The following is a 57,671-nucleotide window of genomic DNA, read 5'->3' as shown; positions in this document are numbered from 1 at the left end:
GAAATAATAATTAATAAACAAAAATTTTTCAATTAGTAAAAATGTTTGTATATTGCGATGTTTTTAAACGATCGTTAATTGATATTTGTGATATCAAGAAAAGCGATTAAGTCTTTCCAATATATATTCCGAGTCTGTTTGATTTTATTTGATCTGAGGGAAACTGAAGAATGGTAAAAAGTGAGCCTATTTTGTATCGGAGGTCACCTCTTATTTCGTGGTGATTAATGGATGAATAGTACGTCAATACCGTCATGAACCTTATAGATACCTTATAGGTACATTATATGAACCTTATATAAAATAAGGTTCATAAAGTATATATACAATATATAGAAAATATTACTTACGGTATTGATGAGTTGCTGATGCACTATCAATAAAGTTGCCTTTAAGCTACTGTTTAGTATTTTCGGACTACTCCCTCCTGTTCTCTCTTGCACGGGGAGGGAGCAGATTATCAATCGGTTGTCCCTCCTGTGCAATGAGTGGTTAGGGGAGGCAATCGTTTCCTTATAGATAGAGCATCATCTTCAAACTTTCTTTTGTTGCCATTTCGTGTACTTGAGGTAGAGTAACGAAACGACACCGATTAATATGCCATAAGTGATTTCTACAGTCCGCACGAATGCCACATCGGAACGAACGACCGTGGTGAACAGCCACGTTTGGAACGTGTAAAAAATAAGGACAAAACTCTCAAGGATGAGTGCATGCGTGGTGTTTCCTGTCCCGGAGATGGCCTCGAAGAACGTGATCCCGAAACAAAAACTGAGGGCTGCCAGACCGACCACGTAAAGAGACGGAATGGATGCCGCGATCAGTTTGCTACTATTGGAGTAGATGGATAGCACGTAATGTGGGAATATGTAGCATATAAGTAGAACGGGAAGGACGCTTAGCATGGAGAGCTTCACGATCCGGCGTAAGGTACTCATGATTTCCGGTTGTCTTTGTTCCCCGATCAAGCGGCTGGTCAGCGTGTTTGCAGTCGCACCGTAACCAAATACCGGGATGAGGATAAGCATATAGACACTACGTACGATAATGGTTATCGCGATGGGACGCTCTCCCATGTGTTCGATGAGCATGAAAAATATGTACTATGTCCCGAATGACAATAGCTTTTGCAACATGGTCGGGAAGGCTGTTTTCAGCACGGTGAGCATGAGCCAACCTTCCAATTTGTGGAACGAGAAAAGTGCATATTGTTTGATCGGGAGTTTTAATATAGTATAGAAAATGAAAATAAGACAAGCGGAAATCTCTGCCATCACGGAGGCTAGTGCCGCACCACCGACTCCCAATTCCGGAAAACCGAATTTTCCGAAAATGAGTAGGTAGTTGAAAATTACATTAATGGTGGCCATGGCAGCCGTTGAGTAGCCGATGATCTTCGTGTTGGAGAGGCCGATGTAAAGAGCCCGGAACAGGAAGTTGAAACACACGAATATAATCCCGTAATGGCGGTAGGACATATATTCCATGGCTGCCGCGTAGATGTTCGGGGACTGGATAGAGGCTCCGAGCAATACATCACTATAATATCGTTGAATGAGGAAAAGACTCATGGACAAAAGGAACACGAAACATAGTCCGTGTTCGAAAACGACACCGATCCGGTTTAATTTACCTTCTCCCAATCTTCTCGCCACGATGATTTGTATCCCGATAGAGAATCCCCAAGCCAAAGTGGAAAAGACATAATAGTAAATTCCGGCCATGGCGGAGGCTCCCAAGGCAACTTCACTGACCCGTCCCAAGAATGCCGTGTCGGTGAGGGTGATCAGGGTTTGTGCCAAACTACCCAAGATGATCGGGTAAGCTATGGTCCAGATGGTTTTGTTCGTGATGATTGTTTTCATGCAGGTGTTTTTATGATACAAAATTACGTCGGTATTTCGAAAATTAAAAATGGTTAGTGGAAATTTGAGGAATAAATAGTAACTTCGTGAGTTTAAATTTTAAATTCAGAAACAATGACAATAGAAGAACAGGTTAGCAAAGGCATCATGGCTGCCATGAAGGCTAAAGATACCATTCGTTTGGAAGTTTTAAGAAATATAAAGAAGGTTTTTATCGAGGCAAAATCTGTTGCCGGGGCTCCGGAGCAAATTGCTGATAGTGAAAGCGTGAAGATTATCCAGAAGTTAGCCAAACAAGGACGCGAGTCGGCTGAAATATATAAAAATCAAGGACGTGAGGATTTGTATGCTCACGAGATGGCTCAGGTGGAAGTGTTGAGCGAGTTCTTGCCAAAACAGTTGAGCGAGGAGGAACTGAGGGTTGCGTTGAAAGCGATCATCGAGAAGGTGGGAGCGACTTCCGCTAAGGAGATGGGGAAAGTGATGGGTGTTGCTTCCAAGGAACTGGCCGGGGTGGCTGACGGTAAGACGATTTCTACCATTGTAAAAGAATTATTAAGCTAAGGTTCATAGGGATCTAAAAGAAAGGTCTACCGGGTTTACGATTAGGTTATTGATTTTCTTTATCGGCTGATTGAAAATAGATATTGGAAATAGAGGGGATTGATGAAATAATTAACGACCTTTGTATATATGTAAAGATATTCACGCGACGGGAGGTAGGGAAGCAAACGTGTCGGGTGAGTTTTGTAGATTTTAGGACTTTTATGAACTTGTAATCGAGTAAAAAATGAGTAGTGTAAAAGATTGGACTGCCAGCGTGATCAAACAGGCAGAGATCGATAAGTATCTGGATGGGGGAAAGGATTTTATTGACGAGGAACAGATATTTGCAGATATTGAAAAGTATAAAAATCCCGATAAGCAACAAGTTCGGGATATTTTACAAAAATCTTTGGATATAAAGATTTTGACTCCGGCAGAAACGGCTACATTGTTGAACGTGGAGGACCCGGAATTATTACATGAAATGCAGGAGGCGGCGTTGGAAGTGAAGAAAAAAGTATATGATAATCGTATCGTTTTCTTTGCTCCCTTGTATTTGTCGAATCTTTGCGTGAACAGCTGTAAATATTGCGGGTTCCGTGCGGAGAATAAAGACGAGGTTCGCCACGTGTTGACGATGGATGAGGTGCGGGATGAGGTGGCTGCCGTGATTGATGAGGGACATAAGCGAATGATTGCCGTGTATGGCGAGCATCCTAAAAATGGAGCCGACTATATCGCGGATTCTATTTCCACGATTTATTCCGTGAAACGCACGACGCCTACGGGGAATGGTTTCAATAATATCCGGCGGGTAAACGTGAATGCGGCTCCGATGGAGATCGCTGACATGAAGAAATTGTGGCGCGCGGGAATCGGTACGTTCCAAGTGTTTCAAGAAACTTACCACCGGGGAAGATATGCCGAATTGCATCCGGCAAACACGGTGAAAGGAAATTATCGCTGGAGGCTTTATGCCATGCACCGGGCTATGGAAGCCGGGGTGGACGATGTGGCTATCGGGGCTTTATTTGGTTTGTACGATTGGAAGTTCGACGTGATGGGTCTGGTTCACCATGCTTGGGACTTGGAGAAACATTTCGGTATCGGACCGCATACCGTGTCATTCCCGCGTATGCAACCGGCTCCCGGTTCATTCTTGAGTGAACATTCTCCTTATATTGTGAGTGACGAAGCCATGAAACGGGTGGTTTCCGTGTTGCGTCTGGCAATTCCGTATAGCGGGTTGATCGTGACGGCACGTGAGAATCCGGAGCTGAAACGCGATCTGATCAATCATTACGGGTGTACGCAGACGGATGCTTCTTCCAAGTTGGGAATCGGGGCATACGCCAAGAAGTTGAAACAGGAGGAGAATCCGGATAAGGTGCAGTTTATGTTGGGTGACCAGCGTTCTTTGGACGAGGTGATCCGTGAGCTGGCCCATGACGGGATGATTACTTCTTTCTGTACGGCAGGGTATCGCTGCGGTCGTACGGGGGATAAGATCATGAATTTGTTGGAGAAAGGTGTGGAAGGTAAATTCTGTAAACTGAATGCCGTGTTAACGTTCCGGGAGTATCTGAATGACTACGCTTCTCCGGAGACTCGTGAGATCGGTGAGAAACTGATCGCGCAAGAGTTGCAGGAAATTGAAAATATGCCATTCTTTACAGACAAAAAGTTACTCCCCACGTTCCGTTCCTATTATGATAGAATCGCGAGAGGGGAGAGGGATCTGTATATGTAATTTAGAGTTTAGAATGAAAAAGATTCCGTGATTGTCGATTCGATGATTGGGTGATTAAAATCACTTAATTGAAAATCATAAAATCACTTAATCGATAGGATCTAAAATCATAAATCTAAAATATTAAAAGGGGAGTTTGAGCGTGATGCGTTCAGCTTCCTTTTTTCTTTTTATTTCTTCTTTTTCACCTTTGCGGAAGACGTAGACTAGGCCGAAATGTTCGCATTTCTGGCGGCGTATTTCTTCGTCTTCGAGGTCTGCGTAATGAGCCTCGATTTCGTTCCATAAGGTTAGAATGTATTCGTCAGCCTCACCCCGGTATTGAGCGACTTCTGCGCTGCAACGGGCAGAGTTTTGTTGGAATTGCTTCTGGGAGGCGTAGGCTTGTTTAAAGTTTTCGTAGTTTACTTTCACCAAGGCGATGGAAGGACTGTACACGGGGCTACCGCCACCATTGCGGGTGCGTTCCTGTTCTCCGGCAATGACTTTTGCTCCCCATTCCAGTAAATCCTGATCAGAAACTAGTGAAGGGAGTTTTGTGTCGTTTTCATCAATTCCATAGAATGTTCTTGCCACGGGTTTTAATTCTCCCCGGGCGATCGTGAAGTTCAGTACTTGCAGGAAATGGGAAATGTATAATTTTGCTTTTCGGGTATATTCTGCATATTTCCTACTGTTCACGTTTTGTTTATCTCTGGCGCACTGAGAATTCGTTATTGCCGTTTTAAATCTTGGTAAAAAGAATTCAATCTTTTGCCTAAGATTTAATGAAAACGGTAAGTTGTTGATATTAGAAAACTCTTCGTTATTCAAGGCTGTTTCTAATGCCCTTATCCTTGCTGCGTCTGTATTCGGTAATCTTCTGTAAGGCATATCCTTAGCAATTAGTTAAATAATGATCAAAACTCTGATGCGAAGGTATGAAAAATATTAATGTAAATCAATATTCGCCTTCCGAATTTTAAATTGCATGATTTTAAATTTTAAATTGAGGGATTCGGTCATTTCATGATTTTAGATTCTGTGATTCTATTCATTCTGAATTTTTCGATTTAAAATTTAAGATTATTTTTTGATTGTGTTTTTATAATGAGTATAGTTTTCCATAATATTGTTGACGAAGTTGAATGTTTGTTTCCCGTCACAATAGCCGAAGCGGACGACAGAATCCCGGTATATCTCCGGTTGGGATTTGTGGAGGATGAAATAATCCACGTTGTTGTCCCATACTTTTGGGTTTTTCCCGTATGATTCGGCTAACCGGATGGCATCGAGTACGTGTCCCAGACCTGCATTATAAGCAGCCAGAGTGAACTTGATTTGTTCCAGCGTGTCGAGGTCGAACTTGTTGAATTTGTTTTCTAGATATTTTAGATAGTACGCCCCGACGTGAATGTTGTCTTTGGGTTCTTCGTATTCCTCGAATCCGAGTTGCAGGGAGGTCTCCGGCATAACTTGCATCAGGCCGACAGCCCCAAGGTGGGAAGTGGCTTCCGGGTCGAAACCGGATTCTTGGTAGATAACGGCTGCCAACAGGCGCCAGTCCCAACCGATTGCCCGAGCCTCTTTTTTAATGATCGGGTCAAAACTGGAGATAACTCCATTTTTCAGTTTGTAGTATTTGGAGTTGTGCAGTGACGTGATGTAACTGTTTTTGTAATAACGGTTATACAGGACATTTAGTTTCCCGCTCTTTTTAATGGCGCCCAGCCAAGCATTGATTTCTTCATCCAATAGAGTAGCCTTCTTCGTGACGGCCCAAGCCACGGGGTTCTCGGAGGATAGCTGAAGAGAGTAATCAATATGCTTCATGTACTGGGAGGCAATCTGGGCAATATTTTTATCGATGACCGTGTAAGGAATTTCCCCGTTTTCTATTTTTAGTAGAATGTCTTCGAACGTGACATCTTCCAGTTCGGTGATTTTCAGATTTAATTGTAAGGAATCGTTTAAATGTTGCAGGAATCGGGTGAAAGAGGTGCCTTCCTGTAAAAATATTTCTTTACCCTTGAGGTCATCTACCGATTGGAGAAGCGTGTCCGACGTGTGTTGAACGAGTACTTGACTGGTCGTAAACAGGGGAAGGCTGAATTGCACGTCTTCTTTTCGGGAATCCGTGACAGAGAGGCTCATGGCGATCAAGTCATATTGGCCTTCATTCAGTTTTTGAATGCTTTCGTCAATATTCGTGTTTATTTCGATATTTAGCTTCACTCCCAGATAATCAGCGAAATCTTTTACCAATTCGTAGTGAAATCCTTTGGGAATACCTTTATACACGTAGTAGTCTGTCGTGTTGTAATAGCTACATACATTTAATACCCCGCGTTGCTCTATTTTTTCCAGCGTTCCGGGTTCTGGTATGACTAGTGGTAGTTCTTCTTGCTTTGTTTTGCACGAGGCGAAACAGGATAAGAACAACAGCGTGTACGTAATAGTTTTTATTATATACATACCGCAAAAATACGGAAAATGTTGTAAACTACCAAATTAGTGAAGTTTATAAAGTCCATAAGGTCCATAAAGTTTATGGATTCTACGGGTGTTATTGACAAAAGGATTTGTCCGTTTTTCCACGCTAGTCAAAGAAGTTCCATCGGATACCGAATTTCACCTTTGCCGGGTTGATGGGATAGGTATATGCCGAGAAATAATCTCGACTTCCGAAGAACTCGTTGAAGTGTTCATATTTAACGAACAGGTCGGCTCGTTTAATATTCAACGTGACGAATACATCCATTTTCGGGTAGTTACCGGTTTTCTCGATCTCTTGGTTATAGAATTGCATGATTGCCGGGTCGTACGCATTAGCGTAGAACGAGGTGTTGTAGAACAAATCTATACCGATCTGGAAACCTAAAGCTTTTTTGAAAAAGCGGTTCTGATAGTAATTGTGCGAGTAAAGTGCCACTTGGGGTAATGGTAATATTTCCTCCTTGTTGGTCACTTGGTAATATACTTTTTGGTCGAAATAGAAATGCCCTAACCGGAATATCTGTTTTGCCCATGCCGTGAATACCATAATATTACTATTGTATTGACGGGGCATGGCGGTGGTGTCAAAATAGATGTAGTTTTTCGTGTTGTTGAGGGCTACCCCGATTTCTGTCCGAAGACGTTTGTTCGTATAATGGCCTCGTAAATTATAGGCGTGTATCTTGTCAAAACTATTCTCCCATTGGTTGTGATTTCCTTGGTACTGGAGGTAGTAGCGATTCGGGGTTTGGGTTTCCAATAAGGCATGGACGGTGACAGAAGAGTTCCTCCCTTTGTTCAAATATTGGATAATCTCCCCCTCTAGCGAATAGTCGGCAGAGTACTCGCCGGCGAGACAGAAACTTCCCCAAATGTCGAAATTAAACATGGTGGTACTATCCATATTGAAGGTCCCGGCTGTCAAGTAAGTCCCGGTATATTTGCTAGTTCCCATGTTGTTAACCGTGTCCAGCGAAACACGTTGATCGTAACTCAGGTACTTGAATTTTAGCCCGGCATATACTCCCGGCAGGTATTTATATTTGGGGTGTTCGTTCAAAATAAATTTGGCATCCACCTCGTATTTCCGATTTTTGATCAAGTCGGAGTTTGATTGGGTGCTGATATAGGTCGTGTCAGAGAAAAATCCTTGCTCAACGCTTTCCTCTTTGAACGAATAACGGTTATCTTCAACTTTAAAGGCTAAAGCGAATTTCATGGGATAGGTGATCGTGGTATCGAGTGTCACCGAGTCTTTTTGCGTGATGATCTCTTTGGGATTACCGATGTTGTATTGTGCCAGAGTTTTGAAATTGAAATTCATGAGGTTGTTTTTTGGCTCCATGGCAAGGCGTGTACCGACAACTTTGGGGTCAAGCGAGGTGTCCCGAATATCCGCTAGGTTTTCGATACCACCATTTTCGGTGATATGTGCCATATTCTGGTTGATAAACATGGATACGGCCATGCGGTCTTTTTCGTACGAACTGAAGAATGAGAAATTGTATGTTTTTGATTTCTGGTAAGAATAGGCTCCGTCCGATGAAATGAGGTTATACCGGAATCCGGCATTCCAATAGGGGCGGATATTCTGGACGTGCCATACATCCAGCCAGTCTTCCGTTTTTCCCCGGCCGCCACCGTTGAAATAGCTTAATTGGGTGAAAGGGGTCGTGGTGTTATATTCCAATGCATCTTCCGGTTTGAAGAAATAATCTCTTAGCCGGTCTTGCGGCAGGAAGTCTTCTCCTTGCGGACGCAGGATATAGATGTCTGATACATAAGGAGCCGGGAAGTTTCCCAAATATGTATTGGAAACACTGTGCTTGAATATCAAGTTCGTGTTTTGTAAACCGTCTTGAAGTGTGTCAAGCTGGTAAAATTTCTGATATACCCCGTCATGTACCCATTTCCAAGTTAGCCGATAATGCGGAACGTAACGTTGTTCTTTCGTGGAATCGCGTTGCATTCCTTCGTCTTGGGGATCCATTCCATCCGGATTCCCGTAGCCAAAATCACTCTGGGCTAATGACGTGAGTGAAATCAGACAGCATATTATGGTATAAAATATATTTTTCATGGCCTGCAAATATACAGAAACTTTTAAAACTCTCATAAATTAATTACCTTCGCGTCGAATATGTTATAATAATTTTAGTATGGATAAAAATCATCTCGTGGAAGAAGAAGGTGAAGGTAAATCATTAAACTTCATCGAACAGATTATTGAAGAGGAGTTGGCCGAGGGAAAGAATGGCGGTCGGGTACATACTCGCTTTCCGCCGGAACCGAACGGGTACCTGCATATCGGGCATGCAACTTCTATATGCTTGAACTTCGGATTGGCAACCGAATACCATGGAAAATGTAACCTGCGTTTTGATGACACTAATCCCTCGAAAGAGGATGTCGAATATATTGATTCCATACAACAAGATATTCAGTGGTTAGGTTTCCAATGGGAAGGAGAACCGCATTTCGCATCTGATTATTTTCAACAGTTATATGATTGGGCTGAAAAATTGATTCTGGAGGGGAAGGCTTACGTGGACGATCAGCCGGCAGAGGTGATCAGCGCTCAACGTATGACTCCCACGGAACCCGGAGTGAATAGCCCTTACCGGGATCGGACGCCGGAAGAGAACTTGGATTTATTCCGCCGGATGAAAAGCGGTGAGTTCCAAGCCGGAGAGAAAGTTCTGCGGGCAAAAATAGATATGGCATCTTCTAATATGTTGATGCGTGACCCGATCATGTACCGTATTATGCACGTGGCTCATCACAGAACCGGGGATAAATGGTGTATTTACCCGATGTATGATTTCACGCATGGTCAGAGCGATTATCTGGAAGGTATTACGCATTCTATCTGTACGTTGGAATTTGAAGTTCACCGTCCTTTGTACAACTGGTTCTTGGATCAGTTGATTGACACGGAGTATCGTCCCCGTCAGATTGAATTTGCCCGTCGTAATTTGAGTTACACGGTGATGAGTAAACGTCGTTTGCTGGAGCTCGTGCAAAAAGGAATCGTGGCCGGTTGGGATGATCCCCGTATGCCGACGATTACCGGGTTGAGACGTGCCGGATATACTCCTGAATCTATCCGTAATTTCGCAGAAAAGGTGGGTGTTGCCCGTCGGGAGATCGTGGTGGATATGGCTTTATTGGAATTCTGTGTTCGGGAGCATTTGAATAAGATCGCTCCCCGCGTGATGGCCGTGTTGGACCCGGTTCGGGTGGTGATTGATAATTACCCGGAAGGACAAACGGAGACCGTGGAGATCGAGAACAATCCGGAAGACGAAACGGCCGGAACGAGAATGGTTCCTTTCTCTCGTGAACTATATATCGAACGGGATGATTTCATGGAGGATGCTCCGAAGAAATTCTTCCGGATGACTTTGGGTAACGAAGTGCGCTTGAAAGGGGCTTATATCGTGAAGTGTGAGAGCGTGGAGAAGGATGCGGAGGGAAATATCACGACAATTCATTGTACGTATGATGCGGATACCCGTAGCGGTACCGGATCGGCAAGTAACCGGAAGGTGAAAGGTACTTTGCATTGGGTGTCAGCTCCGGATGCTATCGAGGCGGAAGTGCGTTTGTATGATCGATTGTTTAAAGATCCGGATCCTGCCGGACATAAAGATATTGATTTCAAGGAATTTTTGAATGAAAACTCATTGAAAGTTTTGACGGGATGTAAGTTGGAGCCGAGTTTGAAGGAGGCGAAAGAAGGTGACCGTTTCCAGTTCCAACGTCTGGGATATTTCTGCGTGGATAAAGATTCCAAGCCGGGAGCGCTGGTGTTTAACCGGACTGTTGGTTTGAAGGATACGTGGGCAAAACAAAATAATTAATGTGATGAAAGTTACAAAGGAGAAGTTGATGAGTGAAATCCGGGCGTATCTGTTGATCACGTTCGGTTTGTTGATATACACGTTTGCCGTGACGGCATTTTTGGCTCCGCATCGTATGGTCGGTGGTGGAGTGACCGGTATTTCAACAATTATTTATTTCCTTTCCGGAGAGGTGATCCCGATCGGGTATAGTTATTTCGTGATCAACTTTTTGTTGGTGGCAATTGCTATCAAGATTCTGGGACCTCGTTTCGGGTTTAAGACGATTTATGCTATTTTCATGAGTTCTTTCCTGTTGAGTGTGTTTCAGAACCTGATACACGAACCTCTGCTGGAAGATAAATTCATGTGTGCTGTGATTTCCGGTATCATGTGTGGTGCGGGTATCGGTATTTCTCTGGTAAACGGGGGAAGTACGGCCGGTACGGACATTGTTGCCATGATTATCAATAAGTACCGTAATATCAGTCCGGGTAAAATTATCATGTACATCGATGTGTTTATCATCGGGTGTAGTTATTTTATCGGGGAGGATACGGCGATAGATCCCACGGCAAAAATAGCCACTATTATCTATGGTTACGTGGTGATGGGGGTTAACTCCTACACGATTGATTTGGTATTTACTGGACAGATGCAATCGGTACAATTCCTTATATTTTCTCAAAAATACGAGGATGTGGCGAATTCCATTACCCGGGATTTACGACGCGGTGTTACCGTGGTGGATTGTCAGGGATGGTATACGGGAGAGGCGCGTAAGATGTTGATCGTGGTTGCCCGTAAGAGCGAGATGCAAAATATTATGCGTGTAACGAAGATGGCAGATCCGGATGCGTTCTTGACGATGAACACTGTTATGGGGGTTTATGGTCGGGGATTCGATACGCTGAAAATCTGACGATTTGTTTACAAACTTTATAAAAAAGAAGTGGATCAAAAGCCTTTTTGATCCACTTCTTTTTTTAGTATATTTGTGGGGTTAAAATTCATATCAGATGAAAATTAAAGTATTTACAAATAATCCATGGCAGGAGAACACGATCGTGTTGTATGACGAGACAGGGGAAGCCGTGGTGATTGATTGCGGTTGTTTTTCGAAAGAAGAAGGACAACGTTTGAAGAGTTTTTTAGCGGAGAATCAGTTGACACCGGTAGCATTGTTAAATACACATTTGCATATCGATCATATTTTCGGGAATAATTTCATGCTGGATGAGTTTGGGCTATCAGCCCGGGCGCATGAGGCGGATTCGTTTTGGGTAGAGGATGCCGAAAGGTATGCGGCTATGTTAGGTGTGAAAGGAATTACCCCGCCACCGGCTTTGGGGGAATACCTGAAAGATGGGGATGTCGTGAAGTTCGGTCATTCGGAATTGAAGGTGATACATGTACCGGGACACTCTCCGGGAGGGCTTTGCTTTTATAGTGAAAAGGATAGATTACTGATTGCCGGGGATGTTTTGTTTCAGGGGAGTATCGGCCGGGCTGATTTGCCGGGCGGGGATATGAATCAGTTGTTGAATGGTATCCGGGAAAAATTGTTTGTATTACCCGATGATGTTCGTGTTATTCCCGGACATGGAGGATTCTCGACGATCGGGGAAGAAAAAAGAATGAATCCATTTTTTCAATAGAGTTATATGAGAAGGATCGGAATAATTGTGGCCATGACATCCGAATATGGACTGGTGAAATCATTATTGGAACAGACAAAAGAAGAACCTGTTCGCGGGCTTCTTTTCACGGAAGGACACATCGGAGACGTGGAAGTTGTTTTGGCTAAGTGCGGCATTGGAAAGGTGTGTGCAGCCGTCGGTACGATGGAAATGATACAGCGTTATGCACCGGATATTATTGTCAATACCGGAGTTGCGGGAGGGATAGATCCTTTGACCCAAGTGATGGATATTGTCGTGGGCGAGAATATGGTTTATCATGACGTGTGGTGTGGGGATGGAAATGAATATGGTCAGGTGCAAGGTCTGCCGGCTCGTTTCGTTTCGGATAAGGAGCTGTGTAAATTGGCATTATCTGTTGCTCATGATGGTAATGTTTACGGAGGTATGATATGTAGCGGGGATAAGTTTATTACCGATAAAGAGGAGTTGACGGAGATCAAAAAACGTTTTCCGGAAGGAATGGCGGTAGACATGGAATCGTGTGCCATTGCACAGGTTTGCTATATGTGCGGGGTTCCATTCTTGAGCTATCGTATTATCAGTGATACTCCCGGGGTAAAAGATCATTACAAACAATATTTGAATTTTTGGGAAGAGGCACCTAAACGTTCTTTTGAAATGATTAAAGTGTTGATCAAAGCCTTATCAGAAGAATAAAATTTAAAGCATGGAAAAAATACCGAGTTTTACGATTGATCACCTGCGTTTGTTGAGGGGAATTTATGTTTCCCGTAAAGACTATTTAGGTGATCAGGTGGTCACGACGTTTGATATACGCATGAAGGAACCGAACCGGGAACCCGTGTTGGGACAGGGGGAGTTACATACGATAGAGCATCTGGCAGCGACTTATTTGCGCAATCATAAGGAGTGGGGTGACAAGATCGTGTTTTGGGGACCAATGGGATGCTGTACGGGAAATTACTTTTTGATGAAAGGCGACTTGGAGTCCCGTGACATCGTGGAGCTAATGCGGGAAACCTTCCGTTTTATCCGGGATTTCGAGGGAGAAGTCCCCGGTGTTGCCGCTAAAGATTGCGGTAATTATTTGTTGCACAATTTACCCATGGCAAAATACGAGGCTGCAAAATATCTTTCCGAAGTGTTAGACGTGATCGAGGAGAAGAATTTGATATATCCAATATAATGAAAATAGGAATTATAGTTGTTTTGATGGCCTTGTTAACGGCTTGTGGGGAGAATAAAGACAAGGAGAGAACGATTAGCGTGAGTATTTTGCCACAGCGTTATTTCGTGGAGAGAATTGCGGGGGATTACGTGAAGGTGAACGTGATGATCCCACCGGGGGCGAATCCCGCGGTGAGTGATTTGAGTACGGAGCAATTGAAGGCTTTGCACAATAGTTCCATTTATTTTGCGGTGGGATATCTGCCTTTCGAGTTGAGTAATCTGTATCCTTTTCTGGAAACGCAGAAAAATATGTTGCTCGTGAAGCAATCTGTCGGGATGGATTTGGAACAAGGAGCTTGTAATCATGACCATGGACATGGGCATCAGCACGATCATGGTTCGCATGAAGGGAATTTTGATCCTCACGTGTGGATGTCTCCCCGGTATGCAGAGATGATGGCTCGCACGATATTGGATGTGTTGGCGGCTAAGTTCCCCGATCAGCGGGAGACGTTTGAAAAGAACTATCGCCAGTTTCGTGTAGAGATAGACAGTATTGATCAGGCTGCCCGTCGGATTATCCCGGAAAAAGAGAATAAAACTTTTTTGATTTATCATCCGGCGCTGACTTATTTTGCCAAGGATTACGGGATGGAACAAATCTCTATTGAAGATGAGGGAAAGGAACCGAATCCTTCTCATTTGAAAGCGGTGATTGATACTTGTCGGGCTAGAGGAATAAAGATTGTTTTCATTCAGAATCAATTTGACGTGGCTAATGCTAAGGCTATTGCCAAGGAGATAGATGGTGAGGTGATTGCCATAGACCCGCTGAGTTCGGATTGGAAAGCCGAAATGTGTTCTTTATTGAAGATCATTGAACAGAAAATGAAATAGAAGGATGAATGAACTTCTGGAGTTAAAAGGGATTACGGCCGGATACGAGCATACGGTCGTGTTGCGGGATGTGAATCTTTCCATTCGGGAACATGATTTTATCGGGATCATCGGACCGAACGGGGGAGGGAAAACAACTTTATTGAAGGTGATTTTGGGATTGCTGAAACCTTTCTCTGGTGAAATTGTTTATCATGTTTCCAAACAATCTTTGTTTGGTTATTTGCCTCAGAACAGTCGTTTTGATGCGAGATTTCCGATTAGTGTAAAAGAGGTCGTCTTGTCCGGTTTGATGTCGGAGAAGGGGATTTTTAAGGACTACACGAAGGCTGATCGGGAAAAGGTGGATGAGCTTTTAGAAACATACGGGATGGGAGGATTCGGGAATCGTCCGATAGGAGAGCTTTCCGGGGGACAGATGCAACGGGTGTTCTTGTGTCGGGCTATTATTTCTTCCCCGAAGATTCTGATTTTGGATGAACCTTCGACTTACGTGGATGCGAATTTCGAGAATGAGTTTTATTCCGTGCTGGGCGAGTTGAATAAGACGATGAGTATCGTGATGGTTTCTCATGATTTGGGAACGATTTGCTCTTATGTGAAGACGATAGCCTGCGTGAATGGTGGCTTGCATTACCATGAATCAAATCTGATCACGCCGGAACAATTGAAATTGTATAATTGTCCGATTGAATTGATCTCTCACGGTACGGTGCCTCATCGGGTGTTGTTGAAACACGATCGTACAATTGAAAATGGAGAATTGAAAATTGAAAGTGAAGCACTAGATTGATTGTTTTTTCAATCTAAAATCATTAAATCTAAAATTAATAAGGTGTTTGAATTATTAGAATATACTTTTTTCCAGAATGCACTGTTGTGTACGATTCTGATAGGTGTGAGTTGTGGATTGATTGGGACTTATATCGTGGCGAAACGGATGGTCTTTATTAGTGGGGGAATTACACACGCTTCTTTCGGGGGATTGGGATTAGCCTATTTCCTAGGACTATCGCCTCTTTTCGGGGCGGCTGTATTTGCTTTGGCTGCCGCTTTTTGTATTCTATATCTTTCGGATAACAAGCGATTTAAGGAAGATTCCCTGATCGGGATATTCTGGTCTGCGGGTATGGCCATCGGGGTGTTGTTTATTTATCTGACACCGGGGTATGCTCCTAATTTGTTATCTTACCTGTTTGGTAATATCCTCACGGTGACGGGGGAACAGGTTATTCTCTCGCTTTTGTTGTGTTTGGTGATCATCGTGTTCTTTGCTAAATTTTATCGTCCTTTATTTTATATCGCTTTTGATAAAGAATACAGCCGGACACATTTCGTCGCGTTGAATGGTCTGGAAATCGGAATTACGGCATTGATCGCTTTGTGTATCGTGTTGTGTATGAAACTAGCGGGAATCATTCTCGTGATTTCGTACCTCACCATGCCACAGGCTATTGCCGGGATGTTTCATAAGAATTTCACGAAACAGCTCGTGTGGGCAACGATTATCAGTTGTGCCGGTTCGGTTATCGGCTTGTTTACTTCGGCAGCACTGAAATTACCTTCGGGGGCAACTATCGTGCTTTGTTTCTTGTTGATATTTATTGTTTGCTATTTGTGGAAAAGGAAAAAATAAAAGTCGCCGAATTCGGCGACTTTCACTACTTATTCATTCTGTAACTCAATGCTCTAGAGGGACATTTGTTAATTTGTTCGATTAATTCTGCCGTTGTGGCGTTCTCGATTTTGACCCAAGGTCTTTCTTTAGGATTGTATACCTTGGGTAACATTTTCACGCATACTCCGGCGTGTTGGCATAAACCCGGTTGCCAGATAATGGTTAGCTCTCCGTTTGTATATTCAATTTTCTTATCCATGTGTGGTTATTTTATATTAATGCCTTTCATCACGATGCGTCTCCATTCGGGGTGTTTCTTGATATAAGCTGCCACGAAAGGACAAAGCGGAACGAGTCGAAGTCCTTGACGTTCGATGTCTTGTAGTGTTTTTTCAACTAGTTGACTGCCTATCCCTTTCCCTTCCAGTTCTCGTGGAACTTCTGTGTGGGTAAGGTATATCTCTCCGTTGATTGATTTTATATATTCGATTTTCGGTGTATAGTTCCCGATACGAAATTCGTATTGTTGCCGATGTACGTCATCTTTTAATTCATAATCCTCGGTCATAGCCTTAATTTTAAAAGTTTAATTATAAATTAAACGCTTAAAGCTTCTTTTTTGTTTGCATTTTATGGATTATTTTGGATAAAATATCCGAGAATTAATATTGCGAGGAAAGTATGAGAAGAAAAATAGGGGAACTCCTTAATAAAGGAGACTCCCCCAGATCCGATTATTTAATGTAATTTTGTGCGAATTCACGTCCGGCACGTAATGCCTTCAAGTTCATTTCTACCACATCGGCACCTTTACGTTCGAAAATAGCCATGATGCCTTTTTCTAAGTATTCAAAAGGAATTTCGATGAAAGGAGAACCGGCACCCATCATCACGAAGTTGCTGGCACGTACGTTGCCTGCAGCCTCTTTAGCGATGCTGTCAGCGTCAATGATTACTTGATGAGGAAGGGCTTTCAACGTGTCCATCAAGGTTTCTACTTCCGGATAGTTCGGAATATTAATGAACGGAGTGGCGTTGGTTACCACGTAACCTCCTTGTTTCAAGTAGGGAAGGTAACGTAATGCTTCCATCGGTTCAACTGAAAGGATAATATCGGCTGTTCCTTTGGCGATCAGGTCAGAGAAAATCGGTTTGTCGGAGATTCTCATGAAAGACTGTACATCCCCCCCGCGTTGACTCATTCCGTGAGTCTCGGCTTGTTTCATGTACAGGTTATTGTTGAGGGCGGCAGACCCCAATGCTGCTGCGATAGAAAGGATTCCCTGTCCACCTACACCCGCTAATATAATATCTGTCTTCATAATTTTAAATTTTAAGTTTTAGATTTTAAATTGATCATTGAATCAATTTATTTTTTCTTTTTCTTAGCGTCTCTTGCAGCTTTCTGGATACAAACTCTTCTCGGGATGATCACGGATACACCCTTGTATTCGATCTCGTCACGGATGATCTTGCATAATTCATCGTGATTTTTCGGTACGGGAAGTAGAACACGGATATGTTCCGGTTCAACACCAATACCGCGACAGATAGATTCCAAGTGTCCTAATGCTGAAGATTCCTGACCTCCGGTCATGGAGATGGATTCATTGTCGGAAATGATAATCGTGATATTGGCTTTTTCGTTTACAGCATCCAGTAACCCGGTCATGCCGGAGTGAGTGAACGTGGAGTCTCCGATAACGGATACAGCCGGGTATAATCCAGCGTCAGCAGCACCTTTTGCCATGGTGATGGATGCTCCCATGTCCACGCAAGAGTTGATCGCTTGGAATGGAGGAAGGGCTCCTAAAGTATAACAACCGATGTCAGAGAATACACGTGCATTCGGGTATTCGGCAACAACTGCATTCAATGCGGTGTACACGTCTCTGTGGCTACATCCCACGCAAAGGGCTGGTGGACGAGGTGCCACGATTTCCGGTACAGGCGATCCTTCGATAGAAGGTAATCCGAATGCTTTCGCCACGTGATCCGGATTCAACTCTCCGTCTCTGGGGAGCGTGCCGTCCAAACGTCCGAGTACACATTCTTTTTCAAGGTAACCTTTCAATGCTTCTTCAATGATCGGGTAGCCTTCTTCTAAAACGAGCAATTTTTCAGTGCTTTCTGCCAACTTGGTGATCATCTTTCTCGGAAGAGGATATTGGCTTACTTTGACTACCGGGTAAGGACAGTTTCCACCGAACACTTCCATCAGGTAGTTGTAACCGATACCGCAAGCGACGATACCCATTGATTTGTCAGCCCCGTCAATGTATTGGTTGAAAGAAGAGTTATCAGATGCCTCTTCGAAAGCGGTTTGTTTCTCTAGTAATAATTTATATCTTTTTTTAGCGATAGCGGGAAGTAACACGAATTGACGTTTGTCTTCCGGTAAACGCATTTCATTTTCGGCTTTAGCCTCTCTTGGTTCAACACCGGAACGAGAGTGTGCCAGACGAGTCGTGATTCTTAATAACACGGGAGTTCCCATTTGCTCTGACAGGTCGAATGCGTAGCGGGTCATGTCGTATGCCTCTTGTTGGTTAGAGGGTTCCATGATCGGAATTAAGGCAAATTTACCGTACACGCGTGAATCCTGCTCGTTCTGAGAAGAGTGCATGGATGGGTCATCGGCAGCGATAACAACCATACCTCCGTTGGCCCCGGTAATTGCAGCGTTCATGAAACAGTCTGCAGCCACGTTCATTCCCACGTGTTTCATACATACCAAGGCTCTTTTTCCCGCATAGGACATTCCCAATGCGGTTTCCATGGCAGTTTTTTCGTTTGCAGACCACATCCGGTGAACGTTACGGGCGATAGCCTGTTTCGATTCCTGAATGTATTCCGTGATCTCTGTTGAAGGGGTTCCCGGGTATGCGAACACGCCGGATATACCTCCGTCTATAGCACCTTGTGCAATAGCTTCAACACCTAATAATAGTTGTTTTTGCATAATTAAAAGATTATTGATTTAAGTTGTTTGTTTTGCTTAAAAGAGAGCAACGTGATGTGTTGCCAAAAGATGCCTGAAATTATTCCGGCGGAATTTTCATAGTCCCCCGAACAATTTAAGTACGCCCACGATGTAGGCTAAAACGAAATAATATTCTGATGGCTTGTACATCTACTAAATATTTAAAACGTTTTCGTTTGTAATTCGCGACTAAATTAATATTAATATTTAATAAGAGCAAATATTTCGAATGAGAAGTCTGCGTGTTTATAAATTCTTTTTCGGGTTTATTTTTCCTATTCTCTACTAATGGAGCTTGTTAGCTGGAATCACTTGGAAAAAAGAGATTCGAATAATTACTTTTTGTACTTGTTTTATAGTTTTTTTGTATATTCGTGGTTTATTATGACGGGTATAAAAAGGAACTTCTCATCAATTGTTAATTGTTATGTTTGATCGATATAAAAAATCTTTTCCTGCTAAATTGAGTTTGTATGTGATTTCGTTCATTACAATTCTTTCTTTTGTTTTAGTGGGCGTATTTTATCATTACTCAACGGAAACGTTGTCGCAGGAGGCCGAGGATAAGATTGAAAGTATGGCTGATCAGGCGAATTTGCGCGTGAGTGCGTTGTTGAGTAAGGTGGAAAAGATTCCTGAAAATCTGGGATGGATGATCGTTGAATATGTAAAGGAGCCGGATTCTTTGTTTGGTATCACTCGGCGGATTGTAAAAGATAACCCGGAGATTTTTGGTTGCGCGATCGCTTTTGAACCTTACTATTTTCCGGAAAAGGGACATTATTTTGCACCTTATTCTTATATGGTCGGAGATTCCGTGAAGACCATTCAAGTAGGGAGTGAAGATTACAATTATTTTGAGAAAGGCTGGTACAAAGGTGCGAGGGAACACCGATACTGGAGTAAGCCCTATCGGGATGCGGGAGATCCGGATGTGATCACGACGTCTTACGCGGTCCCGGTTCATGGGGAAAAGAATGAACTAATTGGTATTTTATCTGTGGATTTAACCAATCGATGGTTGCGCGATCTGGTCGATTCGATCAAGCCTTACAAGGGTAGTTATACCGTGGTTATTGACAAACAGGGACGTTATATCTTGCGCAGGGAAGGGGAGGTGATGATTGGTCAAAATATGTTCGAAACGGCAAAAGAGGCACGGGATACGAATGTTACTATTCTGGTAAACGAGATGGCAGCCGGGAAAAGTGGTAGTATCATCGTGGACGATGGGGGAGTTCTGTCCTATGTGTATTACACGCCGGTAGTGGCAACTGATTGGTACATGGCGGTAATTTGTCCATACGATCAGGTGTTTGGTAAGTTGAGCAAATTTAATATGTATCTGCTGATTGGCTTTGTCCTGTTGTTGTTATTTGTTTATTTTATTTGTTTTGTGGCTGTACGACGAATCACAAAACCACTGACGATATTTGCTGCTTCTGCCCGAGATGTGGCCCGAGGAAACTTTAACACTCCGTTGCCACGTATTCGGTCTAAGGATGAATTAGGTGAGTTGTACGAATCGTTTCTTTTCATGCAACAACAATTGACGGAGTACGTGGACCAGTTGCGCCAGACAACGACAGCGAATGAAAAGATCGAGAGTGAGTTGCGTATTGCCCATGATATTCAATTGGGAATGGTTCCGAAACAATTTGTCCCCACCTTTGGAGCCGAATGTATTGATATTCATGCCGTGTTGCATCCGGCTCGTCAGGTAGGAGGGGATTTGTATGATTATTTGATGCTGAACGAGGATGAGTTTGGTTTCGCTATTGGGGACGTTTCGGGGAAAGGAGTTCCTGCCTCCTTGTTTATGGCAACCACGATCAGCCAGATGCGATCTTTGGCCCTGCGGGATACTTCTTTGAATTATATCATGAATTTGATGAACCAAAGCTTGATTCGGACCGGGAATACGAGTATGTTTATTACTTTTTTTGCCGGGGTGTTGAATCTGAACACGAATCGTCTGAGATTTTGTAATGCGGGACATCCTTACCCGTTATTGATTGCCCCGGATGGAACCGTGTCTTTCTTCAAGACTGCGGATAATTTACCTTTGGGTGTTACTTCTGATTATGATTACGAGGAACAGGAGTGCTATTTTGCTCCGGGTTCTCAGTTGCTTTTGTACACAGATGGGGTGTCGGAAGCTCAAAATGAACGATCTAAATTTTATAAGATAGATCGGTTATTTAACTTGGTGGCAGGTCATCCCAGACTTGCGCCACGGCAAATGGTGGATAAAGTGGTCGGGGATGTGAAACGTTTTGTCGGGAATGCGGAACAATCGGATGATTTGACCGTGATGAGTTTTCGGCTTAATGCCCGTGGAAAAAAGAAAACAGAGGGGTTTTTGTAGGCCCCTCTGTGAAGTTTCGGAAACTTTTGCACGCACATTTATAGTTCTTTTAATGTTTGTTGGATGATTTCTTGAAGTTGTTTTGCTTGCATTTTGTTTACGATCTGGGTACAGGTCAGAAAGGCTTGATTGTAAGTCTGTTTGGCTTTTTCTTTATTCCCCGTGTTTTTCAGGCAATCGCCCAACATCATCAGTAAACGCGTTCGGGTTTCTGCATCGATATTCATTTCTAAAGCTTTCGAGATCCAAGGAATACATTTCATGTAAGCATTCTTGGACATCTTGCCTTCAAAAACAATGGCAAGGTCCTCCAGAGCTTGTGCGTAATCTCCCCACTCGACCAGTTCGCCTTTTCCGGAATAATATTTGTTCATGTTCTCGAAAAACAAATCTTCGTTATGGCGGTATAGGTTATACGTGGCGTCTGCCAGTAAGGTCGTGGCTTCTTGGGCGGAGAGAGTGCCGAAAGAGAATTCGGAGTATATGTCTTTTAAATCTCCGCTTACCCGTTTCAGACGTTCCTTGTAACTGAGGTCTCCCTTTCTGCATGAACGAATAATATATCCGTTATTTAGACTGACCAGATAACTGAAGATCGTCGGTTTATCCACGGAGTCTGCAAACCTTTTATAATTTTTTGTCACGAAATCAAAGATTGGGTCTTCTTTCTCTGCTTGCGGGTGATACAGGGTTAGGATATAAAAGTCCGTGCCGTTGATCATGTTCTCTAATTTTTTGTTTTTACAGTATTCCGGGAAAAGGCTCTCGATTCGGGAACCCCATTTTTGCCTGTTGTATCCGCTTTGGGTAGCAATAAAACGGGGAGCTTCTATCAATAACTGTTGTTGTATGGTGAAGTCGTTTTTCTCTTTTTTATATTTTTCGTATAATTGTTCGAAACTCAATGCTTCTCCCAAGGCTATTTTGCCATTTTGTATTAAATCCTCCGGGGAAACGGCTCCTTGGATGCGTCGCATTTCTTTACCGTTCCGGCTGATGAATACCATTGTGGGCAAGGCTGTTACATTATATTTTTTAGTTAATACTTTATTTTCACCCGCCTCAACGTTAACCTGTACGCATACAAAATTGGAATTGAAATATTTACCGACTTCTTGCCGTGTAAATATATTGTCTGCCATTATTTTGCATGGGCCGCACCAATCAGCATAAAAATCCACGAACAAGTCTTTCTTTTCCGCTTGCGCTTTCTTTAAAGCCTCTTCAAAAGTTCCTTTGAACAGAAGCATTTGGGCGGATAATTCTCCCCATGTTCCCAAGTAAAGGAACATGAATAAATAGAGTAGTTTTTTCATTTCGGTGTACTATAAAATTGTAAAATGATTTATGAAATTAATTTTTATGACCACCATTCTAGCTTCTTCTTACAAAGAAGGAGAGTCCCCTCCCGTTTACATAGAGGGGAGGGGGTGTTTGGGGGAATGACTAGTTTTGAATGACGAAGGTATACACGTCCTCCATTATTCTTGTCCTTCCTTCATTCCTGATCTCCAGAGTTACCGTGTAGGCACCTGCCGGAACATGTTTTTCAACGCCAAGGTCCACGTAGATAAGTCCTCCGCCTTGCACGTGCACGTATTCCATGAACTTATCTCCGTTTCCTTGCGTGTTCTTTGCGTCCAGAACCGTATAAATGATGGGTTCTGTTCCTAAAACGCTTTCAATTTGGGAAGTCCTCCAAGGAATGTTAAAGTCAATCTGTTCTTGGTATTTCCTGATCTGTTCTTTTATGACATTCGGGGAATCCATTCCTAATTCATTTGACGCATTATCAATCTGGTCTGAGATGTCGGCTTGCTGTTGATCGACTTCTCCAACTTGTTCATAAAGTTCATCTGCCCGGTCCGATAGTTTTTGTATTTCAATCATCAGCTCTTCTTTTCTGGCAACAGTTGTTGCCGGATCGTAATATTCGTCATACAGAATATCTTGAGCATCATAGATTTCGTCTAATTTTGAATATAATTTATTGGCATCTTCTTCTAGTCGGTCTAGTTCTTTCTGAAGTTCCGCCGTGAATTCCTTTAAGTATTCAAGATTTCCCTCTAATTTTTCAATTTTTCCTTCTATACTGAAAATGTATAGGGTGTCTTTGGAATATCCGGCATTTTCCGTGAACAGGTAGCCAACCGTGACATCGTGACATCCGAAAAAGAGAATGGAACATCCGAGTATTAATAAAAGTATGATTGTTCTCATCATGGTCACATTTAAAAATTAATCAATTGAAGGTCATATCCTAGGGCGTGAACCACACCGTTGTTCGTCTGGATGTTGGTAGAGGCGACCCGCCAGTCCGTGTTTCCGTTTCCCTGTTTCGCTATCCATAATTGATGGGCTCCGGCTTTCTCCACTCCGCCGTAATCTTCCCAGTATGTCCAAATAAACAAGGAACGGCCTAGTGTCGGAACCACCATTCCCCCTGATTCTTCATTAGTCAGGCCTTCCTGTGTCCGGTAACCTTCGGGTACCTCTTCCAGCATCAAGCGTTTCGTGATGATCAAGTCCTTTAAGATTCTGGCACAAGTTTCTGCCGGGATGTCTGTTACCCGGTGCCAGTATTCGCTTTCATCCACTTCTTCACCGTAATAATCTTTCAAATCGTCCAGTTCTTGATTATGGTCCAAGATGAAATGGACAATACTTAAACTCGTGACTCCGAAAAATGAAATCTGATCGTAGCCGCCTTTGCCTTCAAAAATGGGTTTTAACCCGGCATGTTCGATCATGATCATTGTCGAATCCCAGTCCGTGAGATGACTTTCGAAATATTCCCACATGGAACAATTATGTATGCCATTTGCCGTGCCGCCGTCAACATAATTATACTTTGTGCATGAACACATACAGAGTGTGGTCAGAAGTATAAGATCTATTGTGATATAATTTAATTTTGATGCCATAACCAGAATAAATTTTGTTTCATTAATGGATTTTTAGTGAATGCATTGTTGTGTATACGTAAATAAAGAGCCCCGTCTTTTACATCCTGTTCGGACAAGGTTTTGTAATTGCCTTTCAGTTCTTCCCGGAAATAACCGTTACGGACAATATCAAAATAACGTTCGCCTTCGCCGAACAATTCTCTTTCCCGTTCATGGAAGATTTCTTTTAACAAAGAGGTTTTGTTCGTGGCTCCTGTATATCCTTTTAATCCGGCACGGTCCCTTATCCGGTCCAGGTCTTTTAGGGCTTCGGTTGTCATCCCCAGATGGGCCCTACATTCTGCCCGTAAAAGAATCAGGTCAGCCAAACGCCATATAATGCGGTTCCCGTCCATTGCTATAACACCGATATTTTGCATGATGAATACAGGATTAGTGGTTTTTACCGCATCCCGCCATTTATTAATGTAGGCAAAACGAGGCTTGAAAGGAGTTTCTTCTCCTTCAATGGTAAGCTCTTCTCCTAATTTGTACCAGTATTCTTTTCTTCGTTGATCTTCCGGGTCTGGGAAAAGTTGTTTCACGGCATTTACCGAGATTCGTTCTTCTCTAAGAGCATTATTTATTTTTCTGGGATCAGTTTCCGTGTAAGGGTAGTTGATTAGCAGGGTACCGGGATAACGTAATTCAAGGTTAGCTATATCATACCACCGGTCATCTTGTTCATTGACTTCTATTGAAAAGATAACTTCTTTGGTGGCTCTTGCTTTACCTAACGTATTTTGGATCAGCAAGCTGATATTATTTTCCAGATCATAAAATCCAGCTTTCCCCTCAATTACCAAGGATGCCTCTTGTTCGGCTTTTTTCCAGAACTCTTCTTTATCATAGAGTCCTCCCATCCATGCATAAATATTTGCCAGTAGCGTGTGTACGGATCCCAAGCTGGCATATTGTCGTGAAGTTATCGCTGCGCCGTTGGCATCTGTTAATTTATCATGGGGTGGGAGAATCAAGGCTGCTTTCGCACAACGGATTGCTTCTGCAAGAACGGTGTCAACCGGGCTTTTGGCACGGGCTTCTGCTTCCTCTGAACCGGGAGCGATCGGAGCCTCTCCCCAGTGTTGGGCTATTTTGAAATACATTAATCCTTTGATAAAATTTGCTTGTGCCATCCAGTAATTTACACGTTCTTTAGGAATATTCTTGATTCGATACTGGTTATCCCGTAGAAAGTTTGCCATATAAATTGTTGCGTAGTAAGTACTCCATGACATAAAATTGTCACATCCTTTACTCCAAAAAGTTTCATAATTTAATTCTTGGTAAGGTTTTGTATATGTACTTGGGTAATCACACGGGAGTCCTACATAATCAAGATAACGACCTCCATAAGCGAGAATGTTTTTTTCGGAACCGAACATGGTTACCAGAATCTTTTCTAAGTCGCTTTCACTTTGGAAATAATTCCGGTATGTGACGGAAATTTCCGATTCCACATCCAGCCAGTCGTTACACGAGTAAAATGGCAGGAATAATAAAAGGAATATTATTTTTTTCATAATCAACACGTGTTAAAAGTTTACAGTTAATCCGACAGAGAATTTCCGGGGTAGGGGATATGCTCCGCTATTATCAATGCCTTTGGTAATGTCCACAATTTCAGGATCTAAGCCGGAATAATTAGTAAGCAAGAATAGATTCTCGGCTGTCAAAAATATACGGGCGCTTGTCAATCCGATTTTTTGTGCGAATTGCTGGTGCAGATTGTATCCTAGAGTCAATTGTTTCAGTCGAAGCATGTGTACTTTCTCAATATCACAATCATATCGTCCGCTGTATTGATTGCCTACTTCATAGGCAATCAAATGAGGATATTTCGGTTTGCTGTTTTCTTCTCCAGTCCATGCATTTATTTTTTCCACGTTGACATATAAAGGAGCTCCATCTGCATTGGGGGTTAAAGAGCGGTCATCATAGGTTCTTAAAATGTGTCTCCCGATAGAGTATATGAAGAAAATATTCAAGTCAAATTGTTTCCAAGTGATTTCATTGATGATTCCACCATGAGCAACCGGAAGGGGACTTGCCGCATAATACATATCGTTGTCCGTGATAGACCCGTTGCCGTTTAAGTCTGCCAAACGACGAGTTCCGGTAAAGAATACGCCACTGGTTGTACCAAGCGGATATAACATTCCACTGGGTCTTAAATAATAGGGAATCTCATCCATATTGTTATAAAAGCCTTCCATTTTATACGCCAAAATGTTGTACAGTGGTTTCCCGATAATATTATTTCCATAGTCGTAACCGTCACCACTCTTTTCGAAACGGTTCCAGTTTCTGGATACATTTATTTTCGTTCTCCATTTTACTGTAGTTTCCCGGAATATATCAGCCGTTAATTCCATTTCCAACCCTTCGTTGGATACGGCAAGGGCATTCTGCCATTGGAATGTCATCAGGTTTAGGTTGCCAGGTAAGTCTACTTGTCTTAGCTGACCTTTCGTGTAGCGGTAGTAATAATCCAATGTCATTTTAATTCGGTAGTCAAGAAAACTGACATCCAAGCCGAGATCATATTGGTCGGTTTTTTCCCAACTTAATTTCCGGTTTAAAAGTCCACCCAAGCGATCTGGCATCATTCCTTCTTTTCCCAGAAAATATTGTCCGCTGGGGCCCATCAGGCCATGTGCCAGGTAAGGTTGGTAAAACTTTTGTCCTGAACGTCCCCAACTGGCACGGATTTTTCCGAAGCTTAGCCAGTAGAATTTCTTTATAAAAGGTTCATCCGAGAAAATCCAGCCTGCAGCCACAGAGGGGAAGGTAGCCCAGCGCACGTCTTCTCCGAATACAGAGGAGCCGTCCCGGCGGATCGTAGCTTCCAGCATGTATTTCTCTTTGAAATTGTATCTCAGCCGTCCGAAATAACTGTTCATGCGTTCTTCTTCAAGACTGGATTTGTATGTACTGGCGGACTTCCATGTGGGATTACTGTCCTTGTCGCTTCCCCAGTTTTCATTAACCAGTCCACTGCTGTTACCCCACTGCCCGCTAGCGTAATGTACGTAGTCATTAGGGCCGTCTTTGGCACTTCCTTCATTCAGGTAGGTCTGGTCTTTTTGGTAAGAAAGTCCTAGTAATATGTCAAAATAATGATGTTCTTTTATTTTGAATTGGTAAGAGAGTAAATTCTCGTTGAGGATAGACAAGCTTCTGCCTATGCTTCCTTTTGTATAGGAACGGTGGAAATCCGTGTCTGCCGTGCTAGGACGGAAGTTATTTTGATTTTGTTGATTATAGTCAAGGCCGCCTGACACTTTCAAGTGCATGTTATGGATGATTTCGTAATCAAGTACCAGATTGTAACGTAAGGAGTAACTCAGATTCTTTTCTATGTTATTGTTCAATGCTTCCAAAAGATTGTCTTTAATATAGTCACTGCCCGGTAGGAGAGAGGATTGGGTGTTCGGATCGACGCTGATTCCCTCGATTTTCTGACCGGAGCCACCTCGTCCTCCCCGGCTTCTGTCACTGTAAGATAGGGATATTTGGTTGTCCAGTTGGATTTTTTTCGTGGGTTGTGCGGATAAATTGGTTATCACGTTGACACGTTCGAAGTCTGTCCCGATCATGATTCCTTCTTCCTTGTAATATCCGGCTCCGATCATGTAGCGGAAATTCTCGCTTCCCCCGCTTGCTTGTAGGTTGGCGTTATACACTTTTGCAGTTCGGTAGGCATATCTGTTCCAATCCGTGGAATTGTTGTAGAACGGGTTCAAACTATCTTGTAACATGTAAGCGTTTTGTCCTCCGTCCCGATTACCGAAAAAGTAATTGTAAATAGGGAAATCGTTGTTTTTTGTGTATTTATATACTTCTTCGTAGGAGTTGGGTATAACCCATTTACCGTTTGCGGATTGATAGGGTTTCACGGTATTCCTGTATGCATTCATGTTGTAATTCCGGATGATGTTACCTCCCCATACTTTGATCGTTTCCGGTAACCAAGAGGCGGAATAAGAGGCATTTGCAACAAATTGTGCTTTCCCGGCACGTCCTTTCTTGGTGGTAATCAGGATGACCCCGTTCCCGGCACGTGAGCCGTAGATGGCAGCAGAGGCGGCATCTTTCAGAACCTCGATAGATTCAATCATTGACGGGTCCAGATCGGATAGCGTGTTTGTACCCGTGATCGGGGAAGTAAAGGCTTGCATCGGGACTCCGTCAACCACGTAAAGGGGCGTTCCGTAATTCCGGTCGCTGCCTTCTCCGTCAACGAAGAATGAGTTATAACCCCGGATAGCCACGATGGCTCCGCCACCTCCGGGAGCTCCGGAAAGATTATTTACTTCGACTCCTGCCATGTGTCCTTGTAACAGGCTCTCCAGGCTATGTGTCGGGAGTTCTTTCATTTCATCGGCTTTCAACGTGGAGATAGAACTGACAAGAGTCCGTTTCTTTTGTGAACCGTAAGCAACTACTTGTACTTCATCCAATCCCGACACATCAGCCTGCATTTTTACCATGACTAATTTGCCGTCCGTGTATTTTACTTTTTGGGTTTTGTAGCCGATAAACGAGAACACGAGAGTACCTTTGGCTTCGGGTAACGGAAGTACGAAATGTCCGGCGATGTCCGTGGAGGTTCCTACTTTTGTGCTATCCAGCAGGACGGTTACTCCCGGCATCGGTTTGTTATTTTCGTCCAACACCTTCCCCTGAATGATGAATAGTTTCTTTTTGTCGTTTTTCGCTTGTTCCCGGAAGAGAATAATCGTCTTGTCGAGAACTCGGAACGAGAATCCCGTGTTTTTCAGGCAAGTAGCCAATACTTCTTCTATCGTGGCCCCTTTCAGGTCCAGCGTGATATTCGAGATTTTTTTCACGGCGATGTCATCGAAGAAAAAGCTATACTCCGATTGCGTGCGGATGTCGTTCATCACGCTTTCCAGAGAAGCGTTCTTAACCTTCAGGTCCAACCGCGTATCTTGTGAATAGGTGGCAGCCGAAAGGTGTAGGATGCCGATAAATGTCAAGATAAAGCATAACTTCATAATTCTTACTTGTTTTTGCCATAATCCACCCGAGGAATGGCTGTTTTTGTCCATTTTTTTCATACATTTGTAATGTTTTTAATGAGAACTAGAAAATAGTTTGGGCATTTGATGTTGCGAGCGTCAGATGCCTTTTTTATTTCGCTTGAATAAAAACTGTGCGTTGATTTACTGTAAATGTCACTCGTTCATTTTGTTCAATTATTTTTAATATGGATTTGAAATCATCGGTTTTGTTCAGGTCACCCGTGAACCGGATGTCTTTGGCTTCCGGGGACTGGTAGAAGACGCTGAGGTCATACCAGCGGGCTAGAATGTTGAACAGATCTTCCAACCGTGCATCACGGAAAGCGAAACGCCCGTCTTTCCATGCCGTGTAGAGGTACGTGTTCACTTCCAGTTTCGTGAGATTGGCGGACCTCTTTTCCAGAACGCCTTGTTCGCCGGGGACCAGCTTGACCTGTTGTTTGTATTTTTCCGATTGCATGATCACGGAACCGGAAACGAGAGTGGTCTGCACGTCCTGCTCGTCGGGATAAGCTCGGAAGTTGAATTGTGTTCCCAGCACGGACACGCTGGCATGAGTGGAGACAACCGTGAAGGGTTTCTTCTTGTCCGGGGCTACCGTGAAATAAGCCTCCCCGTCAAGGTAAACGACACGTTTGTTGCCTGTAAACTGTACCGGGTAACGGATTTCCGTCTCGGCATTCAGCCATACTTCCGTACCGTCGGCAAGTGTCAGGAAATATTCCCCGCCTCGGGGAATCTGCAAGGTGTTGAATATAGGGCTTTCTTGTGTGCATAAGCTATCTTCCGGTAGAGTATAGAAGACCTTGTTGTTCATGACGTTCACGATCATCCCGTTTTGTTCCTGTATCGGGGATAACGTGCTATCCGACAACGTGATTCTATCGCCTCCGCCCGTGATTAGTACTGCCTTGTGTTCTCCCGGCTTGATGACTTCTGAAATAGAGACGATGGCTTGCCGATCGTTCTTTTGAAGTAGGAAAATACTTGCCGCCACGATCGGAAGAGTGAGTATTGCCGCGTAACGGATGATCGTTTTCATCCTTCTGTTCTTGCGGGTGCGTTGCCGTTTAGTGATGAATTGTTGATAGTCTTTCTCCCAATTGATCTGTCGGGATTCGACTATTTTTTGTTCCAGACGCTTTCCGTCTTTGAATCCGTCATAAATCTTTTCGTTTCTTGTGGAAACGGATAACCATTCCCTCAAGGTGCGTTGTTCTTCATCATTTGCTTTCCCTCTAAGAGACGCTGCAATGATGCGGGCTAACTGAAATATATTATTCTCTTTTTGACTCATCTTTTCGCTCATTTGATAGTAAGTCCCCTTGAGCGTAAAAAAGAGTGAGTCAAAAATGAATTATTTTTGAAAATATTGCAATATTGTGATTACGGTGATAGGTGTTTTCTTGTAAAGATGAGTATGTTATTCATTTTTAATCTTCCATTCCCCGATATTTCTTTTTTCGGCATTGAAATTAACTCCGACTTTCATAAGTTGTCGGCTGTCTGCCGTGTACGGGATCAAATAGCCCCCGTTGTCAATTTGTTGCAGGGCTTGTTCCGTACTGCCATCCAGTTTGAATTCAAATACATAGATGTATTTGGGAGTTTTAACCACGGCATCAGCCCGTCTGGTGGCACTACGTATTTCAGCATCTACAAACTGTCCCATGAGTTTGAAAACGAGATAGGATACGACTTGATAATGTCGTTCTGTCTGGGCATTTAACTCATAGGGGAAATCGGCAAAGAAGGCTCGCAACCGGGTCATTAGTAACAAAGGTAGAGAATAAATTGTAAACGGGCAAACACAAATAATGGGATGAAGCCGTCTAAAATTCCAGCAAGAAAATAAGAATCCCGACGGGAATAATGTGTTTCAGTTGATCGTAAAGCAACTTTTTCCCGACCTGCTTGTGGGATTTGACGGTTTCGATGTTTAGTTGGAGTTGATGGGCAATCTCTTGATTGCTTTTACCTTCTAAAACAAGCAAGTACACTTTTTGGCATTGTTCCGGTAAGTTCTGAATGGCTTTTATCAAGAGAGCGTAAACCTCTTCTTCAAGAACACGTTCTTCGTAAGTTCTGGTTTCATCCGGAGCCTCGCTTTGCATATATTTTTGGTAGCGTCTTTTTACCTCTTCGTGGCGGAGATATTTCAGGCATTTGTGCCTGACCGTACCGTATAGATAGGCTTTTAGATTATCCACGTCATTGAATGTCTCTTGGGATTCGATTAACGAGAGAAACACTTCCTGCACAACATCTTTGTCCGTGTCCAAGTCGGGAATATAGCCTTTTGCGAATAACACCAAGGGCGTGTAGTGCTGTTCGAAAAGTTCCCGAACGATTTTTTCGTCATAGATGGAACTAGAATTTAAAGGTGTTATTGTTGCCACGTGTTATTATTTTGCCGATACGAACGTGAATCTTTTTATTTATTCGTGGCAAATATAAACTAAATTGGAATATTTACAAAATATTGAATGCGTTTCTGCTAGAGCGTATCATTAAAATTACACTGGGACTACCTTAGTGTTAGGCTATCCTCGTTTTACTTTTTCTTAATAGTTTCCTGATAGTTCATTTAGACCACGGAGCATTCATCCTGCATTCCCCTTGCATTCTTGTTCGATAAAATTGATTTTTGATACGATTATATTTGCTGGATGGCTCGGTCGTGTAGTATATTTATTCATTGGAGAGATATGCTTGAGTGACAGTGTACGTATGACGAGGGGATGACCAACTTATACGAAAATAGAGACAATTATTTTCAAATGAATAAAATATGTGTATCTTTACATCATGTTAAAAACTAAATTACAATCGGATTTGGTGTAATAAACAATCTGTATTTCTGATACAGGTTGTCCCTTCGCTTGCTTTCGGAAAGCTCTTTCCGGGGGGTGATTTTTCTATTATTATAATTTGAATTTTTAATCCGTGTACAACGAGGAAAGTAGAATTATGCTTTCACGTGTATGCTTTATATTGATCAATCATGAGTAACGAAAATAATACCATTCTTGGAATCGACGTTAATTTAATTTGCGAATTTTTCTTGAATACAGAACGGCAGGGACCCGGAAGTCCCGAAGTAACGCTTAAAGCGTTAAGCTTTATAGACCATCTTACGGATCATTCCCGGATTGCAGACTTGGGATGCGGGACGGGAGGACAGACGATGACGCTGGCACGGCACGCTCCGGGGCAGATTACAGGACTCGATTTTTTTCCGGGATTCGTGGAGCGTTTTAATCATAACGCTAGGGTGTTGAATCTTCAAGAACGGGTGAAAGGCATAGTCGGTTCAATGGATGCGTTGCCTTTCGGGGAGGAAGAATTAGACTTGATCTGGTCGGAAGGTGCTATTTATAATATCGGTTTTGAGCGGGGATTGAACGAGTGGCGCAAATATCTGAAGACGGGAGGATATGTTGCCGTTTCCGAGAGTTCGTGGTTTACCGAAGAACGTCCGGCAGAGATCCATGATTTTTGGATGTCCGTTTACGAGGAGATCGACACGATACCCAATAAAGTCGCCCAGATTCAGAAAGCGGGGTATATCCCCGTGGCGACTTTTATCCTGCCGGAATATTGCTGGACGGAGAACTATTTTACCCCGTTAGTTAAAGCCCGGGAGATATTCAGCCGGAAATATGCCGGGAATAAAACGGTCGAGGAACTAATAAGTTTTCAGCATCACGAGGCTGAACTATACCGTAAGTACAAGGAGTTTTACGGTTATGTATTTTATATCGCTAAAAAGATAAAGTAATGATAGATTTAAATCGTTATGGTTGGAATGACAAGTTAAACCAACTGAAACAGGAATCGACGTATGGAACTCTCACACATGGGCGTGTCGCTATTGTACACCGGACGTGTTACGAGGTGGTTGCCGGGAGCGGAGTGTTCCGGTGCGAGTTGACAGGAAACATGATGTACGGGAAGTCGGATTTCGAATTACCCTGCACCGGGGATTGGGTGATCTTTCAGCCGTTTGATGAGGGAATGGGGATTATCGTGGATATGTTGCCTCGGTCACGTACTTTGTCCCGCAGAAAAAACGGAACGGTTGCCGAAAAACAAGCCATAGCGGCTCATGTTGACAAAGCCTTTATCGTGCAAAGTCTGGATGATAATTTCAATGTTCGTCGTGCTGAGCGCTTTATGGTTCAGATGCGGGAAGAAAATATTATTCCCGTGCTGGTGCTTAATAAAGTCGACTTAGGTTTTGACCAACAAAAAGTGGAAGAGCAAATACGGCACGTTACCCGGCAGATTCCGGTGTTTTACACGAGTATTCACGAGTCTCGGACGATTTTTCGTTTAAGAGAATTTATCGCGGCGGGGGAGACGGTCGTGTTTGTCGGTTCTTCGGGTGTCGGGAAAAGTTCTCTGGTGAATGCACTTTGTGAGAAATCCGTGTTACTCACGTCCGGAATAAGTCAATCCACGGGAAAGGGGCGTCATACTTCGACCCGTCGGGAGATGGTGTTGATGGATGGAGGCGGTGTCTTGATTGATACTCCCGGGGTTCGGGAATTCGGTCTTGCGGTTGATGATTCCGGTGCGCTTGATGAGATACTGGAGATTACTGACTACGCACAATCGTGTCGTTTCAAGGATTGCGAGCATATCAATGAGCCGGGTTGTGCCGTGTTGGATGCGGTGAGTCGTGGTATACTAGATCGTCAGGTTTACGAGAGTTATTTGAAACTTCGACGGGAAACGTGGCATTTCTCTGCCTCCGAACACGAGAAACGGAAAAAAGAGAAATCTTTCACGAAACTCGTGGATGAAGTGAAGAAACGCAAGGATCATTTCTGATCTCTATTCACTTTTTTTCTGAATCCCTAGTTCTGCCGCTACTTGGAACATGTATTCACGGGCCTCAGTGGGATTATTGCTGATTATGCCATCAAGGATAGCTTCTTTGATGGCATTTTTAATATCCCCGATTGCCTTGCAGGGTGGGAGTTGAAATGTCTCCATGATCTCTTCCCCGCTGACGGGAGGTTGGAAATTCCGGATCGCATCCTTCTCTTCGACTTCTTTCAATTTCTGGCGCACGATCTGAAAATTTGCCAAGAATCGACGAACTTTCTCTTCATTTTTGGACGTGATGTCCGCCTCGGCAAGTGTCATCAAGTCGTCGATGTCGTCACCCGCATCAAAAAGGAGGCGACGCACGGCAGAATCCGTCACGGTGTCTTCCGAGAGAACGATCGGGCGCATATGGAGACCGACCAGTTTTTGCACGTATTTCATCTTTTCATTTTGGGGGAGTTTCAGGCGGTTGAATAATCTTCCGACCATACGTTCGCCCACGTGATTGTGGCCGTAAAAAGTCCAGCCTTGTCCCGGAATGAATTTTTTGGTGACCGGTTTGGCTATGTCATGCAGTAAAGCTGCCCAGCGTAACCACAGGTTGTCGGAAACACGGCTTACCGAGTCCACGACAGTCAGCGTGTGGTAAAAGTTATCTTTGTGTCCGATGCCGTCCACGTGTTCCACGCCTTTTAAAGCGGATAGTTCCGGGAAGAAGACACTCAACAGGCCGGATTGTTCCAGTAATTTTAATCCCACGGAAGGTTTCGGTGAGACCATGATCTTGTTAAACTCGTCCATGATGCGCTCTTTGGAGACGATTTTCAACCGATCCCGATTAGCGATGATACTTTCAAATGTCACGGGTTCGATCGTGAAATTCAATTGTGAGGCAAAACGGACGGCCCGCATCATACGCAAGGGATCATCGGAAAACGTGATGATCGGATCAAGGGGTGTTTTTAATATCCCGTTCTCCAAATCCTGAAGTCCCTCGAACGGGTCAACAAGTGTCCCGTAGTTTTCTTGGTTCAAGGATATGGCCAAAGCGTTGATCGTGAAATCACGCCGTTTCTGGTCGTCGTCGATGGTGCCTTCTTCGACGACGGGTTTACGGGAATCGAGATGGTAGGATTCCTTGCGGGCTCCCACGAATTCAATCTCTACTCCTTTATAGCGGAACATGGCCGTTCCGAAATTTTTAAACACGGAAACCGTTAAGTCTCCGAGTTGTTTGGCAGCCGTCTCAGCTAATTCGATCCCGCTCCCCAACACGACAATATCAATATCTTTGGAGGGACGGTGTAATATCAGGTCGCGCACGTATCCCCCGATAACGTAAATTTCCAACCCTTTCTCTGCCGCGATTCCGGATAATATCTTAAAAATAGGATGAGTTAACTGCATATTCTTTATTTTGGTTGCAAAATTATCAAGTTATCCCGTACAGACCAAATAAATTGTTTCGGATTTGTCCGGATTACCCTTTTTTCGATATTTTTGTGACCTATGTATTATTGAGAATAAAGATTATGGATAGAGAGCGACGATTAGCGGCATTATTCGATATGGATGGGGTGGTGCTTGACACGGAAGGGCAGTACGATAATTTCTGGCGGGAACAAGGAAGACGTTACCATCCGGATAAACCGGAATTTCACAAGATGATCAAGGGGCAAACGATGGAATTGATTCTGAAGAATTATTTCGAGGGAAATGTTGCTTTGCAACAACAGATTTCTCTGGAACTTGACGAGTTCGAGAGCCGGATGGATTTCCCCTACTTCCCCGGTGTGGAGCTTTTTATCCGGACGTTACAGAAACATGGGGTGAGAACCGCACTGGTTACCAGTTCAAACAACAAGAAGATGGCTCATGTGCTAATGGCTCATCCGGAGTTTACCGAGTTATTTGAACGTGTGATTACGGCAGATAAGATTACTCGGTCTAAACCCGATCCGGAGTGTTATTTGCTGGCAGCACGGGAGTTGCAGATGGAAGTGGATGTTTGCTGTGTCTTCGAAGACTCTTTTTCCGGGATCGAGGCCGGCCGACGTGCGGGAATGAAAGTTATCGGTCTGACAACCACGAACCCGAGAGAGAAGATACAGGATAAAGTCGATTGGGTGCTTTCCGATTTCACGGGATGCGTGTATGATGAGTTTATCGGCTTAATGGAAAGGTGAGTCGAAAGTTTGTAAAGTTCATAAGGTTCATAAAGTGACGGGTGTCCTTCGGGTAATATTGAATGGCAACTCAGAATTGCCGTTGACAAAGCACCTGCAAGGGTCCAAGGACCTTATAGATTTATAAACCTTATGAACTTTTGACCCATTACACGATACCCGAAAATCCCATGAATGCCATGGCCAGCAATCCGGCTGTAACCAGTGCGATGGGGGTTCCTTTCATGCCTTGAGGAATGGAGGATAGTTCCAGTTGTTCCCGGATTCCTGCAAAGATGGTTAAAGCTAATCCGAAACCTAATGCGGTTGAGGCTGCAAACACGACGGATTCCAGTAAGTTATAATCTTTTTGAATCACCATGATGGCCACACCAAGTACGGCACAGTTTGTCGTGATTAGGGGTAGGAAAACTCCTAATGCTTGATAAAGTGACGGACTTACCTTTTTCAGAATGATTTCCACCATCTGAACGAGGGCGGCAATGATCAAGATAAACACGATGGTTTGCATGAATCCGATGCCGAACGGGTCAAGTACGGTTTTCTGTACGATAAATGTTACCATGGTTGCCAGAATCATCACGAACGTAACGGCTCCCGTCATACCGAGTGCCGTGGGTACGCTCTTGGAAACCCCTAGGAACGGGCAGATTCCCAAGAATTGTGCCAACACGATGTTGTTGACAAATACGGCGGCTATAAATATAAAAACGTATTCCATGTTTCTAATTTTAGATTTTAAATTTTAAATTTTAGATTGCTTTTTCAATTTACAATTTACAATCTAAAATTTACAATTAGTTGGTTTTTCTTATTCTGTTGATGAATGCGATCAGGTAACCCAAAGCGATAAACGCTCCCGGAGCCAGAACGAAAACGAGCATTCCGTAATTTTCATTGTAAAGGGTCATGTTGAAAAATTTCCCACTACCTAGAATTTCACGGATAGAACCTAATATCGTTAATGCCATCGCGAAACCGAGGCCGATACCTAAACCGTCCAGCATGGAAGGAATGGCCTTGTTTTTGGATGCGAATGATTCAGCTCGTCCCAGCACGATACAGTTCACCACGATCAACGGAATGAATAATCCCAAAGATTCGTGCAAGCTCGGCAGGTAAGCTGCCATGCACATATCGACCACGGTAACGAATGCGGCGATGATCACGATAAAACCGGGAATCCGGATTTTGTCGGGAATCAGGTTTGCCACGAGCGAGATGGCCAGATTGGATAGTACCAGAACGAAAGCCGTGGCTAATCCCATTCCCAAGCCGTTAATGGCAGAGGTGGTAACTCCTAGCGTGGGACACATCCCGAGAAGGAGTACGAAGGTCGGATTTTCCTTGAAGAACCCTTTGGTAAAAGTTTGCCAGTTGTTCATATCTTTATTCTTTCATTGATTTTACGTGTTATTTTGCGGATTCTGCCAATGCTTTTGCCGCCCGGTTTACTGCATCTAGGAAGGCTCTGGATGAAATTGTTGCAGCCGTGATTGCATCCACGTCTCCTCCGTCCTTTGAAACCTGAAGTCCTTGTGAACCCGGAGTCTTTCCGGTAATATCACCTTTGGCTCCTTTCACGAACCATGCATCCATCTTGGATCCCAGACCCGGGGTTTCTTTATGGCTTAGTACGGAATAGTTGTATACATTTCCGTCTGGAGTGAATCCGACCATCAGTTCAACAAGACCACTGAAACCGTTATTCGTGAACGTTTTAATGGCTGTTCCCACGAGTTGCCCGTTTGCTTTGGCCGGATAGAATTCTAATTTTCCTCCATCTACTTCCACGATTTGTTTTTCCGTCATCGGGTCATTATCGAAAGCGGGAACCACGGCACGAATGGCCTGTACTTGTTTTTCAATTTTTACTTTTTCAATTAACCCGGACGTGAGTGAGTTCACAACTCCCACGGCGGCTGAGGAAACCAGTGTTACCAAGAATAACACCAGTACCATATTCTTAAAGCTTGATTCTAATTTCTTTCCCATCAGTTTAGATTTTAAATTTTAGATTTTAAATTTTAAATTCCATTTGTAAGTAATTTACAATCTACAATTAGTAAATTTAAAATCGTCGGGGTTTACAATATCTGTTTATCAGCGGTGTGAATCCGTTCATGATCAGGATGGCGAAAGACATTCCTTCCGGGTAAGCCCCGAATACACGGATGATTACGGTCAACAGCCCGATACCGACACCGTAAATAAGCATTCCTTTATGTGTCATGGGAGAGGTTACGTAATCCGTGGCCATAAAGATGGCTCCCAACATCAAACCTCCTGTAAAGAGATGGAAAACTGGACCGGCAAATTGTGCCGGATCAGCTAGGTTCAGAATCCCGGAGAACACGATAACCGTGGCGAAAATGGCCACCGGGATGTGCCAACTGATGATCTTACGGATCAGCATATAAGCGAATCCTAATAAAAGTCCGATAGCGGCAACTTCTCCCAAACTACCCCCAATGTTACCGAGAATCAAGTTACCGGTAGAGAATCCGGCTGAAGAGAGTGCGTCTCCGACAGCTTGTCCGTTCTTAACGGCCTCTTTTACAAGTGCTAGTGGTGTAGCCCCGGTTACTGCATCCGCCGTGGCGAATCCGTTCGGTACAGGCCAAGTGGTCATTTGTACCGGGAACGAGATCAACAGGAAAACACGACCCACGAGAGCCGGGTTGAAAATATTGTTTCCTAATCCTCCGAAACTCATCTTACCGATACCGATGGCAACCAATGCCCCGATGACCACGATCCACAAGGGAAGAGACGAGGGAAGGTTAAATGCCAGCAATACTCCCGTGATGATGGCTGACCCGTCCCATATCGTGGGACGTTGTTTCATGAGGTATTTTTGAATAACGTATTCGAATACAAGGCAGGCAACTACCGAGGTGAGGGTTACCAGAATGGCTCCCAGCCCGAAAAATACGATAGAAAAGATAAACGTCGGTACTAACGCGATAAGCACGCCGTACATATTTTTTTCTATCGAATCCCCGCCGTGAACGTGGGGGGAGGGGGATATGGTGAAATTACTCATATTTTTTTATTTAGTGATTAGTGGTTTCCGATTCTGTGATTTCCACCCACGAGTCAACGCTTGTTAATCATTAAATCATTTAATCGGCAATCTCTGAATCGATTCATTCTAAATTAATTTTTTATTTTTTTCTCGACCGGATCATTTGACCTGTTCTGGCTTTCCCCAGACGGATCACGTCAAGCAACGGACGGTTTGCCGGACAGGTAAAACTACATGAACCACATTCGATACAGTCCATGACCTTTTCTGATTCCAGCATTTCCAGCTTGTTGTGTTCTCCAAGTAACATCAAATAATAGGGTTCCAATCCCATGGGACACACGCTAACGCATTTCGAACAGCGGATGCAGTTCCGATACTCTTTACGGGTAGATTCTTCTTGACGCATAAGTAAGATGCCACTCGTGCCTTTCGTGACGGGAATGTTCGTGTTGGTCAAGGCTTTCCCCATCATGGGGCCTCCTCCAATCACTTTACCCGTGTCTTCGGGCAATCCCCCGGCAGCCTCGATCAGTTGTGAGATCGGGGTTCCGATGCGGCAAAGGTAATTACCCGGTTCTTTTAAAGATTTTCCGGTAACCGTGACTACCCGTTCGAACAAGGGCTTATGTTTCATGACTGCCTCGTACACTGCATACACGGTACCCACGTTCTGCACCACAGCCCCAACGGCAATGGGTAGTCCGCCCGATGGAACGAATTTTCCGGTGGTGGCTTGTATCAATTGTTTTTCACCTCCTTGCGGGTATTGTATTTTTAACGGGCATATCTCGATTCCGTCCGCCAGTCTGGCTAGTTTACCCAGTTCTTCAATGGCGTCTCGTTTATTGTTTTCGATTCCCACGATTGTGCGTTTCACGCCGAGGGCTTTCATGATGAGTTCGATACCGATGATCAGTTCTTTCCCGTGCTCCAGCATCAAGCGGTGGTCTGCCGTGAGGTAAGGCTCACATTCCACACCGTTGATGATAAGTACCTCGGCAGTACTTCCGGGAGGGGGCGATAGTTTCACCTGTGTCGGGAAGGTGGCACCACCCATACCGACGATTCCTGCCGCACTGATAGCTGCCAGAATCTCTTCTTTTGTGAATGTACCGGGTTGTTTGTTGATGGGATCTTTTAGGATGTTTTCATCCCATTCGTCACCTTCTACTTTAATGGTTACAGCCGGGCGGGGGTAACCGCTGGCGTCGACTACCGGATCAAGTGACATAACGGTTCCGGACACGGAACTATGAATGTTTGCCGATATAAAGCCGGCAGCCTGACCGATGATTTGTCCTACTTTTACTTGATCTCCTTTTTTCACCGTGGGAACGGCAGGAGCCCCGATATGTTGTGATAAGGGTATGGTTACTTGTTCGGGGAGGGGAAGGGTGATAATTTCCCCTTGTGCTGATAATTTATTTTCTGGTGGGTGAACTCCCCCAATTTTAAATGTCTTAAGCACGGTGTATTAATTTTAGATTTTAGATTTTAAATTTTAGATTGAAAAACGGATGAATTTGTTGATTTAAGATTTATGATTTCTTGATTTAAGATTTTATTCATCGTAAACCGTAATTCATAAATTGTAAATTAATTCGTTTCAGTTTTCAATTGATCAGCAGGTTCGGTGATTTTCCGGGGAGGAAAATTAACCTCGTGGATTGCGTGTGTCGGGCAAACACTGACACATTTCCGGCAAAGTCTGCACTTGCGGAAATCGATGTATGCCAAATTGTTTTCTAGCGTGATGGCCTCGAAAGGACATTCTTTCACGCATTTCCCACATCCGATGCAGGCTGCTGTACAGGCTTTGCGGGCAATGTTCCCCTTGTCTTTGTTCACGCAGCAAACAAAAACTCGCCGACCTTTCACTCCTTTGTTTCGTAACTCGATGATGTTTCTCGGACAGGCCTTCACGCAGGCTCCACACGCTACGCACTTCTCCTCGGAAACGACCGGGAGACCGTTCTCGTCCATGTGAATGGCATCGAACGGACAGGCTGTTACGCAATCCCCGCAACCCAGACAACCGAAAGTACAATCGGTTTCACCCCGGTAAAGGGAATGTTCGATGGCGCATGATTTGTAACCGTCATATTGACTGGTACGTTGACGATGGTCACACGTGCCGTTGCATCTTACCACCGCGATTTGCGGGGTTTGTACCGTTACTTCCATGCCTAAGGCTGCGGCAACTTTCGTCATGGTTTCCGCCCCTCCAACCGGACAAAACAGTCCATCTAAAGAAGTAGCCTTTACCGTGGCTTCCGCAAATCCCCTACACCCGGGTTTGCCACATCCTCCGCAATTTGCTCCCGGCAGGATGCTTTCCACGGTATCAATTCTAGGGTCTTCCTCGACCTTGAATTTTTGCGCGACAAAATAGAGAATCACGGCAGACGCGATCCCAATAGCGCACAAAGAAATAATGGTGTAAATAATGGTAGTAGTCATCATAAAGGTGTTTGTTTTGTCTCCTCTAGTTTGTTATAACGCCCGTAAAGTTATTATTTTTTTCTAGGTTATGCTATTTTAACCTTGAATTTTATTTTTTGGGCAAACTTGTTTCTTAGTAAATACAGGCAAATAAAGTAGGCCGATATTGCAATCAGGGATAATGTAGCGGCCATAACTTCACTGACTCCGGCAAGGATAAGCAAGGTCAAAATAACGATAATTAAAACAGAAGGAACAATGTATGCCAACAGCACGGAAAGCATGGCATTTTGAGTACTGGCACTGACGATTACTTTGTCTCCTATTTTGATCTCTTCATTTGGTTTTTCTGCCGTGATGCTCTTCAAGGCCATTTCCGACATACCACAAGCTCCTTTGGCATGACATCCCGCACAGGCTGTTTGGTTTTGTATGGTCACTATAATAAAGGTATCAGCCACCTGTGTCACGATTCCATCATGTTCTATTGTATTTTTTGCCATAATATGATTCTTTGAATAGAGCAAATATAATGATAAAATAAAAACCATCCTGCAGCGAGGATGGTTTTCATTTTTTATTTTTTACGCATGAAAATCTGAATCGGTACACCCGTGAACTTCCAGTGTTCCCGGATTTTATTTTCCAAGAAACGCTTGTAGGGGTCTTTCACGTATTGCGGTAAGTTGCAATAGAATGCGAAAGTTGGGGTTTTCGACGGTAATTGTGTCACGTATTTTATGCGGATATATTTTCCTTTCAAGCTGGGGGGAGGGAAGTTTTCGATCTCTTCCAGCATGACGCGGTTCAGTTCGGATGTTTTCAGTTTTTGTTTCCGGCTTTCGTAGGTCTGGATGGCCGATTCAAGCGCTTTCAACAGACGTTGCTTCGTGAGAGCCGAGGTGAAAATGATCTCCACGTCGTTGAAGGGAGCCATTTTTGCCCGCAGTTCTTTTTCGAAATTGATCGTCGTTTTGTTATCTTTCTCGATTAGGTCCCACTTGTTCACGAGGACTACCACGCCTTTTTGGTTACGCTCGATGAGGTGGAATATGTTCAAGTCCTGAGATTCCATTCCCCGGGTTGCATCAATCAGCAGCATACACACGTCACTGTCTTCGATTGCACGCACGGAACGCATCACGGAATAGAATTCCACGTCTTCATTGACTTTCGCTTTCTTACGTAATCCTGCGGTGTCCACCAGCAAAAAGTCGTGCCCGAAACGATTGTAGCGGGTTGTAATCGTATCGCGAGTTGTTCCGGCAATATCGGTTACGATATTACGTTCTTCCCCGATAAGGGCGTTGATCGTGGAGGATTTTCCCACGTTAGGGCGTCCCACGATAGCGATCTTGGGAAGTTCTTCCATGTCTTCGAGCGGGTCGGTGGTGAAGTGTGAAACCAGCTTGTCAAGTAGTTCTCCTGTTCCCGAACCGTTGATGGATGCTATGGGGAAAATCTCTTCTCCGACTCCCAGTTTATAGAATTCGTGGACATCGTAGAGACGTTCTCCGTTATCAACTTTGTTTGCCACGAGATAGATGGGCTTGTTGACTTTCCGAAGCATACGGGCGAAACTGTGGTCCAGATCGGTAATCCCGAGTTCCACGTCGCAGACGAACAGGATCACGTCGGCCTCGTCCATGGCGAGTAATACCTGTTTGTTGATCTCCTCCTCGAAGATGTCCGAACTGTTGGAAACGTATCCTCCGGTGTCAATCACCGAGAATTCTTTGCCGTTCCACTCTGATTTTCCGTAATTCCGGTCACGGGTCACCCCGCTTTCCTCGTTCACGATGGCTTTCCGACCACCGACTAAACGATTGAAAAGTGTTGATTTTCCCACGTTGGGACGTCCTACTATTGCAACAATATTACTCATTGGAAAGATAAAAGTTAAAAGATAAAAACTAAAAAATTAAAGTTGTTTGTAACCGAAGCGTTTCAGGTCGTTTTCCTTGTTCCGCCAGTCTTTGAGGACTTTGACGTACAGGTTCAGGAATACTTTTTTCCCGAAGAAGGCTTCGATGTCAACACGGGCTTCCGTACCGACTTTTTTCAGCGCGGCTCCCTGATGCCCGATAATGATGCCTTTTTGGGAATCCCGTTCCACGTTGATCACGGCCATGATGTTGATACGTTTGGTTTCTTCCTTGAATTCTTCCACGACAACCTCGACAGAATAAGGAATTTCTTTATCGTAGTTCAACAAAATCTTTTCCCGGATAATTTCGGTTACGAAAAAGCGTGCCGGCATATCGGTCATCTCTTCTTTGTCGAAATAGGGTTCTCCCACGGGTAACAATTCCAAGATTCGCTTGTATAAATTGTCCACGTTGAAATTCTCGGTAGCCGAGATCGGGAATATTTCAGCTCGCGGGATGATTTCTTTCCACTTGTCGAACAGGGCATCCAGTTTATCCGGGGTGGTCAGGTCAATTTTGTTCAACACCAGAAGGATGGGAACTTCGCTTTGTTTCACTTTCTCGATAAAGTCCGCGTTCTTTTCGATATTCTCCACCACGTCGGTGACATAGAGGATGATGTCGGCATCGATAATGGCGCTTTTCGAGAAATCAAGCATATATTCCTGCATCTTGTAACTGGGTTTCACGACCCCCGGGGTATCGGAAAACACGATCTGGAAGTCCTCTCCGTTCACGATCCCCTTGATCCGGTGACGCGTGGTTTGGGATTTGGACGTGATAATCGATAATTTCTCCCCGACTAGTCGATTCATCAAGGTTGATTTCCCCACGTTGGGGTTTCCTAAGATATTGACAAAACCTGCTCTGTGCTCCATTTATTTAAAAATTAATTGGACACAAAGGTACGATAACTAATTGAAAATTGAAAGCCTAAACGAAAATGTGCGGGTCTATTTTTTGTTTTGCTTGTAGACATAAGCGATTTTCTCGCTGTCCGCCGGGTTCGTCTTGCTCGTTTTACTGGTCCATGTTCCGGTCTGGTCGTAAGTATATTGGTAATTAGGATTGATCGGGTTGCCGAATTCGTCGTAAGTTAGTGTCATGTTACTTGTTATTTTTTCATTTTGCAGGTTTTCCTTCACGTAGGAAATGCTTACAAGGTAGCCGAATGGATCATACGTGTAAAGGGTGACTTGTTTTGTGGCGGGATGGTCGGTATCCGGTCTGGTGTTTATCCATATTTTACCGGAGAGACGGCCTTGAGTGTCGTAAGTGTAGTCTGTTTGAGCGCAAATCAGCCCGTTCCGGTATTCTTGTGTCCGGTTGACCTGTCCTCGGTGATTGTAATAGTCAATAGTGTTTTGCCCGTGGTTCCACTTGGTCGTTTTCATGACGGGATGAGAGGTCGTGTCATACTGATAATTGATTAGGCATACGGTTGCTTTGGTAAGGGAATCAATGGTTTCCTCTTCGTAGCATTTACCGAGGTTGTTGTACCTGAATGTTGTGACAATCAAGTTCAACGGGGTGGTGGTAGTGGAATCTTTTTGCAGTCGTGTGCTTTGAATGATCCGTGTTAAAAGTCCTTGAGGGGAGTATTGGTATGTGGTGATTGTGAGTGAGTCATTGTGAGTTCTAGTTTCCCGGACGATGTTTGTTCCAGAGTAACAACGAGTGATCGTGGGAGATATATAAATCATCGAGTCGATAAATTGTTCCCTTAACTGTTGGGCTTTGTCCCGGAATTGCTTGTATTTATGTGTTTGAAGGTAAGCCTTGATTAGCGGAAGGCGTGGGAAAGAATCCACCTGTGAAACGAGAATGATCAGGTCTATGCTGTCGTTAGCGTATTCCACTTGTGGCAGGTATCTGCGGTTACATCCGGCTAGATAGGGACATTCGATATAAGCATTGATACAATGTTTTTGTGCTTCCGGGGAAGTGGCCGTTTGTATCGCTTTGAACAGGCAGTCGTCATAGAGTTTTTGTACTTCAGTCAAGTAGGGACGCGGTTCCTTGGTGTTGGCGTAGAATGTTTTTAGCGTGGTGTCATTAAAATAACAGAGAATGGTTGAATCGTTTTGCTTGTCAAGGGCGGCTTTGTATAACAGATCATTGTATATTTTGGCCACCTCGACATAGTTGTATTGGTTGTGAAAGTCTTTGAAATAAGTGTCACATTTTGCCTGTGTCGGCTGGGCTTTCAGGTCTGCATATTGCACTTTTTCCTTTAGCCGGACGATCGCCTCGTAAATATCGGGGTCAATGTTGTAATCGTATTTTTTTATTTGTGCAAGTACTGTACGGGAATCTTCAAGTTGATCCTTGGAATAAACAAGCAAAGCAAAGATCGTGGAGTCTGCTTTGTGACGAAAAAGGTTGACGTTGAGGTTTGCTGCTTGGCAGAACGAACGTAACCGGGCGCCGCCATCTTGTTGCTGGATGGTCATGTCGCTTTTCAGGTAGGGTTCGATGGCATTGATGCCGGGTGTCAGTAACAATTGTCTGAGGGCATCGGCTAAGGTGATTTCATTTTTGTAGGCATCCATACTTTTGGTGTCCATTCTTTCTCTCAACCGATCGTACTTGTCTCCTTCGGACCAAGCGATGTGTTGGTATAGTCTTTCCACGCGGCTCTGTTTTTGTGCCTGCGTTTGGGAGCAAAAACTGATGGTAAAAATCGTGAAAACGATCATCGTAAGGTATGAGTTTTTCATAGTGACTAAAATTTATGTAGTTCTAAATATAACGTTTGGCCTAGAATATGATGGAAACCGGGCAATGAACACATTTTTTAGAAGAAAATGTGCGTTGTTCTTGCTTGGTTTTCTTGTTGTTAACGTATTTTCGTTATCTTTGTTGTATAAAAAAATTGAAATAAAATTATGATTGTAGACGTACTGGCTAATAGCGAACGAATTGAGGGGTTGAACCCGTATTTTAAAGTTGTCTTTGACTATATAAAAACGCATGATTTGGCAAGTATGCCCGTGGGGCGAATTGACATTGACGGAGATAATGCCTATCTGAAAATTGAAGATGCCAAAGGACGAAAAATTGAGGAGGCTGTTTACGAACGGCATGATAAATATATTGATATTCAAATGCCTTTGAGTACACCTGAAGGATATGGCTGGAAGGCTAAAAGGCTGTTGGGCGAGGAACGGGCGCCGTATGATGGCGCAGGTGATTTTACTTTTTACCGGGATCCGGTGGAGCGGGTGTTCACGTTATCTCCCGGAGAGTTCGTGATCTTTTTCCCGGAAGATGCTCATGCTCCTTGTATCGGGGAAGGGGTGATCCGGAAGATGGTGGCGAAAGTCAGGAAAATTGAAAATTGGAAATGGAGAATTGAAAATGAAGAAAAGATATAAGATACTTTTGACGGTTGTGGTGGTGCTGGGGATTGCTTATTTCTGTCTGCCTTATTATGCACGGCAGGCTTTGCTTTACTGGTACCCGTCGATAGATGATTTGTCGATGTTTGACAAGCATACGGTGCGGAAGGCCGACACGTGCTGGACGTGGGGGATTGCCAAGGATTATAACACATACGAGTTGAGTCCGGAGGATGATGCTTACTTGAATGATTTTCGTACGGTTTCTTTTCTGGTGATCCAGAATGATAGTATCGTGTACGAGGAGTATCGTTCCGGTTGGAATGACACGAAGACATCGAATATATTTTCATCGACAAAGAGTATCGTGGGGCTGTTGGTCGGCATTGCTTATGACGAGGGGAAAATTGCCAGTCTGGACGATCCGGTGGGGAAATATATCCCGGAATTTAACGAGGGAAAAAAGAAAAATATCACGATTCGCAATTTGTTAACCATGAGTGGCGGGTTGAATTGGGATGAGGCTTACGCGTCGCTGTTTTCGGTAACTACACATGGCTACTACGGGAACGATCTTTATGATTTAGTGACTACGTTGGACGTGATCGAGGAACCGGGGAAACAATTTTCATACCGGAGCGGGGATACACAGATATTGGCTTTTGTCGTGGAGAAAGCGACCGGAAAGAGCATTAGTGATTATGCCGAAGAGAAGTTATGGAAACCGATGCAAGTCTGTCAAGATGCTTATTGGTTGTTGGATAAAAAGGACGGGGACGAGAAATCTTTCTGCTGTTTTCACACCACGGCAAGGGAAATTGCTCGTTTTGCCCGTTTGATGTTGCATCACGGGAACTGGAACGGGAAACAGTTGGTTTCGGAAGAATATATCAACGAGGCCATGAGTCCGGCGGGGTATCTGAAGGACGAGTGGGGGAAGGATTCTTTGGATTATTATGGTTTCCAGATTTGGATTATGAACTATAAAGGGCAACAGAATCCCTATTTCCGGGGAATGTTGGGACAGTATATTATTGCTATTCCCGAAAAGAATGCCATAATTGTCCGGTTGGGGCATAAAAAGGACGAGGAACGTATCCGGGAGACCACCCGGGATGTGTATCGTTACATGGATATCGGGACGAAAATATTGGATAACAGGAAGTAGAAAGGTTGAATCGCTAGGGTATATCGGGGGCAAATAAATTGCAATTTCAGATCAAAGACGTATCAAAGACGTTCACGAACGTCTTTGATACGTCTTTGATACGAAGTTGATACGTCTTTATGCCCTGTCTTCACCGAAACAATATCGGTAGATCTATGTATTTTCTTGCTTATATCAGTAATTTTGGTATCTTAATCTGTAATTCGTGTACAAATTATAGTGTAAACATTCCATAATTTTGTAATGTTTTAATAACTAAAATAACAGCTTATGCTACGCAGAATCAGATTAATAGTAGCCCTTGTGTTTTTTATCTTGATCACCTTGTTGTTTCTCGATTTCACGGGAACATTACACGGGTGGTTCGGATGGCTGGCGAAGATACAGTTCCTGCCGGCCGTGCTGGCCTTGAATGTCGGGGTCATTCTTTTATGGGTGGTATTGACGCTCGTGTTCGGACGGGTGTATTGTTCGGTGATTTGTCCGTTGGGTGTGTTTCAGGATGTAGTGTCTTGGTTTAGCGGACGGCGAAAGAAAAAGAAATATCGTTTTTCGTATTCTCCTGCGGTTTCGTGGTTACGGTACGGGGTGTTGGGAGTGTTTATTATTGCCATGATTGCCGGAATTGGTTCGGTGGTGGCATTGTTGGCTCCGTATAGTTCTTACGGGCGAATCGTTTCGAATCTTTTCGCTCCCGTGTACCAGTGGGGAAATAACGTGTTGGCTTATTTTGCCGAAAGGAGTGATAGCTACGCTTTTTACGAGACCTCGGTATGGCTGAAGAGTTTGCCGACGTTTATTATTGCGGCGGGCACGTTTGTCGTGTTAGTCGTACTGGCATGGCGAAATGGTCGAACCTATTGCAACACGATCTGTCCGATAGGTACGGTGTTGGGATTCTTCTCCCGGTATTCCTTGTTTCGTCCGGAGATTGATGCGGAGAAATGTACAAATTGTAGTTTATGTTCCCGTAAATGCAAGGCGGCTTGCATTAATTACAAGGATCATCGGATTGATTATAGTCGTTGTGTGACTTGTATGGATTGTATTGATTCCTGTAAGCATGGTGCGATCAGTTATAAATATCGGTTTGGGAAAAAAGAGATAAAAGAAACTTCCGAAACGGGAAATACAAATAATGCTCGTCGTAGTTTCTTGACCGGGATGGGACTGGTTCTTGTTTCTTCGGCTGTCAAGGCGCAGGAGAAAAAGGTGGATGGCGGTTTGGCTGTTATTCTCGATAAGAAAGTCCCTGCCCGGATGACACCGCTTGTTCCACCGGGAGCCAAAGGGCTACGTAATATGCGGACACATTGTACCGGTTGTCAGCTTTGTGTTTCGGTATGTCCGAATCAGGTGTTACGTCCCTCTACCAAGTTGGAAACGCTTATGCAACCGGAGATGTCATACGAGAGAGGGTATTGCCGACCGGAATGTACGAAATGTTCGGAGGTATGTCCGGCAGGAGCAATCTTGAAACTTACCCCGGCGGATAAGTCGGCCACACAGATTGGTCATGCCGTGTGGGTAGAGAAGAATTGCGTACCACTTCGGGATAAGGTGGCGTGTGGCAACTGTGCCCGGCATTGTCCGACGGGAGCGATTACGATGGTTCCTTCCGATGCAGATGATGCGGATTCTTTGAAGATTCCGGTTGTGAATGTGGAACGTTGTATCGGTTGCGGGGCTTGCGAGAATCTTTGTCCGGCACGTCCATTCAGTGCCATTTACGTGGAAGGACATGAACAGCACAGAACGATCTAAAAATTACGAGTACATGGAAAAGAAAGATAGGAAAGAAGAGATAAACCGCCGGGAATTTTTAAAGCGATTAGGGGTTGGTGCGGCTGCATCGACGATCGGTTTGGCGGGTTGTAATTCGAGAAATAATATCGTGTCGGGTAATCGTTCGGCACAAGGGGAAATCCCGACAGATCAAATGACTTACCGGACGCATCCAAGGACGGGCGATAAAGTCTCCTTGCTGGGATATGGTTGTATGCGCTGGCCGGATACGAGTGGTGGGGCAGGACGGAATCCTGATGCAGATTTGGATCAGGAGACGATTAATCGGTTGGTGGATACGGCTATCGCACATGGTGTTAATTATTTCGACACGTCTCCCGCTTATTGTATGGGGCGTTCCGAGCGTGCCACGGGTATTGCCCTTAAACGTTATCCGCGCAACACGTATTTTATTGCTACTAAGTTGTCTAATTTCGCTCCTTCGACTTGGAGTCGTGAGGCTTCTATCGCGATGTACCGCAATTCGTTTAAAGAATTGCAGGTGGATTACATCGACTATTTGTTACTTCACGGGGTCGGGATGGGGAACGGAATGAAGGAGTACGAGGAGCGTTACGTGAATAACGGTGTGTTGGATTTCCTGCTTGAAGAGCGTGAGGCAGGGCGGATTCGTAACTTGGGATTCTCTTACCACGGGGATATAAAAGTTTTTGATTACTTGCTCTCGATACATGATCGGGTAAAATGGGATTTCGTGCAGATCCAGTTGAATTACGTGGACTGGAAACACGCGAAGGAGGTGAATACCCGGAATACAGATGCCGAGTACCTTTACGGGGAATTACAAAAGTTGAACATTCCGGCTATTATCATGGAACCCCTGTTAGGTGGCCGTCTTTCGAATGTGCCGACTCATGTGGCGAACACGTTGAAATTGCGTAAGCCCGAATCTAGCGTGGCCTCGTGGGCGTTCCGTTTTGCGGGTTCGTTTCCCGGGGTATTGACTGTTTTGAGCGGGATGACTTACATGGAGCATTTGGAGGATAACTTGCGTACATTCTCACCGCTGGATCCGTTGACAGATGATGATAAGGTATTTTTGGAGGAAACGGCACAACTGATGTTGCGATACCCGACCATTCCTTGTAATGATTGTAAATATTGTATGCCTTGTCTTTATGGTTTGGATATTCCGGCTGTGTTACTGCACTATAACAAGTGTATTAACGAGGGTAACGTGCCTGCCTCGTCACAGGATGAGAATTACCGTAAGGCCCGGCGGGCATTCCTTATCGGGTATGACCGTTCGGTTCCCCGGTTGCGACAAGCCAGTCATTGCATCGGTTGTGACCAGTGCGTACATCATTGTCCGCAGGGAATTAACATCCCGAAAGAGATGCAACGAATTGATCATTTCGTGGAGGATTTGAAACAGGAACGGGTATTTTAAGTTGAGGAAATGAGCATGATGGTTGAAACGGATCGAAAGGTGTTGATTGAGCGCTTGGATGCAGAACAATGTTCCTGCGTGATTTATAACGGGGGAGAGACCCGGTTGTTCTGGGAGCGGGGTGTACAGGATTTATACCGGTTGTTGAAGACGGAACCGGATTTTCTTCGGGGTGCGTTTATCGCGGATAAAGTGATTGGCAAGGCTGCTGCCGCCTTGATGGCTTTGGGGGGCGTGGATGAGGTGTTTGCTCGGGTTATCAGTAGCCCGGCCAGAGAGCTTTTGGAACGGTCCGGGATTAAGGTGGATTGCTTGTCGGAGGTGCCTCATATCATTAATCGTACCCGAACAGGCTGGTGTCCGTTGGAGACTCGCTGTTTCCGGATGCACACGGCAGAAGAGTGTCTGCAACAGATAGAGGGATTTATACATACGATGAATAACGTGACAAAATAATGCAGGATGAAAAAGATACTATTTACCGTGCTATTTTTGGGTGGGCTCGTTTCCTTGCGGGCTGAGGAAGTGCCTGATAGCTTATCGGTGCAGAAAAAAGTGACCATAGAAGAGGTTGTTGTTACCGGAACACGAAACGAGACGGACGTGCGGCATTTGCCGATGACGGTTTCCGTGGTGAACCGGGAACAGATCGAACATCGTAACGATCCCTCGTTATTGCCTCTTTTGACCGAGTATATACCGGGACTTTTCACGACTTCCAGAGGGCTGATGGGATATGGGGTATCCGGAGGGGCTGCCGGGGGAATGAGTTTACGGGGAATCGGGGGTGTGCCACAGGAGGGATTACCGACAACAGGGATGCTCGTGTTAATTGACGGACACCCGCAATACATGGGACTGATGGGACACCCGATTTCCGATGCTTACCAGTCTTTGCTGGCGGAACGTGTAGAAGTGCTGCGGGGTCCGGCGTCTGTGTTATACGGGTCGAATGCGATGGGGGGAGTGATCAATATTGTAACCAGGAAGATGCAACAGGATGGAATCCGGACACATGCAAACGTGAGGTACGGTTCGTATAACACGTTGCAATCGGAGGTTACCAATCGTATTCGGAAGGGGCGGTTCACAAGTATTGTCAGTGGTTCCTATAATCGTACGGACGGCCACCGGAAAGATATGGAGTTCGAGCAATATGGCGGTTATGCCAAATTCGGGTACGAGATTTCGGATGCGTGGAATGTTTGGGCCGATGTGAATCTGACTCATTTTGATGCTTCGAATCCGGGAGAAATTTCCAATCCATTACTTGATAACGACCAGCGAATTACACGAGGAATGACGTCTTTTGCCTTGGCTAATCATTATGCGAAAACGTCGGGAACGTTGAGTTTCTTTTATAACTGGGGGAAACATTGGATTAATGATGGTTATCATTTAGGGGGTGATCCTCTTGATTATCGGTTTCATTCACGGGACCAGATGTTGGGTGTCTCTTGGTACCAGAGTGTACAGCTTTTCGAGGGGAATCGCCTGACCGTGGGATTTGATTATTTCCATTTCGGGGGAGAGGCTTGGAACAAGACATTAGCGGGAGAACGAGATACCCAAGCGGATAAAACACAGGATGACGTGGCAGGATATATTGATTTCCGGCAGAATTTGGGAGATTGGCTTACTTTTGACGTGGGACTCCGTGTCGACCATCATTCGCAAGTGGGGACAGAGTGGGTTCCGCAGGTCGGGTTTTCTTTCCATTTGCCGGAAAACAGCGAGGTGAAGTTGATGGCAAGCAAGGGATTCCGTTACCCGACGATTCGTGAAATGTATATGTTCCGTCCGGCTAACCCGGATCTGAAACCGGAGAGGTTATGGAGTTACGAACTTTCATTTGCACAGCGGTTGCTGGATGGGCGATTGTCATACGGTGTGAATGTTTTCTATATTGATGGGGAGAACCTGATTATGCGTATGCCGATAGACGGGCGTCCCTTGAACGTGAACACGGGAAAGATTGAGAATGCCGGTGTGGAGGCTCAGGTGGCTTACCGGATTGTTCCCGCTTGGTCCGTGGATGCGAATTATAGTTATTTGCACATGGATAATCCCGTGTTAGCCTCTCCGGAGCATAAACTTTATGTAGGAACGGCTTTTTCAAAGGGACGTTGGAATGTGTCAACCGGATTGCAATACGTGGCCGGGTTGTATAAAGAACTTGATCCGGAGGAAACCGAGGATTTCCTGTTATGGAATGTACGTGGGTCTTTCCGTGTACTGGATGGGTTTGATGTTTGGGTGAAGGGAGAGAATCTACTCGCTCAAAGGTACGAGATCAACGCCGGATTCCCGATGCCTAAGGCGACGGTGATGGCGGGAGTGAATATAAAATTTTAAATCGTAATACATAATATCATGAAAATGAGAAGGAATATTTGTATGATTTTGTTCTCCGTGCTGTCAACCGTGACAGGGATGAATTGCGCTAACGCGCAAGAACAGAAATCCGATGGAAATACCAATGTACCGAAAGTGTATATGTTCAAGGAGATTTCCCCGGAGAATTTGGTGAAGATTTACGAAGCTTTAGGTCGGGAGGCAACAGGAAAAGTTGCCGTGAAATTATCCACGGGAGAACCGGGTGGGCATAATTTCCTGCAACCGGCTTTGATCAAGGATTTGGTGCAGAAGGTGAAGGGAACTATCGTGGAATGTAACACGGCTTACGGGGGTGGACGTGCCGATACCGAAAATCATTTGAAAGCGGCTAAAGATCACGGGTTCACTGCCATTGCTCCGGTGGACATCATGGATGCGGAGGGAGAAGTGGCACTTCCCGTGAAGGGGGGTAAGCATTTGAAAGAGGATTTTGTCGGTTCGCATTACTTGAACTATGATTTCACGATTGTTCTTTCACATTTTAAAGGCCACGCGATGGGTGGTTTCGGGGGAGCTATCAAGAACATATCCATTGGTATTGCATCCTCTGCCGGAAAAGCTTGGATTCATTCAGCCGGGAAAACGAAAGGCAACCCGTGGGGTAATTTGCCCCCGCAGGATGATTTTCTGGAATCTATGGCCGAGGCCGCAAAGGCAATCGTAGACCATTGTGGGGACAAGATTTTGTATATCAGCGTGGCGAATAATCTTTCCGTGGATTGCGATTGTGATTCTTCCCCGGAAGATCCCAAGATGGGAGACATCGGTATTCTGGCTTCTCTTGATCCGATTGCTTTGGACAAGGCCTGCACGGATTTGGTTCGGGCTTCCGAAGATCATGGAAAGATTCATCTGATCGAACGTATTGATTCCCGTAATGGAATGCACACGTTGGAATATGGTGAAAAGATCGGTTTGGGAAGTCAGAAGTATGAATTGGTGAAACTGGATTAAAGAATATAAGAGTATGAGAACGACAATAGTAAAACTTTATTCATTGGAATATAATCAGTTGAGGACCTATTGGGCCGTGACTTTATTCGTGGCGGGTAATATGATCCTGCCGCAGTTGTGTCACCTGGTTCCGCAGGGTGGTATTCGCTGGTTACCGATTTATTTCTTTACCCTCGTGGGGGCTTATAAATACGGTTGGAAGGTGGGTTTATTGACGGCACTCGTTTCTCCGTTGGTAAATTCGGCTCTTTTCGGGATGCCCGCGGTGGCCGTGTTGCCTGCCGTGTTGCTGAAATCGGTGTTATTGGCCGTGGCTGCCGGGTATGCGGCAACCCGTTTTCGGAAGGCCTCTTTGGTATTACTCGTGGGAGTGGTACTTTTTTACCAGATCGTGGGAACGTTAGGCGAGTGGATGCTGGAAGGTAGTTTTTATGTTGCCTTACAGGATTTTCGTATCGGGTTACCCGGAATGTTGATGCAGGTTTTGGGTGGTTGGCTATTTATTAACCATATAATTCGTAAATAGAGTATGATGAATTCATTATTTATTGGCAGTGTCGGTATGCCGGAAGTGCTGCTTATCGTGTTAGTCGTGTTACTGTTATTCGGTGGCAAGAAGATTCCTGAATTGATGAGAGGAATTGGCAAGGGCATACATTCTTTCAAAGAAGGAATGAACGGGGTGGAGAAAGAAATTACTTCAGAAGAGAAAAAAGAGTAGTATGGAACAAGTCGGTAAGTCTGAGAATCAGAGTTTTTGGGAACACCTGGACGTGCTGCGGGCCTCGTTGGTGAAGATTGCCATCGTGACCGTGGCTTTTGGTGTTGTAGCGTTCTTTTTCAAAGATGAGTTGTTTGCTGTTATATTAGCGCCCAAAGAGGCAGATTTTATTACTTACCGGCTTTTATTTTCGCTTAGTGGATGGGTGACGGGTGCCGAATCCCCGGACTTTTTCGTGAAATTGATCAATACCGGGTTGGCGGAACAGTTTTTGATCCACATGAAAGTGGCGATGTGTGTGGGGATTTTATGTGCATCCCCTTATATTTTGTACCAATTATTCCGTTTCGTGTCCCCGGCTCTCTACTCTAACGAGCGTAAGTATGTCGTGAGAGTGGTGGGGAGCGGGTATGTCATGTTTATGCTGGGTGTCCTGCTTAGCTATTTTCTTATCTTTCCGTTAACTTTTCGTTTCTTGGGAACTTATCAGGTGAGTAGTGACGTGGAGAATATGATCGCGTTGCAATCGTATATCAGTACCTTGATTTTGATGAGTCTTGCCATGGGAATCGTCTTCGAGATACCTATACTTTCGTGGTTATTTGCCAAGCTGGGATTTATCTCTGCCGATTTTATGAAACGCTATCGACGTCATGCCGTGGTAATTATTCTTATCGTGGCTGCCGTTATAACCCCGACATCAGATATATTCACGTTGTCATTGGTGGCGTTGCCGATGTGGTTGTTGTACGAGGTGAGTATTTGGATTGTGAAACGTGCTGTTCGGTAAATATGAAAAGTATTATTTTGTCTTAAAAGATGATTTCCTGAAGAACGAGGCTGATAAAAGATACCTGAAAAATTGTATGTCCCAATGAAATGTAGTAAATTTGTATATCATTAAAAATGAATGATAAATGACTATATTTGATGAATATAAGACATATACGGGCGAAGTTTCAATTTCTCCATCTTTACTTTGGGAATATGATTTATCCTGTTTTGACTGGTGGAAATCAAGAAAGATTGTGGTTCAGCGTGTCATCGAAAGAGGGTGGCTGAAGGATTTTTATGCAGCATTCAAATTATACGGGGGAATAGAAGGATTTAGGGAAATCATAAAGGAGGTTCCGAGCTTGTCTCCACGAGATATGAATTTCGTTTGTGTTGTCTTTAATTTGAAAAAAGAAGAATTGAAATGTTATACACGGAAACTGTTGCGAGATCGACTCTTGAACTCCTGAAAAAGTTGGAGGCAGAAAGAATGATGGTTGGTTTTAACTTGGCAGGAGGAACCTCTTTATCTCTATATTTAGGACATAGACTGAGTTTGGATTTAGATCTTTTCACTCCGGAATCATTTGATGCAGTTCGATTGGAACTATTCTTGAAAGAGGAATATGGATTTCGTACAGATTTCATGGCAAAAAATACTCTGAAGGGTACGATTGATGGCGTAAAAATAGATTGTATTACCCATTCTTATGACTATCTTGAGAATCCATACATTGAATCCGGTATAAGGTTGTATAGTATGGAAGACGTTATTGCCATGAAGCTTTCTGCTATTGCAGACAATGGATCACGATTAAAGGATTTTATTGATATCGCTTTCCTCTCTACTCGTTTCCCTTTCAGTTCAATGTTGAAAATGTATGAACGTAAATTTCCAAATTCAAATGTCATAAGACCTTTTAAGGCTATTACCTATTTTGATGATATTGATTTTGAGGAGGATATTGTCATGGTGAATGGAGAATATGATTGGAGGTCGATCGAAAAGAGATTGATTGAGATGACCCAAATTCAAGATAAAACTTTCGAAGCGTTTCCATTTCCTAAAAAGGATATAAGAAATAGGTGATGGTAAGAATTTTTTATTGATCTATACTTTTGATTTTGAACAGAATAAAACATATAAAGTGATATTAAATATCAACAACTGATCTGTGTTAGAGAACATAGGTGGTAATTGTGTTGTTTATATGTGTTACTCCTATGGATATTAATTTATTTGGTTTTTGAAAATCATTTTATACTTTTACACGGGTAATGTGTGTAAAAGTATAAAGTTATGGCTTTTGTTGAACAGGATAAAGAAAAGACTTTCACGATGGTTTTCGATAAGAATTACGAGGCTCTGTGTTTGTACGCCGTAAAGTTTACCGAGGATTTTTTGGAGGCGGAGGATATAGTGCAGGAGGCGTTTGTACGTTTTTGGGAAATGTATCGAGATCGTTTGACCACGGAAAATGCCCGGCCTTTATTGTATCGGATGACACGAAACATGTGTGTGGATC

Annotated in this window: 54 protein-coding genes and 1 pseudogene (1 of these 55 running past the window's edge); 27 read left to right on the top strand and 28 right to left on the bottom strand. The window is 44.0% G+C overall.

Annotated features, from left to right (window positions below; translation table 11 throughout):
• Positions 1-533: 533 nt before the first annotated feature.
• Both R8806_RS08810 and R8806_RS08805 read right to left on the bottom strand, forming a co-directional pair.
• Positions 534-1,091, bottom strand: coding sequence for an MATE family efflux transporter (locus R8806_RS08810; RefSeq protein ID WP_229783019.1), 558 nt, complete (start codon positions 1,089-1,091; stop codon positions 534-536).
• 12 nt (positions 1,092-1,103) lie between these two features.
• Positions 1,104-1,865 (bottom strand): MATE family efflux transporter, encoded by a 762-nt coding sequence (locus R8806_RS08805; RefSeq protein ID WP_229783020.1) that lies wholly within the window; start codon positions 1,863-1,865, stop codon positions 1,104-1,106.
• 114 nt (positions 1,866-1,979) lie between these two features.
• On the opposite strand from R8806_RS08805, the gene R8806_RS08800 reads away from it, so the two are divergent.
• On the top strand, positions 1,980-2,429 hold the full coding sequence (locus R8806_RS08800; RefSeq protein ID WP_124315642.1) for a GatB/YqeY domain-containing protein: 450 nt from the start codon (positions 1,980-1,982) through the stop codon (positions 2,427-2,429).
• A gap of 226 nt (positions 2,430-2,655) precedes the next feature.
• Positions 2,656-4,161 (top strand): [FeFe] hydrogenase H-cluster radical SAM maturase HydG, encoded by a 1,506-nt coding sequence (hydG, locus tag R8806_RS08795; protein ID WP_124315641.1) that lies wholly within the window; start codon positions 2,656-2,658, stop codon positions 4,159-4,161.
• A gap of 123 nt (positions 4,162-4,284) precedes the next feature.
• Here hydG and R8806_RS08790 read toward each other — a convergent pair whose 3' ends face one another.
• The 3 genes from R8806_RS08790 to R8806_RS08780 all read right to left on the bottom strand — a co-directional run bounded on the left by R8806_RS08790 (position 4,285) and on the right by R8806_RS08780 (position 8,716).
• Positions 4,285-5,034, bottom strand: coding sequence for a hypothetical protein (locus R8806_RS08790; protein WP_124315640.1), 750 nt, complete (start codon positions 5,032-5,034; stop codon positions 4,285-4,287).
• 192 nt (positions 5,035-5,226) lie between these two features.
• Positions 5,227-6,615: an MltF family protein gene (locus tag R8806_RS08785; RefSeq protein ID WP_124315639.1), complete on the bottom strand. Its 1,389-nt coding sequence runs from the start codon at positions 6,613-6,615 to the stop codon at positions 5,227-5,229.
• Positions 6,616-6,739: 124 nt separating this feature from the next.
• Positions 6,740-8,716 (bottom strand): putative porin, encoded by a 1,977-nt coding sequence (locus R8806_RS08780; protein WP_124315638.1) that lies wholly within the window; start codon positions 8,714-8,716, stop codon positions 6,740-6,742.
• A 79-nt stretch (positions 8,717-8,795) separates the two neighbouring features.
• On the opposite strand from R8806_RS08780, the gene R8806_RS08775 reads away from it, so the two are divergent.
• The 8 genes from R8806_RS08775 to R8806_RS08740 all read left to right on the top strand — a co-directional run bounded on the left by R8806_RS08775 (position 8,796) and on the right by R8806_RS08740 (position 15,845).
• Positions 8,796-10,499, top strand: coding sequence for a glutamine--tRNA ligase/YqeY domain fusion protein (locus R8806_RS08775; protein ID WP_124315637.1), 1,704 nt, complete (start codon positions 8,796-8,798; stop codon positions 10,497-10,499).
• Between the two features lie 4 nt (positions 10,500-10,503).
• Entirely contained in the window at positions 10,504-11,400 is an 897-nt protein-coding gene (locus R8806_RS08770) for a YitT family protein (protein WP_124315636.1), read from the top strand.
• A gap of 97 nt (positions 11,401-11,497) precedes the next feature.
• Entirely contained in the window at positions 11,498-12,136 is a 639-nt protein-coding gene (locus R8806_RS08765) for an MBL fold metallo-hydrolase (protein ID WP_124315635.1), read from the top strand.
• A gap of 6 nt (positions 12,137-12,142) precedes the next feature.
• On the top strand, positions 12,143-12,838 hold the full coding sequence (locus R8806_RS08760) for a 5'-methylthioadenosine/adenosylhomocysteine nucleosidase (RefSeq protein WP_124315634.1): 696 nt from the start codon (positions 12,143-12,145) through the stop codon (positions 12,836-12,838).
• Positions 12,839-12,848: 10 nt separating this feature from the next.
• On the top strand, positions 12,849-13,328 hold the full coding sequence (locus R8806_RS08755) for an S-ribosylhomocysteine lyase (protein WP_118304837.1): 480 nt from the start codon (positions 12,849-12,851) through the stop codon (positions 13,326-13,328).
• The gene (locus R8806_RS08750; protein ID WP_124315633.1) at positions 13,328-14,209 is read left to right on the top strand and encodes a metal ABC transporter solute-binding protein, Zn/Mn family; all 882 of its coding nucleotides are present in this window, start codon (positions 13,328-13,330) and stop codon (positions 14,207-14,209) included. The genes R8806_RS08755 and R8806_RS08750 overlap by 1 nt, the downstream gene beginning before the upstream one ends.
• 4 nt (positions 14,210-14,213) lie before the next feature.
• The gene (locus R8806_RS08745) at positions 14,214-15,002 is read left to right on the top strand and encodes a metal ABC transporter ATP-binding protein (RefSeq protein ID WP_124315632.1); all 789 of its coding nucleotides are present in this window, start codon (positions 14,214-14,216) and stop codon (positions 15,000-15,002) included.
• A gap of 42 nt (positions 15,003-15,044) precedes the next feature.
• On the top strand, positions 15,045-15,845 hold the full coding sequence (locus R8806_RS08740; protein WP_087421153.1) for a metal ABC transporter permease: 801 nt from the start codon (positions 15,045-15,047) through the stop codon (positions 15,843-15,845).
• A gap of 25 nt (positions 15,846-15,870) precedes the next feature.
• Here R8806_RS08740 and R8806_RS08735 read toward each other — a convergent pair whose 3' ends face one another.
• From R8806_RS08735 to R8806_RS08720, 4 genes are all read right to left on the bottom strand, one after another.
• Positions 15,871-16,086 carry a (4Fe-4S)-binding protein gene (locus R8806_RS08735; protein ID WP_124315631.1) on the bottom strand — a complete coding sequence of 72 codons (216 nt, stop codon included), beginning with the start codon at positions 16,084-16,086 and terminating at the stop codon, positions 15,871-15,873.
• Between the two features lie 6 nt (positions 16,087-16,092).
• On the bottom strand, positions 16,093-16,395 hold the full coding sequence (locus tag R8806_RS08730) for a GNAT family N-acetyltransferase (protein ID WP_027202300.1): 303 nt from the start codon (positions 16,393-16,395) through the stop codon (positions 16,093-16,095).
• A 166-nt stretch (positions 16,396-16,561) separates the two neighbouring features.
• Positions 16,562-17,149 carry an indolepyruvate oxidoreductase subunit beta gene (locus R8806_RS08725; RefSeq protein ID WP_124315630.1) on the bottom strand — a complete coding sequence of 196 codons (588 nt, stop codon included), beginning with the start codon at positions 17,147-17,149 and terminating at the stop codon, positions 16,562-16,564.
• 47 nt (positions 17,150-17,196) lie between these two features.
• Positions 17,197-18,789, bottom strand: a complete 1,593-nt coding sequence (locus R8806_RS08720; protein WP_124315629.1) for a thiamine pyrophosphate-dependent enzyme — start codon at positions 18,787-18,789, stop codon at positions 17,197-17,199.
• A gap of 448 nt (positions 18,790-19,237) precedes the next feature.
• Here R8806_RS08720 and R8806_RS08715 point away from each other — a divergent pair, with 448 nt between their 5' ends.
• Positions 19,238-21,178 carry a SpoIIE family protein phosphatase gene (locus tag R8806_RS08715; RefSeq protein WP_124315628.1) on the top strand — a complete coding sequence of 647 codons (1,941 nt, stop codon included), beginning with the start codon at positions 19,238-19,240 and terminating at the stop codon, positions 21,176-21,178.
• A 38-nt stretch (positions 21,179-21,216) separates the two neighbouring features.
• Here the strand turns inward: R8806_RS08715 and R8806_RS08710 are convergent, their stop codons facing one another.
• From R8806_RS08710 to R8806_RS08675, 8 genes and pseudogenes are all read right to left on the bottom strand, one after another.
• Positions 21,217-22,494 carry a thioredoxin family protein gene (locus R8806_RS08710; protein WP_124315627.1) on the bottom strand — a complete coding sequence of 426 codons (1,278 nt, stop codon included), beginning with the start codon at positions 22,492-22,494 and terminating at the stop codon, positions 21,217-21,219.
• 130 nt (positions 22,495-22,624) lie between these two features.
• Positions 22,625-23,401, bottom strand: a complete 777-nt coding sequence (locus R8806_RS08705; protein WP_124315626.1) for a hypothetical protein — start codon at positions 23,399-23,401, stop codon at positions 22,625-22,627.
• An 8-nt stretch (positions 23,402-23,409) separates the two neighbouring features.
• Positions 23,410-24,102 (bottom strand): hypothetical protein, encoded by a 693-nt coding sequence (locus R8806_RS08700; RefSeq protein WP_229783021.1) that lies wholly within the window; start codon positions 24,100-24,102, stop codon positions 23,410-23,412.
• Positions 24,087-25,646, bottom strand: a complete 1,560-nt coding sequence (locus R8806_RS08695; protein ID WP_124315625.1) for a RagB/SusD family nutrient uptake outer membrane protein — start codon at positions 25,644-25,646, stop codon at positions 24,087-24,089. Before R8806_RS08695 ends, R8806_RS08700 begins: the two co-directional genes overlap by 16 nt.
• A 12-nt stretch (positions 25,647-25,658) precedes the next feature.
• A complete protein-coding gene (locus R8806_RS08690) occupies positions 25,659-29,207 on the bottom strand; it encodes a SusC/RagA family TonB-linked outer membrane protein (protein WP_229783022.1) in 3,549 nt (1,182 codons plus the stop codon).
• 73 nt (positions 29,208-29,280) lie between these two features.
• Complete coding sequence (locus R8806_RS08685; protein ID WP_164719532.1) at positions 29,281-30,468, bottom strand: FecR family protein; 1,188 nt, start codon at positions 30,466-30,468, stop codon at positions 29,281-29,283.
• A 126-nt stretch (positions 30,469-30,594) separates the two neighbouring features.
• A pseudogene (locus R8806_RS08680) lies at positions 30,595-30,942 on the bottom strand (PD-(D/E)XK nuclease domain-containing protein); the annotation flags it as partial.
• 61 nt (positions 30,943-31,003) lie between these two features.
• Positions 31,004-31,570 (bottom strand): RNA polymerase sigma-70 factor, encoded by a 567-nt coding sequence (locus tag R8806_RS08675; RefSeq protein WP_124315622.1) that lies wholly within the window; start codon positions 31,568-31,570, stop codon positions 31,004-31,006.
• Between the two features lie 605 nt (positions 31,571-32,175).
• On the opposite strand from R8806_RS08675, the gene R8806_RS08670 reads away from it, so the two are divergent.
• Entirely contained in the window at positions 32,176-32,952 is a 777-nt protein-coding gene (locus R8806_RS08670) for a class I SAM-dependent methyltransferase (RefSeq protein ID WP_124315621.1), read from the top strand.
• Positions 32,952-34,007, top strand: coding sequence for a ribosome small subunit-dependent GTPase A (rsgA, locus tag R8806_RS08665; RefSeq protein ID WP_124315620.1), 1,056 nt, complete (start codon positions 32,952-32,954; stop codon positions 34,005-34,007). Before R8806_RS08670 ends, rsgA begins: the two co-directional genes overlap by 1 nt.
• A 3-nt stretch (positions 34,008-34,010) precedes the next feature.
• Here the strand turns inward: rsgA and R8806_RS08660 are convergent, their stop codons facing one another.
• Positions 34,011-35,414 (bottom strand): CCA tRNA nucleotidyltransferase, encoded by a 1,404-nt coding sequence (locus tag R8806_RS08660; protein ID WP_124315619.1) that lies wholly within the window; start codon positions 35,412-35,414, stop codon positions 34,011-34,013.
• Positions 35,415-35,539: 125 nt separating this feature from the next.
• On the opposite strand from R8806_RS08660, the gene R8806_RS08655 reads away from it, so the two are divergent.
• Positions 35,540-36,193, top strand: a complete 654-nt coding sequence (locus tag R8806_RS08655; RefSeq protein ID WP_124315618.1) for an HAD family hydrolase — start codon at positions 35,540-35,542, stop codon at positions 36,191-36,193.
• 148 nt (positions 36,194-36,341) lie between these two features.
• Here the strand turns inward: R8806_RS08655 and R8806_RS08650 are convergent, their stop codons facing one another.
• From R8806_RS08650 to R8806_RS08605, 10 genes are all read right to left on the bottom strand, one after another.
• Positions 36,342-36,914, bottom strand: coding sequence for an electron transport complex protein RnfA (locus tag R8806_RS08650; protein WP_087421175.1), 573 nt, complete (start codon positions 36,912-36,914; stop codon positions 36,342-36,344).
• 76 nt (positions 36,915-36,990) lie between these two features.
• Positions 36,991-37,578 (bottom strand): RnfABCDGE type electron transport complex subunit E, encoded by a 588-nt coding sequence (locus tag R8806_RS08645; RefSeq protein WP_087421176.1) that lies wholly within the window; start codon positions 37,576-37,578, stop codon positions 36,991-36,993.
• A gap of 28 nt (positions 37,579-37,606) precedes the next feature.
• A complete protein-coding gene (locus tag R8806_RS08640; RefSeq protein WP_164719531.1) occupies positions 37,607-38,188 on the bottom strand; it encodes an RnfABCDGE type electron transport complex subunit G in 582 nt (193 codons plus the stop codon).
• Between the two features lie 76 nt (positions 38,189-38,264).
• The gene (locus tag R8806_RS08635; RefSeq protein WP_124315617.1) at positions 38,265-39,239 is read right to left on the bottom strand and encodes an RnfABCDGE type electron transport complex subunit D; all 975 of its coding nucleotides are present in this window, start codon (positions 39,237-39,239) and stop codon (positions 38,265-38,267) included.
• Positions 39,240-39,360: 121 nt separating this feature from the next.
• Positions 39,361-40,692 carry an electron transport complex subunit RsxC gene (gene rsxC, locus R8806_RS08630; protein WP_124315616.1) on the bottom strand — a complete coding sequence of 444 codons (1,332 nt, stop codon included), beginning with the start codon at positions 40,690-40,692 and terminating at the stop codon, positions 39,361-39,363.
• Between the two features lie 128 nt (positions 40,693-40,820).
• Positions 40,821-41,687, bottom strand: a complete 867-nt coding sequence (locus R8806_RS08625) for a Fe-S cluster domain-containing protein (protein ID WP_151412096.1) — start codon at positions 41,685-41,687, stop codon at positions 40,821-40,823.
• Between the two features lie 65 nt (positions 41,688-41,752).
• A complete protein-coding gene (locus R8806_RS08620; protein ID WP_124318281.1) occupies positions 41,753-42,169 on the bottom strand; it encodes a SoxR reducing system RseC family protein in 417 nt (138 codons plus the stop codon).
• Between the two features lie 74 nt (positions 42,170-42,243).
• Complete coding sequence (gene der / locus R8806_RS08615; RefSeq protein WP_151412097.1) at positions 42,244-43,551, bottom strand: ribosome biogenesis GTPase Der; 1,308 nt, start codon at positions 43,549-43,551, stop codon at positions 42,244-42,246.
• A 36-nt stretch (positions 43,552-43,587) separates the two neighbouring features.
• Positions 43,588-44,472, bottom strand: coding sequence for a GTPase Era (era, locus tag R8806_RS08610; RefSeq protein WP_087421181.1), 885 nt, complete (start codon positions 44,470-44,472; stop codon positions 43,588-43,590).
• A 75-nt stretch (positions 44,473-44,547) separates the two neighbouring features.
• Positions 44,548-46,314: a hypothetical protein gene (locus R8806_RS08605; RefSeq protein WP_124318249.1), complete on the bottom strand. Its 1,767-nt coding sequence runs from the start codon at positions 46,312-46,314 to the stop codon at positions 44,548-44,550.
• Positions 46,315-46,482: 168 nt separating this feature from the next.
• On the opposite strand from R8806_RS08605, the gene R8806_RS08600 reads away from it, so the two are divergent.
• The 13 genes from R8806_RS08600 to R8806_RS08540 all read left to right on the top strand — a co-directional run.
• Positions 46,483-46,971, top strand: coding sequence for a YhcH/YjgK/YiaL family protein (locus R8806_RS08600; RefSeq protein ID WP_151412098.1), 489 nt, complete (start codon positions 46,483-46,485; stop codon positions 46,969-46,971).
• Positions 46,955-48,103: a serine hydrolase domain-containing protein gene (locus R8806_RS08595; protein ID WP_124318389.1), complete on the top strand. Its 1,149-nt coding sequence runs from the start codon at positions 46,955-46,957 to the stop codon at positions 48,101-48,103. Before R8806_RS08600 ends, R8806_RS08595 begins: the two co-directional genes overlap by 17 nt.
• Before the next feature lie 270 nt (positions 48,104-48,373).
• A complete protein-coding gene (locus R8806_RS08590) occupies positions 48,374-49,867 on the top strand; it encodes a 4Fe-4S binding protein (RefSeq protein ID WP_124318160.1) in 1,494 nt (497 codons plus the stop codon).
• Positions 49,868-49,880: 13 nt separating this feature from the next.
• Positions 49,881-51,299: an aldo/keto reductase gene (locus R8806_RS08585; RefSeq protein ID WP_124318161.1), complete on the top strand. Its 1,419-nt coding sequence runs from the start codon at positions 49,881-49,883 to the stop codon at positions 51,297-51,299.
• Between the two features lie 9 nt (positions 51,300-51,308).
• Positions 51,309-51,755, top strand: coding sequence for a DUF1893 domain-containing protein (locus R8806_RS08580; protein ID WP_373289770.1), 447 nt, complete (start codon positions 51,309-51,311; stop codon positions 51,753-51,755).
• Positions 51,756-51,761: 6 nt separating this feature from the next.
• Positions 51,762-53,654 carry a TonB-dependent receptor gene (locus R8806_RS08575; RefSeq protein ID WP_151412099.1) on the top strand — a complete coding sequence of 631 codons (1,893 nt, stop codon included), beginning with the start codon at positions 51,762-51,764 and terminating at the stop codon, positions 53,652-53,654.
• A 78-nt stretch (positions 53,655-53,732) separates the two neighbouring features.
• Entirely contained in the window at positions 53,733-54,650 is a 918-nt protein-coding gene (locus R8806_RS08570; RefSeq protein ID WP_373289771.1) for a DUF362 domain-containing protein, read from the top strand.
• A gap of 13 nt (positions 54,651-54,663) precedes the next feature.
• On the top strand, positions 54,664-55,176 hold the full coding sequence (locus tag R8806_RS08565) for an ECF transporter S component (RefSeq protein ID WP_124317953.1): 513 nt from the start codon (positions 54,664-54,666) through the stop codon (positions 55,174-55,176).
• A 3-nt stretch (positions 55,177-55,179) separates the two neighbouring features.
• Positions 55,180-55,371 (top strand): Sec-independent protein translocase subunit TatA/TatB, encoded by a 192-nt coding sequence (locus R8806_RS08560; RefSeq protein WP_183312882.1) that lies wholly within the window; start codon positions 55,180-55,182, stop codon positions 55,369-55,371.
• Position 55,372: 1 nt separating this feature from the next.
• Complete coding sequence (gene tatC / locus R8806_RS08555) at positions 55,373-56,161, top strand: twin-arginine translocase subunit TatC (protein ID WP_124317954.1); 789 nt, start codon at positions 55,373-55,375, stop codon at positions 56,159-56,161.
• A 127-nt stretch (positions 56,162-56,288) separates the two neighbouring features.
• A complete protein-coding gene (locus R8806_RS08550) occupies positions 56,289-56,615 on the top strand; it encodes a DUF6922 domain-containing protein (RefSeq protein ID WP_118304803.1) in 327 nt (108 codons plus the stop codon).
• Positions 56,570-57,235 (top strand): nucleotidyl transferase AbiEii/AbiGii toxin family protein, encoded by a 666-nt coding sequence (locus R8806_RS08545; protein ID WP_124317955.1) that lies wholly within the window; start codon positions 56,570-56,572, stop codon positions 57,233-57,235. The genes R8806_RS08550 and R8806_RS08545 overlap by 46 nt, the downstream gene beginning before the upstream one ends.
• A 210-nt stretch (positions 57,236-57,445) precedes the next feature.
• Positions 57,446-57,671, top strand: the 5' end (the start) of a protein-coding gene (locus tag R8806_RS08540; protein WP_124315646.1) for an RNA polymerase sigma factor. It continues 320 nt past the right edge of the window; 226 of the gene's 546 nt are visible here — the first part of the coding sequence; the start codon lies at positions 57,446-57,448; its stop codon lies beyond the right edge, outside the window.

It is taken from the genome of Butyricimonas faecihominis (assembly GCF_033096445.1).
Lineage (GTDB): Bacteria > Bacteroidota > Bacteroidia > Bacteroidales > Marinifilaceae > Butyricimonas > Butyricimonas faecihominis.
The sequence above is the reverse complement of the archived record's forward strand: the minus strand, read 5'-3'. Positions and strand labels throughout refer to the sequence as shown.

Coding starts and splice junctions, on each gene's coding strand:
- R8806_RS08805 (WP_229783020.1), bottom strand. CDS start 1,865: ATGAAAACAATCATCACGAACAAAACCATCTGGACCATAGCTTACCCG.
- R8806_RS08625 (WP_151412096.1), bottom strand. CDS start 41,687: ATGATGACTACTACCATTATTTACACCATTATTTCTTTGTGCGCTATT.
- R8806_RS08705 (WP_124315626.1), bottom strand. CDS start 23,401: ATGATGAGAACAATCATACTTTTATTAATACTCGGATGTTCCATTCTC.
- R8806_RS08735 (WP_124315631.1), bottom strand. CDS start 16,086: ATGGATAAGAAAATTGAATATACAAACGGAGAGCTAACCATTATCTGG.
- R8806_RS08605 (WP_124318249.1), bottom strand. CDS start 46,314: ATGAAAAACTCATACCTTACGATGATCGTTTTCACGATTTTTACCATC.
- R8806_RS08695 (WP_124315625.1), bottom strand. CDS start 25,646: ATGAAAAAAATAATATTCCTTTTATTATTCCTGCCATTTTACTCGTGT.
- R8806_RS08780 (WP_124315638.1), bottom strand. CDS start 8,716: ATGAAAAATATATTTTATACCATAATATGCTGTCTGATTTCACTCACG.
- R8806_RS08700 (WP_229783021.1), bottom strand. CDS start 24,102: ATGGCATCAAAATTAAATTATATCACAATAGATCTTATACTTCTGACC.
- R8806_RS08635 (WP_124315617.1), bottom strand. CDS start 39,239: ATGAGTAATTTCACCATATCCCCCTCCCCCCACGTTCACGGCGGGGAT.
- R8806_RS08650 (WP_087421175.1), bottom strand. CDS start 36,914: ATGGAATACGTTTTTATATTTATAGCCGCCGTATTTGTCAACAACATC.
- R8806_RS08725 (WP_124315630.1), bottom strand. CDS start 17,149: ATGAAGACAGATATTATATTAGCGGGTGTAGGTGGACAGGGAATCCTT.
- R8806_RS08590 (WP_124318160.1), top strand. CDS start 48,374: ATGCTACGCAGAATCAGATTAATAGTAGCCCTTGTGTTTTTTATCTTG.
- R8806_RS08685 (WP_164719532.1), bottom strand. CDS start 30,468: ATGAGTCAAAAAGAGAATAATATATTTCAGTTAGCCCGCATCATTGCA.
- R8806_RS08620 (WP_124318281.1), bottom strand. CDS start 42,169: ATGGCAAAAAATACAATAGAACATGATGGAATCGTGACACAGGTGGCT.
- rsgA (WP_124315620.1), top strand. CDS start 32,952: ATGATAGATTTAAATCGTTATGGTTGGAATGACAAGTTAAACCAACTG.
- hydG (WP_124315641.1), top strand. CDS start 2,656: ATGAGTAGTGTAAAAGATTGGACTGCCAGCGTGATCAAACAGGCAGAG.
- R8806_RS08800 (WP_124315642.1), top strand. CDS start 1,980: ATGACAATAGAAGAACAGGTTAGCAAAGGCATCATGGCTGCCATGAAG.
- R8806_RS08575 (WP_151412099.1), top strand. CDS start 51,762: ATGAAAAAGATACTATTTACCGTGCTATTTTTGGGTGGGCTCGTTTCC.
- R8806_RS08755 (WP_118304837.1), top strand. CDS start 12,849: ATGGAAAAAATACCGAGTTTTACGATTGATCACCTGCGTTTGTTGAGG.
- R8806_RS08645 (WP_087421176.1), bottom strand. CDS start 37,578: ATGAACAACTGGCAAACTTTTACCAAAGGGTTCTTCAAGGAAAATCCG.
- R8806_RS08560 (WP_183312882.1), top strand. CDS start 55,180: ATGATGAATTCATTATTTATTGGCAGTGTCGGTATGCCGGAAGTGCTG.
- R8806_RS08600 (WP_151412098.1), top strand. CDS start 46,483: ATGATTGTAGACGTACTGGCTAATAGCGAACGAATTGAGGGGTTGAAC.
- R8806_RS08570 (WP_373289771.1), top strand. CDS start 53,733: ATGAATTGCGCTAACGCGCAAGAACAGAAATCCGATGGAAATACCAAT.
- R8806_RS08670 (WP_124315621.1), top strand. CDS start 32,176: ATGAGTAACGAAAATAATACCATTCTTGGAATCGACGTTAATTTAATT.
- R8806_RS08595 (WP_124318389.1), top strand. CDS start 46,955: ATGAAGAAAAGATATAAGATACTTTTGACGGTTGTGGTGGTGCTGGGG.
- R8806_RS08785 (WP_124315639.1), bottom strand. CDS start 6,615: ATGTATATAATAAAAACTATTACGTACACGCTGTTGTTCTTATCCTGT.
- R8806_RS08770 (WP_124315636.1), top strand. CDS start 10,504: ATGAAAGTTACAAAGGAGAAGTTGATGAGTGAAATCCGGGCGTATCTG.
- R8806_RS08550 (WP_118304803.1), top strand. CDS start 56,289: ATGACTATATTTGATGAATATAAGACATATACGGGCGAAGTTTCAATT.
- R8806_RS08750 (WP_124315633.1), top strand. CDS start 13,328: ATGAAAATAGGAATTATAGTTGTTTTGATGGCCTTGTTAACGGCTTGT.
- der (WP_151412097.1), bottom strand. CDS start 43,551: ATGAGTAATATTGTTGCAATAGTAGGACGTCCCAACGTGGGAAAATCA.
- R8806_RS08640 (WP_164719531.1), bottom strand. CDS start 38,188: ATGGGAAAGAAATTAGAATCAAGCTTTAAGAATATGGTACTGGTGTTA.
- R8806_RS08710 (WP_124315627.1), bottom strand. CDS start 22,494: ATGAAAAAACTACTCTATTTATTCATGTTCCTTTACTTGGGAACATGG.
- tatC (WP_124317954.1), top strand. CDS start 55,373: ATGGAACAAGTCGGTAAGTCTGAGAATCAGAGTTTTTGGGAACACCTG.
- R8806_RS08730 (WP_027202300.1), bottom strand. CDS start 16,395: ATGACCGAGGATTATGAATTAAAAGATGACGTACATCGGCAACAATAC.
- R8806_RS08775 (WP_124315637.1), top strand. CDS start 8,796: ATGGATAAAAATCATCTCGTGGAAGAAGAAGGTGAAGGTAAATCATTA.
- R8806_RS08690 (WP_229783022.1), bottom strand. CDS start 29,207: ATGAAAAAAATGGACAAAAACAGCCATTCCTCGGGTGGATTATGGCAA.
- R8806_RS08580 (WP_373289770.1), top strand. CDS start 51,309: ATGAGCATGATGGTTGAAACGGATCGAAAGGTGTTGATTGAGCGCTTG.
- R8806_RS08810 (WP_229783019.1), bottom strand. CDS start 1,091: ATGCTCATCGAACACATGGGAGAGCGTCCCATCGCGATAACCATTATC.
- R8806_RS08545 (WP_124317955.1), top strand. CDS start 56,570: ATGTTATACACGGAAACTGTTGCGAGATCGACTCTTGAACTCCTGAAA.
- R8806_RS08760 (WP_124315634.1), top strand. CDS start 12,143: ATGAGAAGGATCGGAATAATTGTGGCCATGACATCCGAATATGGACTG.
- R8806_RS08565 (WP_124317953.1), top strand. CDS start 54,664: ATGAGAACGACAATAGTAAAACTTTATTCATTGGAATATAATCAGTTG.
- R8806_RS08790 (WP_124315640.1), bottom strand. CDS start 5,034: ATGCCTTACAGAAGATTACCGAATACAGACGCAGCAAGGATAAGGGCA.
- R8806_RS08655 (WP_124315618.1), top strand. CDS start 35,540: ATGGATAGAGAGCGACGATTAGCGGCATTATTCGATATGGATGGGGTG.
- R8806_RS08715 (WP_124315628.1), top strand. CDS start 19,238: ATGTTTGATCGATATAAAAAATCTTTTCCTGCTAAATTGAGTTTGTAT.
- R8806_RS08765 (WP_124315635.1), top strand. CDS start 11,498: ATGAAAATTAAAGTATTTACAAATAATCCATGGCAGGAGAACACGATC.
- R8806_RS08585 (WP_124318161.1), top strand. CDS start 49,881: ATGGAAAAGAAAGATAGGAAAGAAGAGATAAACCGCCGGGAATTTTTA.
- era (WP_087421181.1), bottom strand. CDS start 44,472: ATGGAGCACAGAGCAGGTTTTGTCAATATCTTAGGAAACCCCAACGTG.
- R8806_RS08660 (WP_124315619.1), bottom strand. CDS start 35,414: ATGCAGTTAACTCATCCTATTTTTAAGATATTATCCGGAATCGCGGCA.
- R8806_RS08720 (WP_124315629.1), bottom strand. CDS start 18,789: ATGCAAAAACAACTATTATTAGGTGTTGAAGCTATTGCACAAGGTGCT.
- R8806_RS08745 (WP_124315632.1), top strand. CDS start 14,214: ATGAATGAACTTCTGGAGTTAAAAGGGATTACGGCCGGATACGAGCAT.